The following is a 42,507-nucleotide window of genomic DNA, read 5'->3' as shown; positions in this document are numbered from 1 at the left end:
GCCCTGGGAGAGCAGGGTGGGGGCGGCCTGCGCCGGCGCGGTGGCACCGGTCGGGGTGAGCGCCGCGACCAGGGCCACGGTGAGTCCGACGAGCAGGTGCCGGACGGTCCGCCGGGGACGCGGGCGTACGGATGTAGCACGAGATGTCATGACATCGCCTGTCGATAGGGGGTTACGGGGGTGCCGCGCGGATGGGATCGGCTCGCCCCGTGGCGCCGTGGGTGGTGCCGCCGATGCGGCGTCGCGGGTCGGAGAGCGCTTTCGTAGGAGTGTTGCGGCGAGATTGCGACGGCGTCAAGACATCGATCTATAACTCTGTTATTTATCCCGAGGATCAGGTTTTGTGTAATTTGCTGGCCGACCGCGCGGTCGCTCCCGCTCAGCGGCGGACGCCGCCCTCGGTGAGAAAGCGGGCGATCGGCAGCGTCGCCGCGCCCAGCGCCACCGCGTCCACCCCGAGCCGGCACAGCTCGATCGACGCTTGCTCGTACGGCTGGCGCAGCGCCTGCCGACCGGCGGCCTCGCGGACGGCCGGCAGCAGGTCGCCCAGCGCCATCGCCGCCCAGCCGCCGAGCACCACCCGCTGCGGGTTGAACAGGTTGATCAGGTTGGCCACCCCGGCGCCCAGGTAGCCGGCGGTCTCGTCCAGCACCCGCCGGGCGGTGGCCGAGGTGTCGGCGGCGGCGACCAGGGCGGCGAGCTGCGACTCCTCGTCCTCGCCCGGCACCGCTCGGCCCCGACGCGCCTCCCGGTAGCGGTCGATGATCGCCTCCGCGCCGACGTACGCCTCCAGGCAGCCACGGGCGCCGCACCGGCAGGCCCGGCCGCCGTACACCAGGGTGGTGTGCCCCCACTCCCCCGCGCTGCTGGACGCGCCCCGGTAGGTGGCGCCGTTGGTCACCACCGACGCGCCCACCCCGGAGCCGACAAGCGCGAAGACGGCGTGTCGGGCTCCGCGCCCGGCGCCGAACCACATCTCCGCCTGGCCGAGGGTCTTCGCGCCGTTGTCGATGTGCAGCGGCAGGTCGGTGCCCGCGCTGATCAGGCGTTCCAGCGGCACCCGGTCCCAGCCGAGGGCCTGGGCGTGCACGACAGCCTCGACGCCCTGCTCGACGACCCCGGAGACACCGATGCCGACGCCGAGCACGTCGGCGGGGGCCACGTCGGCCTCCCCGGTCACCGCGTCGATGCCGGCCAGCACGTGCCCGGCCACGACGTCCGGCTCGGTCCGCGCCGGGTCGAGCGGGTACTCGATGCTGGCCAGCAGGGTCATCGCGAAGTCGAACAGCTCGACCCGGACCCGGGTCTCGCCGACGTCCACGCCGACCACGAACGCGAAGCGGGGCGCGATCCGCAGCAGCATGCTGGGCCGGCCACCGTCGGACTCGGCGGCCCCCGCCTCGGCGACCAGCCCCTCGTCGATCAGGTCGGCCACCACGTTGCTCACCGCCGGCTGGCTGAGCCCGGTGCTGCGCACCAGGTCCTGGCGGGTGAGCGGACCGTCGAGGAAGAGCCTGGTCAGCAGGGCGGACCTGTTGCGCAGCCGCACGCTGCGGTTGGTGGCACGCGCCAGCTCCACTCGTCACCTCGTTCCCGTCGGCCGTTCGAGGCGACTGTAACCGCCCCGTGCTTGACGACCCACCGACCAGCAACTTTAATGACGACATAAATTAAGCCGTGATGTAACTCCCGGGAAACGCCGGCGGACCCCGACGGCGCACCCCCGAACCCTGTCCGCAGCCGGCCGCCCGTCGCCCCGACCCCTATCGACGACGGACTCCGGCGGACCCCCACCACGCACCGGAAGGGCAGACCGTGTCGAGACGACACCTCGGGATATTCACCGCCGCCGTACTGGCAGCGGCATCGCTCACCGCCTGCGGCGGTTCCGGCGACGACTCCGCCGCATCGCCCAAGACGCTCACCTACTGGGCCAGCAACCAGGGCGCCAGCCTGGAGGCGGACAAGACCATCCTCCAGCCGGAGCTGGACAAGTTCGAGAAGCAGACCGGGATCAAGGTCACCGTCGAGGTGGTCCCCTGGTCGGACCTGCTCAACCGCCTGCTGGCCGCCGCCACCTCCGGCAAGGGCCCGGACGTGGTCAACATCGGCAACACCTGGTCGGCGTCGTTGCAGGCCACCGGCGCGCTCGTCGAGTTCGACGACGCCACCCTGCAGGCCGTCGGTGGCAAGGACCGGATCGTGCCCGCCGCGCTCGCCGCCGCCGGCGCCCCCGGCAAGCCGCCGGCCGCCGTGCCGCTCTACAGCATGGCCTACAGCCTGTACTACAACAAGAAGATGTTCGCCGACGCCGGCATCACCGCGCCGCCGACCACCTGGGAGCAGCTCGCCGAGTACGGCAAGAAACTCAGCACCGGCGGCAAGTGGGGCCTGGCGATCGAGGGGGCCAACCCGTCGGAGAACGCGCACCACGCCTTCACCTTCAGCCAGCAGTACGGCGGCGAGTGGTTCGACTCGGCCGGCAAGCCGACCTTCGACACCCCGCAGAACGTCTCGGCGATCAAGCGGTACATCGACTTCATGGCCGCCGACAAGATCACCAACCCGAGCAACGCCGAGTACGCGCAGAACCAGTCGGTCTCCGACTTCGCCAACGGCAAGGCCGCCATGCTGCTCTGGCAGTCCGCCGGCTCGAACCTCAAGACGCAGAACATGCCCGCCGACGCGTACGGGGTGGCCCCGGTGCCGTTCCTAGCCAGCCCGCCGGCCGGCGGCAAGAAGGTCAACAGCATGGTCGCCGGGATCAACATGGCGGTCTTCAAGCACACGAAGAACAAGGACGGCGCGCTGAGCTTCGTCAAGTTCATGACCAGCGACGAGGAGCAGACGATCCTCAACCGCACGTACGGCTCGCTGCCGGCGGTGAAGACCGCGGGCGCCGACCCGGCGTTCAGCGCCCCGGAGCAGAAGAGCATCCAGGAGACCCTGGTCACCACCGCGGCGCCGCTGCCGCAGGTGCCCGAGGAGAGCACCTTCGAGACCCTGGTCGGCACCGCGATGAAGGAGCTGTTCGCCGACGCGGCCAGCGGCAAGCCGGTCACCGAGGCGTCGGTGAAGGCGAAGCTGACCGACGCGCAGCAGAAGATGCGCTGACCCACGCGTCGCCGGTGGCCGTGGTCGGGCGTCGAGCCCGACCACGGCCACCGCCTCCGAGAGGACCCTGATGGCAACCAGCACCACCGCGCCGGACGCCGGCCGGCGCGAACCCCGGGCCGGGACGCCCGCCCGGGAGCCGGCCCGCCGGCCCCGCGGCCCACTCCTGCCGTACCTGCTGCTCGCACCGGCCATCGTGCTGGAACTCGCCGTCCACGTGATCCCGATGGTGGTCGGGGTCTGGATGAGCCTGCTGGAGCTGACCCAGTTCCACATCCGCGACTGGTCCACAGCACCCTTCGTCGGGTGGGAGAACTACCGGGCGACGCTCGACATCAACAGCGCCGCCGGCAAGGAACTGCTGCACTCGTTCTGGATCACCCTGGCGTACAGCCTGCTCTCGGTCGGGTTCGCCTGGCTGCTCGGCATCTCGGCGGCGGTGGTGCTGCAACGGCCGTTCCGGGGGCGGGCCCTGCTGCGGGCGCTGTTCCTCACCCCGTACGCGCTGCCGGTCTACGCCGCCGTCATCACCTGGAGCTTCCTGCTGCAACGCGACACCGGCCTGGTCAACCACGTCCTCGTCGACCAGCTCGGGCTGCTGAACGAGCGGCCGTTCTGGTTGATCGGCGACAACAGCTTCTGGTCGCTGCTTGTGGTGTCGGTGTGGCGCAACTGGCCGTTCGCGTTCCTGTGCCTGATGGCCGGCCTGCAGAACGTGCCGGGCGAGCTGTACGAGGCCGCCGCGATCGACGGCGCCGGGTTCTGGCGTCGACTGCGCTCGGTCACCCTGCCGATGCTGCGGCCGGTGAACCTGGTGCTGCTGCTGGTGCTGTTCCTGTGGACGTTCAACGACTTCAACACGCCGTTCGTGCTGTTCGGCGGCTCCGCCCCGGAGCAGGCCGACCTGATCTCCATCCACATCTACCGCAGCTCCTTCAAGACCTGGGACTTCGGCTCCGGCTCGGCGATGTCCGTGGCGCTGCTGCTGTTCCTGCTTGTCGTCTCGGCCGTGTACCTGCTGATCACCAACCGTCGGAGGGACGACCATGCGTGAGACCGCCGGCGAGCGCTGGGGCCGGCGCATCGTGCTGACCCTGCTCACCCTCTTCGTCGTCATCCCGCTCTACGTGATGGTCACCTCGGCGGCGAAGCCGTTGCAGGACGTGCAGAACGGCTTCACCTGGTGGCCCAGCCGGCCCACCCTGCAACCGTTCGTCGACATGTGGAGCACCGTGCCGCTGGCCCGGTACCTGGTGAACAGCCTCGTGGTGTCGAGCATCGCGGCGGTCTGCTCGGTGGCGGTGGCCATCTTCGCCGCGTTCGCGGTCAGCCGGTACCGGTTCCGGGGCCGGGGAGTCTTCTCGGTGACGGTGCTGTCCACCCAGATGTTCCCCGGCATCCTGTTCCTGCTGCCGCTGTTCCTCATCTACGTCAACCTGGGCAACGCCACAGGCATCGAGCTGTACGCCAGCCGCACCGGCCTGGTGATCACGTACCTGACCTTCTCGTTGCCGTTCTCGATCTGGATGCTTGTCGGCTACTTCGACTCGATCCCTCGTGGGCTGGACGAGGCGGCCCAGGTCGACGGGGCCGGTCCGCTGCGCACCCTGTTCCAGGTCATCCTGCCCGCCGCCGTCCCGGGCGTCGTCGCGGTCACCGTGTACGCGTTCATGACCGCCTGGGGTGAGGTGCTCTTCGCGTCGGTGATGACCGACGAGGGCAGCCGCACCCTGGCCGTGGGCCTGCAGGGCTACTCCACCCAGTTCAACGTCTACTGGAACCAGATCATGGCCGCCTCGCTGGTGGTCAGCATCCCGGTCGTCGTCGGCTTCCTGGCCCTTCAGCGGTACTTCGTCGCCGGCCTCACCGCCGGCGCGGTCAAGTGAGCCATCCAACCCCAGAGGAGAACCGTCCCGTGCCCGACCTGTCCAAGCTGCCACCCGACTTCCTCTGGGGCGTGGCCACCGCGGCGTACCAGATCGAGGGGGCCATCGACGTCGACGGTCGGTCGCCGTCCATCTGGGACACCTTCTCGGCGACCCCCGGCAAGGTCGACAACGGCGACACCGGCGCGGTGGCGTGCGACCACTACCACCGGTGGCCGGAGGACCTGGCGCTGCTGCGTCGGCTCGGCGTGGACGCGTACCGGTTCTCGGTGGCGTGGCCCCGGGTGATGCCAGACGGCGTCGGGCGGGTCAACCCCGCCGGGCTGGACTTCTACGACCGGCTCGTCGACACGCTGCTCGCCGACGGGATCCGGCCGTTCGTCACCCTCTACCACTGGGACCTGCCGCAGGTCCTGCAGGATCGGGGTGGCTGGCCGGAGCGGGCCACCGCCGAGGCGTTCGCCGACTACGCCGCAGTGGTCGCCGGCCGCCTCGGCGACCGGGTGGCCGACTGGTGCACGGTCAACGAGCCGCTCTGCGTGTCCTGGATCGGGCATCTGGAGGGGAACATGGCCCCCGGCGAGCGGGACCTGACCCGCGCGGTGCACACCTCGCACCACGTGCTGCTCGGGCACGGCCTGGCCACCCAGGCGATCCGCGCCAACGCCGCCCGCCCGGCCTCGGTGGGCCTGGTGCTCAACCTCAGCCCGATCGAGGCGGCCACCGACCGCCCCGAGGACGTCGCGGCGGCCCGCCGGGCCGACGGGCACGTCAACCGGTGGTGGCTGGACCCGATCCACGGGCGCGGCTACCCCGCCGACATGGTCGCCACGTACGGGGTCGAGCCGCCGGTACGCGGTGACGACCTGGCGGTGATCGCCACGCCCACCGACTTCCTCGGCGTGAACTACTACTTCCGTCAGCTCGTCGTGGACGACCCGACCGGCGCGGCGCCGTACGCCAGGCAGGTGCCGGTGCCCGGCTCGGTGGAGACCGCGATGGGCTGGGAGGTGTATCCGGCGGGTCTGGAGCGGCTGCTTGTCGACGTGCACGAGGAGTACCGGCCGGGCCGGATCATCGTCACCGAGAGCGGTTCGGCGTGGCCGGACGAGGTCACCGCGGACGGCACCGTGCAGGACAAGGAACGCACCGACCACCTGGAGCAGCACCTGGCGGCCTGCGCGGCGGCGGTGGCGAAGGGCGTGCCGCTGGACGGCTACTTCGTCTGGTCGCTGCTGGACAACTTCGAGTGGGCGTACGGCTACGACAAGCGCTTCGGGCTGGTGCACGTCGACTACGCCACGCAGCGCCGGACGGTGAAGGCCAGTGCTCTGCGCTACGCCGAGCTGATCCGCGCCCACCAGGCTCTCGCCCGGACGACCGGGACGGCCGCGCCGGTGGCGTGAGACGGGGCCGTTCGGCCGGCCGCCCGGGGTGACCCGGGCGGCCGTTCCCGTCCGGATCGGACAAAACACCGCCGACCACCGCGCGCGGTGGCTAGCCTGCGGCAATGTCCGCAGCACCCGACGAGGTCGAGCCACCCGCCGCCGGGACACGGGTGTCCGGCACCGACCGGATGACTGCCTTCAGCGACGGCGTCTTCGCCATCGTCATCACGTTGCTGGTCATCGATCTGCGGGTGCCCGAGTACCACGAGGGCGAGCTGCTGAGCGGCCTGCTCGGCGAGGGCGCCTCGTACCTGGCCTTCGTGGTGTCCTTCGTCTACGTCGGGGTGCTCTGGCTCAACCACCACGCCCTACTGCGGCTGATCCTCGCGGCACCACCCTCACGCTGAGCTGGATCAATTTCGGCGTCCTCTTCGGCGTGGTGATCATTCCGTTTCCGACGGCGGTGCTGGCGTCGGCGTTCACCCACGGCGACACCGACGACCAGCGCGCGGCCGTCGCCCTGTACGCGCTGAGCGCCGCGGTGATGTCGGCCCCCTGGCTGGTGTTCTTCAGCTATCTGCACCGTCACCCGGCGCTGCTGCACCGCCGGATCGCCCCCGACTACGTGCGCAGGCAGCGCCTGCGACCGGTCACCGGGCTGGTGCTGTACGGGCTCAGCGGCCTGCTCGGCTGGTTCGTCGACCCGCTGCTCGGCCTGATCGGTGTCATCGTCATGATCACGTATCACGCGGTGACCAGCGAGGGGCTGCCCCGCTGGCTCACCCGCCGCTGAGGGCCCGTAGCCGGAGCAGGTCGGCCGGTGTGTCCACGTCGACCGGGGAGCCGACGTCGTCGCAGGGCACCTCGACCACCAGGTCCGGACGGTCGCGTAGCAGGTCGCGGGCACCCCGGTCACCGACGGCGTACCGGTCCAGCAGCGGCCAGGTCTGCCGTCCGAGCAGGACCGGGTGCCCCGGCCGGCCGGCGTAGGTGGCGACCGCGACGACCGCCCCGTCGGCGTGGGCCGCCCGCACCCGGCGCACCGCGACCGGGCTGAGCAGCGGCTGGTCGACCAGGGCCACGACCGCGGCCGGCACGTCGGCGCCCAGCGAGGCCAGGCCCCGGCGCAGCGACGAGCCGAGCCCTTCGGGCCAGCCGTCGTGCCGTACCGACACCGCGCCGGGCAGGTCGGGCAGCTCGTCGGCGCCCGCGCCGAGCACCACGTGCACGGGCGCGCAGCCGCCGTCGTCCAGCAGCCGGACGGCCCGCCGTACCAGGGGCTCGCCGTCGAACTCCACGAGGGCCTTCGGGCGGCCGTACCGCCGTCCGGCGCCGGCGGCCAGCAGCAGTCCGGCGGTCACCGGCCTCACCTCCCGTACGGACTGCTCTGCGTTATTCGCCCCGAGATATACCGACAAAGCTAGTCTGGGCCGGTGCAGGCTGGACCGGAGAACGCTACGACCACCGACGAGCGGCACTCGTCCCGGGTGGCGTTCGACGTCAACGGCGTCCCCCGCGAGGTGACGCTTGACAACCGCACCACACTGCTCGACGCGCTGCGCGAGCACCTCGACCTGACCGGGGCGAAGAAGGGCTGCGACCACGGCCAGTGCGGCTCCTGCACCGTCCTGCTCGACGGACGCCGGGTGAAGAGCTGCCTGATCTTCACCGTCACCCTGGACGGTCGGTCGGTGGTCACCGTGGAGGGGCTGGCCGGGCCGGACGAGCTGTCCCCGTTGCAGGCCGCGTTCATCGCCCAGGACGCGTTCCAGTGCGGCTACTGCACCCCCGGGCAGCTCTGCTCCGCCCGGGGGATGCTCGACGAGGTCGACCGGGGCTGGCCCAGCGCCGTCACCGAGGACCTGGCCGCGCCGCCGGAGCTGACCGACGCGGAGATCCGCGAACGGATGGCCGGCAACCTGTGCCGCTGCGCCGCGTACCCGCACATCGTCGCGGCCGTCCGGGCGACGGCGGCCGCGCGGTGAGGCCCTTCCGCTACCACCGGCCTACCGAGGTGGCGGAGGCGGTCGCCGTGCTCGGGGCCGAGCCGCAGGCGGCGTACCTGGCCGGCGGGACGAACCTTGTCGATCTGATGAAGCTCGGGGTGCAGCGCCCCGACGTGCTGGTGGACGTGACCCGGCTGCCGCTGGACACCGTCGAGGAGCTGCCCGACGGCGGGCTGCGGATCGGCGCGACGGTACGCAACAGCGACCTCGCGGCCCACCCGGTGGTCCGCCGCGACTACCCGGTGCTGGCCCGCGCCCTGCTCGCCGCCGCCTCCGGGCAGCTGCGCAACCTGGCCACCACAGGCGGCAACCTGTTGCAGCGCACCCGGTGCGTGTACTTCCAGGACACCGGCAAGGCGTGCAACAAACGCGACCCGGGCAGCGGGTGCGCCGCCCTGCACGGCCAGAACCGCGACCTGGCGGTGCTGGACTGGTCCGAGCAGTGCGTCGCCACCCACCCGTCGGACCTGGCGGTGGCCCTCGCCGCGCTGGACGCGGTCGTGGAGGTGCACGACACCGACGGCGCCCGCGACGTCCCGCTGGCCGCCCTGCACCGCTCACCCGGCACGCATCCGGAGCGGGAGACCACCCTGGCGCACGGCGCGCTGATCACGGCCGTGCGGTTGCCGGCGTTGCCGGCCGCGCGCCGTTCGGCGTACCTCAAGGTGCGCGACCGGGCGTCGTTCGCCTTCGCCGCCGGCTCGGTGGCCGCCGTGCTGGACCTGCACGGTGGGGTGGTCCGCGACGTGCGGCTGGCGTACGGGGCGGTGGCCCACCGGCCCTGGCGGGCCTACCGGGCCGAGGAGGAGCTGCGCGGTCGACCGTTCAGCGCGGAGCTGGCCGCGGCGGCCGCCGACGCCGAGCTGACCGAGGCGCGTCCCCTGCGGCACAACGGCTTCAAGCTGCCGCTGACCCGGTCCATCACCGTACGGGTGCTCACCGAACTGGCCTCGTCGTGAGCACCGACGCGGTCGGCCGGGCGTACCCCCGCCTGGAGGGACGGGAGAAGGTCACCGGCACGGCCCGGTACGCGGTGGAGTACCCGGTCGACGGCGTCACCTACGGCTGGGCGGTGCCCTCGGCCGTGGTGCGGGGCCGGATCACGCGGGTCGACACGGCGGAGGCGCTCGCGTCGCCCGGCGTGCTGGCCGTGGTGCACCACGGCAACGCGCCCCGGCTCGCGCCCGGCCTGGAGGCGGACCTGTGGCTGCTCCAGGAACCGACTGTGCACTACCGGGGGGAGCTGGTCGCCGTCGTGGTGGCCACCAGCCTGGAGGCGGCCCGGGAGGGCGCCCGGCTGGTGCGGATCGACTACGACGCCGGACCGCACAGCACGGTGCTCACCGAGGACCACCCCAGCCTCTACAAACCGGACCACGTCAACCCCAGCTATCCGACCGACACCGAGGAGGGGGACTTCGACGCCGGGTACGCGGCCGCCCCGGTGCGGGTGGACGCCACCTACCGGACGCCGGCGTACCACAACAACCCGATGGAGCCGCACGCCACCACGGCGCGGTGGCACGACGGGCGGCTGCTGGTGCACGACTCCAACCAGGGCGCGTCGTCGGTGCGGGCGGCGCTGGCCGAGTTGTTCGAGCTGCCCCGGGAGTCGGTACGGGTGGTCACCGATCACGTCGGCGGCGGCTTCGGCAGCAAGGGGTACGCGAAGGCCGCGGTGGTGCTGGCCGCCCTCGCCGCCCGGCACGTGGACCGTCCGGTCAAACTGGCGCTGACCCGCCAGCAGCTGTTCGGGCCGGTCGGCTACCGCACCCCCACCATCCAGCGCGTCCGCCTCGCGGCCGACACCGACGGGCGGCTCACCGCGATCTGCCACGACGCGATGAGCCAGTCCTCGACCATTCTGGAGTTCGCCGAGCAGACCGCCGTCTACACCCGCAGCATGTACGCCGCGCCGCACCGCCGCACCACCCACCGGCTGGTCCGTCTCGACGTACCGACGCCGTTCTGGATGCGCGCGCCGGGCGGGTGCCCCGGGGCGTACGCCCTGGAGTCGGCGATGGACGAACTGGCCGTCGCCGTCGGCATGGACCCGGTGGAGCTGCGCATCCGCAACGACACGCCTGTCGACCCCGATCAGGGGCGCCCGTTCACCAGCCGCAACCTGGCGGCCTGCCTGCGGGAGGGCGCCCAGCGATTCGGGTGGGCCGACCGCGACCCCGCGCCCCGGGCGCGGCGCGACGGGCGCTGGCTCGTCGGGTCCGGCGTGGCCGGGTCGAGCCACCCGGCCCGCGCCAGGCCGTCCTCGGCGACGGCGACCGCGAGGCCCGACGGCGGTTTCCACGTCCGGATCAACGCCACCGACATCGGCACCGGCGCCCGGACGGCGCTGTGGCAGGTGGCCGCCGACGCGCTGGGGGTGCCGCCGGAACGGGTCGAGATCAGCATCGGCGACAGCGATCTGCCGAACGCCCCGGTGGCCGGCGGTTCGATGGGCACCGCGAGTTGGAGCTGGGCGGTGATCCGCGCCTGCCAGGCGCTGCGCGGGAAGCTGCGCGACGGCGTGCCGACGGAGGCCGAGGTGAGCGCCGGGGCGGACACCTCCGAGGAGGTCGGCGGACAGCCCGACCTGCCCCGGTACGCGTACGGGGCGCAGTTCGCCGAGGTCCGGGTGGACGCGACCACCGGCGAGGTACGGCTCAACCGGATGCTCGGGGTGTTCGCGGCGGGCCGGGTGGTCAATCCGACGACGGCCCGCAGCCAGCTCATCGGGGGCATGACGATGGGGTTGTCGATGGCCTTGCACGAGGAGGGTCTGCTCGACGAACGCTACGGCGACTGGGTCAACCACGACCTGGCGACGTACCACATCACCGGCTGCGCGGACGTGGAGTCCATCGAGGCGTACTGGCTGGACGAGCACGACGGCGAGCTGAACCCGGCCGGGGTGAAGGGTATCGGCGAGATCGGCATCGTCGGCTCCGCCGCGGCCGTCGCCAACGCGGTGTTCCACGCCACCGGCGTCCGGATCCGGGACCTGCCGATCCGGCTGGACAAGCTCATCGGAGTTTCAGACTTGGCTTAAATAAGCCGGCGGTGATACAACTGTCGTCGTGCACGCCTTCGACGTGCTGGGCGATCCCGTCCGGCGCCGCATCCTGGAACTGCTCGCCAGCGGCGAGCAGACCGCCGGCGCGGTCAGCGCGGTCATCCGCGACGAGTTCGGCATCTCCCAGCCCGCCGTGTCCCAGCACCTGAAGGTTCTGCGGGACAACGGATTCGCCACCGTACGGCCGGAAGGCACCCGGCGGCTGTACGCGGTCGACCCGCGCCCGCTGCGCGAGGTCGACGGCTGGCTGGAGCACTTCCGCCGGTTCTGGACCCCACCCCTGGCAGCACTCGCCACCGAGCTGGCCCGGGGCCGACGCGAGCGTCGGCTGCGCGGATCGGCCGATCCATCCGACGAGAGGAACACCTGATGTTCGACGCGACCGAGCAGATCAACGCCGTCCAGCGGAAGGTCGGCAGCCGCACCCTGGAGGCCGGCGAGGCCCGGGTGAGCACGATCAGCCAGACCTACCAGGCGACGCTCGACGACCTGTGGGACGCCTGCACCAACGCCGAGCGCATCCCGCGCTGGTTCCTGCCGATCAGCGGTGACCTGCGGCTGCACGGCACGTACCAGCTGGAGGGCAACGCCGGGGGCACCGTGCAGAGCTGCGATCCGCCGCACCGCTTCACCGCGACCTGGGAGTTCGGCGGCGAGGTGAGCTGGATCGAGGTGCGGCTCACCCCTGTCGACGACGAGCGGACCCGCTTCGAGTTGGACCACATCGCCCACGTCGACCAGGACCGGTGGGCCCAGTTCGGGCCCGGCGCCGTCGGCGTCGGCTGGGACCTGGGGCTGCTCGGCCTGGCCACCCACCTGTCCGGCGACGGCAGCGGCGTCCGACCGGAGGACAGCGCCGAGTGGGTCGCCTCCGACGAGGGCCGGCGGGCCATGGAGCTGAGCAGCCGGCTGTGGGGCGAGGCGAGCATCGCCGCCGGCACCGACCCCGACGAGGCGCGGGCCGCCGCCGAGCGCACGACCGCCTTCTACACCGGCGCGCCGGCCACCTGAGGCGCCGCCGACGGCCGGGTAACGTGCTGGGGCATGACCGGTACGCCGTACTCGCACTGCTCCTACTGCGGCACGGCCTACCCGGCGGCGGCCGGGTGGCCGCGGGTCTGCGCCGTCTGTGGCGGGACCGTCTGGCGCAATCCCCTGCCCGTCGCGGTGGCGGTGCTGCCGGTACGCACCGCCACCGGCCTGGGCGTGGTGGTGGTCCGCCGGGACATCGAACCCGCCCGTGGGCAGCTCGCGCTGCCCGGCGGATTCATCGAGTACGGCGAGGAGTGGTCCGACGCGCTCGTGCGGGAGCTGCGCGAGGAGACCGGGCTGGTCGCCGCGGCCGGGGACGCCCGCCTGTTCGCGGTGCACGGCGCCCCGGCGGGCGGCACCATGATGGTCTTCGGGGTGCTGCCCGAGCAGGCGGCGGAGGACCTGCCGCCCTCGGCGCCCACCGACGAGGCGACCGAGTGGCTGGTGCTCACCGACCCGGTCGAGCTGGCGTTCTCCACCCACACCCGGGTCCTGGCCGACTTCCTGCGCCCCAACCGACCGGCCTGATCCCCGCCCCGGGCTTGGCCACGGGTCAGCGGGGCAGGGCCTCGTCGGTCCCGGCCCGGTAGCCGCTGGCCTGGAGGTCGAACAGCTCCCGGTAGAGGCCTCCGGCGGCCATCAGCTCGTCGTGGCTGCCGTGCTGGATGAGCCGGCCCTGGTCCAGCACGAAGATCCGATCGGCGTGCCGGACGTTGGCCAGCCGGTGGGTGATCAGCACGACCGCCCGGTCGGGGTGGCGGCGCAGGTGCTGGAACAACGCGTGTTCCGCGCGGGCGTCCAGGGCGGCCGACGGCTCGTCGCAGATCAGCAGGGCGGCGTCACGGTAGAGGCCACGCGCGGCGACCAACCGTTGCCACTGGCCACCGGACAGCTCGTGGCCGTCCTTGAACTCCCGGTCGAGCAGCGTGTCGTAGCCGTGCGGCAGGCCGACGATCATGTCGTGGGCGGCGGCCGCCCCGGCCGCCTCCTGCACGCTCGGGCCGGGTCGGTCCGGCGGACGGTCGTGCCGGCCGACGCGGATGTTCTGCCCGGCGGTGAACGGGAACTTCCACCACTCCTGGGTCATCACGGCCACCTGGGCGCCGAGAGCGCGCGGGTCCAGTTCGGCGGCGTCCACGCCGTCCCACCGGATCACCCCGCCGGTCGGCTGGTACAACCCCGCGATCAGTTTGGCCAGGGTGGTCTTGCCCGAGCCGTTCTCGCCGACGAGCGCCACCACCTCGCCCCGCCGGATGGTGAGGCTGACCCGGTCCACCGCCGGGGTGTCGGTGTCCGGGTAGCGCAGGCTCACCTCGTCCAACTCGATCACGTCGACGCCGTCCGCCGAGCGGTCGCCGCCGACGGGCACCCGGGCGTGGGCGCGGGCCAGGAAGTCCCGGTAGTCCTGGTAGTAGAGGGCGTCCTCGTACAGCGAGTTGGTGGCGACGACCGCGACGCCCATGCTGTTCCGCGCGGACTGCAGGGCGAGCAGGGCAGTCGCGGCGGCGGCCAGGGCGACCATCCCGCCCAGCAGCAGCCCGCCGAGGACGGCGTACACCCCGAAGGTGGCCAGCCCCGCCATGGTCGCGCCGACGACCCGGGTGCCGGTCTGCGAACGGACCAGCCGCAGCTCGGCCCGGGTCTCGACGGCCATCACCCCGCGGTACTCGGCGAGCAGGAAGTCACGCATCTGGTACGCGCGCACCTCGGCTGCGGTACGCCGGTTGGCCATCAGGTGGGCCAGCATCCACATCCGACGGCGCCGGGTGATCCGGGCCAGCATCGCCAGGTACTCCCGCCGGGCCATCCGTACCGCCGTGGCGGCCTGGGGCACCGCCGCGAGCAGCAGGCAGGGCAGCAGCAGCGGCTGGATGACGGTCACCGCGACGGCGGTGGCGAGCATCCCGACCACCCCGGTGACCAGGTTGACGGTGTGGTCGACGATCCACGCGGCCTCGGCCATCCCCCGGTCGCGGGCGCGGTCCATCTCCTCGGCGAAACCGGCGTCGTCGAACGCGGCGAGGTCCACCGCCGTGGTGGCCTCGAACAGCCGCAGCTCCACCTGGTAGTTGATCTGCGGGGTCAGCCGGGCCTGCGCCCAGCCCGCCGCGATGGTGAGGCCGCCCCGCGCCGACACCGCCGACGCGGCCACGATCAGCGCCGGCAGGGCCGAGCGGACGCGGTCCGGGGTGGGACCGGCGGCGAACAACTCCCGCAGCACGCTGGTCGTGGCGAGCAGGCCGAACGTGGTCATCACCCCGGCCGCGATGTTCAGGCCGATCGAGGTGACCGTGTCCCGACGGTTGGTGGCCCAGGCCAGCCCGACCGCCTCCCGGACCAGCCGGGGCAGCCGGCGGGCCACCGCCCAGAAGCTGGTGTGCGCGAACTCCTGCGCGTGGTGCAGCCACTCGCGATCCTCCAGCTCCGGCAGCATCGTGGCCGGTGGATCGTCCGGGTTGCCGTCGTCCTCGACGGAGGTGCGCTGGCGGGCCATCGACTCCATGGACCCTCCCTCGGGGCGGGGATCACGAACGCGCCCGAGACTACTGCCAGCAACCAATCGCTGTCTTTAGGTAATCGGCGCGTCGCCGTGGTGCTTGTGCACCACGATCCGGTACGAGATGTCCAGCCCAAGCCCGGTGCCCGCCCCGACCGGCTTGGTGGTGAAGAACGGCTCGAAGATGCGCGGACGCACCTCCGGACCGACCGGGAGCGGCGCCCGGGGTGGACGGTGCGACCCGTGGGCTGCGCACGGTCGCCTGCGGTCTCACCATCCTGGTGGTCGTGCACGTCGTCGTCAGTCCGGCCCCGTGGCCGCGGGGTGGCGCGCTGCCCGGCTACGGCGCGATCCTGGCGTGGCTGTTCGTGAGCCAGACCGTGCTGGTCGCCGCCCTGGCCGCGGAGGTGATCTGGCGGCGCGGCGCCGGGCAGCGCAAGTCGGCGATACGCGCGCTGGGAGCGCCGGTCTTCGTCACCATCGCCGCCGGTCTCGCCGTGGCCTTCGCCGCCGAACTGGTCTACCGGGTCGCGGACCTGCTCGACCGCGAGGGGACGACCGCGGACCGGCAGGCCACCAGCCCTCCACTGGCGTACAAGTGGGCGATCTTCGGGTTCTTCCTCGCGGTGCTGACCGCCCTGCTGGTGGGCGTCGTGGTCACCGTGCTGACCGCGCCGGGGCGACGGCGGGCCGCCCGGGCGATCGTGGCCGCCGATTTCCCGCACGCGCCGCGACAGGCGGCGGACCGGCTTCGCCGGGTCGAACAGGCAGTGGCCCGCGCCCGGTTCACCGAACGACTGGAGCCGCTCTCGGTGGTGTGCGCCGTGCTGGCCGCGCTCGGTCTGGCCACGAGCGTGCTCGGTCTGCTCCAGCTCTACCCCGGTGACACGGCCCAGCGTTTCATCGGGGTGCCCGAGAACATGGTCAACTTCCTGATCGGCTCGGGCAGTTACGTGATCGCCGGGATCCTCCTCTGGCTGGTGATCAGCGGCCTCTTCGCGTACCGCACGGCGGGGTTCCGCCGGTACGTGGGCGTGCTGTGGGACCTGGGCACCTTTTGGCCCCGGGGCGCGCACCCCTTCGCGCCGCCCTGCTACGCCGAGCGGGCCGTGCCGGAGCTGACCAAACGGATCTCCTACCTGGTCGAGCAGGGCGAACGCGTGCTGCTCGCCGGGCACAGTCACGGCTCGGTGCTGCTCGCCGCGACGGTGCTGCAACTGCCGCCCCGGATCACCGACCGGGTCGCGTTGCTGACCTACGGGTCTCCCCTGGGCCGGCTGTACTCGCGGCTGTTCCCCGCGTACGCCGACGACGCGGCGTTGCGCGAGATCGGTGAGCGGGTCGGCTGGCGGTGGCTCAACCTGTGGCGTGACACCGACCCGATCGGCGGCTGGATCTTCGCGTCGCACCGGCCCGGCGATGTCGAGAAGCTGACCGGGCCCGCGGCGACGGTCGACCGCCGGTTGACCGACCCGCAGGACGTGGTGGCGCCACCCAGCGACAGCGTGCCGCCGCCGATCATGGGGCACTGGCCGTGCGAGTCGCAGGAGGCGTTCCCCGACGCGGTACGGGAGTTGATGGGGCGGCTGCGGACGACCACCCGGTGACCGGCTGACGCCGGGGCGGATATCGTCGCCGGGTGAGCCCGTCCAAGCAGCCCGACCGCCGGTTGATCGCCTCGAACAAGAAGGCCCGGCACGAGTACACGGTGCTGCGCACCTACGAGGCGGGCATCGTGCTGGTCGGCACCGAGGTGAAGTCGCTGCGCGAGGGGCGGGCCTCGCTGGTGGACGCGTTCGCGCACGAACGCGACGGCGAGATCGTGCTGTACGGCCTGCACATCGCCGAGTACGCGTACGGCACGTGGACGAACCACGCCCCCCGGCGCAACCGCAAGCTGCTGCTGCACCGCGCGGAGATCGACCGGATCCTGGACAAGGTCCGGGAGGGCGGTGTGACCCTGGTGCCGCTGTCGATGTACTTCGAGAACGGCTACGCCAAGGTCGAGCTGGCCCTGGCCAAGGGCAAGCGCTCCTACGACAAGCGGCAGACGCTCGCCGAGCGGGACGCCAACCGGGAGATCGCCCGAGAACTGGGCCGACACCTCAAGGGCCACCCCCGCCGCCCCTGATCTGCCTGTTCACCGCGCGGCCTGGGACCCGCCGCGCCGTTCATCGTTGACGTCTTCCCGATGACGTGGTGTGCTCACTCCGACACCGTTAATGAAAACGGTAACCATTAGCTGGAAGCGGAGGAGAACCATGTCACTCACCGTCCCGCCCGCCCTGCTCGACGCCGCCGAACGCGGCCCCGTCGACGACGAGGCGTTCATCGCCTGCGTCCGCGACTCCCTGCCGTACGCCTGGGCCACCGTCAGCCGGGTGGTGGCCGACCTGGAATCCGGTGACGCCGACGTCGCCGACAACGTCATCCCGCCGCCCACCGACGAGGACCGGGGACAACTGCTGCGGGCGCTCGCGAGCGACGCCATCCGCGCCGGCCTGGAACGGCACTTCGGCGTACGCCTGGCCTTCCAGAACTGCCACCGGGTCGCCGCGTTCCGCCCGTCGGCAGTCGACGGGGAGCGCTACCGGCGCTTCGTGTCGACCCGCGGCCAGTTGCTCAACCAGTCCCCCGAACTGCGCAACTGCTGAGGCCCCGCCCGGCGCCCCGGCCATGATCGTGCTCGAACCAGGAGACAGTGGCCTCAGCCAAGAACGACGTTACTCGATCCTGAATCGAGCGCGATCATGCGGAGACGCCGGGGCGCCGGGCGGGGAGCAGGCCCTTCGGGCAGGTGGCGCATGTGCAAGGCATCGTGCGCATCCGACCATGTGGATACGGCTCGATCGGGCCTTCCGTACTTGCGGATGCGAGGTCTACGGTGAGCCGGTGACGACTTTCCGGATCGGCGCGGCGGCCGAGTTGCTCGGCGTCAGCGCCGACACGATCCGCCGCTGGGTGGACGCGGGGCGGCTGCCCGCCGGGCGCGACGGCCACGGTCATCGGATCATCGAGGGCGTCGACCTGGCCGCCTTCGCCCGCGCTCAGGCCGCCGACCCGGACGCGGGCGCCGGGTTCTCCTCCGCGCGCAACCGGCTGCGCGGCATCGTCGTGGACGTCCGCAAGGACACGGTGATGGCCCAGGTCGACATCCAGGCCGGTCCGTTCCGGGTGGTGTCGTTGATGAGCCGGGAGGCCGTCGACGACCTGGACCTGCGGGTGGGCTCGGTGGCGGTCGCGGTCATCAAGTCGACCACCGTGGTGGTGGAGCGGGCCGCCCCCGCCGCCCCGGCCCGGACGGGGGCCGGCGAATGACCGGGCGGGGTGGGCGTACGACGCTGGCCGCCGTGGCGGCGTTCGCCGTACTGGTGATGGCCGGCTGCGGCGGTGGCGACGACCCGGGTTCCGCGGGCGCGGCCGCGGACGGCCGGGTCACCGGCACGGTGACGGTGTTCGCCGCCGCGTCGCTCACCGAGTCGTTCACCAGGATCGGCAGGGACTTCGAGGCCGCCAACCCGGGCACCACTGTCACCCTCAACCTGGCCGGTAGCTCCGCCCTGGCCAACCAGATCAACCAGGGCGCGCCGGCGGACGTCTTCGCCTCGGCCGCGCCGAGGAACATGACGACGGTGACCGAGGCCGGCAACGCCGACGGCACACCGAGCGTCTTCGCGCGCAACCAACTGGTGATCGCGGTGCCCCGGGGCAACCCGGCTGGGGTCACCGGGCTGGCCGGCCTGACCCGCCCGGGGGTGAAGGTGGCGCTCTGCGCCGACCAGGTGCCCTGCGGCGCGGCGGCCCGGTCGGCCCTCGACGCGGCCGGCGTCACGCTGACCCCGGTGACCCTGGAGCAGGACGTCAAGGGCGCGCTGGCCAAGGTGAGGCTCGGTGAGGTCGACGCCGCCCTGGTCTACCGCACGGACGCGCGGGCGGCGAGCGCCGACGTGACAGGGGTCGAGTTTCCCGAGTCGGCGCGGGCGGTCAACGACTATCTGATCGTCGCGGTGAAGGACGCACCGAACAGGGCCGGCGCCCGGGCCTTCGTCGCGTACGTCCGCTCGGCGCCGGCCCAGGCCGTCCTCGCCGAGGCCGGCTTCCAGGCGCCGTGAGTCGGGCCCTCGGCACCGCCGTACCCCGGCGGCGGGGACGCGTTCCGGCGGCGTTGCTGATCCCTGCCGGGTTCGGGTTGCTCTTCCTCGTCCTGCCGCTGACGGGGCTGGTGCTCCGGGCGCCGTGGACGACGTTGCCGCAGCGGCTCACCGAGCCGGGCGCGCTGACCGCGCTGCGGTTGTCGGTGCAGACCGCGACGCTGGCCACCGTGTTCTGCCTGCTGCTCGGGGTGCCACTGGCGTGGCTGCTGGCGCGGGTCGAGTTCCCCGGCCGACGGCTGGTCCGCGCCCTGGTCACCGTGCCGCTGGTGCTGCCGCCGGTGGTCGGTGGTGTGGCGCTGCTGCTGGTCTTCGGCAGGCGCGGGCTGCTCGGTGGCTGGCTGGACGCCACGTTCGGCGTCACGCTGCCGTTCACCACCGCCGGTGTGGTGCTGGCCGAGTCGTTCGTCGCCATGCCGTTCCTGGTCATCGCGGTGGAGGGTGCGCTCCGGGCGGCGGACCATCGCTACGAGGAGGCGGCCGCCACGCTGGGCGCCGGCCGGTGGACCACCTTCACCCATGTCACGTTGCCGCTGGTGGCGCCGGGGCTGGCCGCCGGGGCGGTGCTCTGCTGGGCGCGGGCGCTCGGCGAGTTCGGCGCCACCATCACCTTCGCCGGCAACTATCCCGGTCGGACGCAGACCATGCCGCTCGCCGTGTACCTGGCGTTGGAGACCGACCTGGAGTCCGCGATCGTGCTCAGCCTGGTGCTGCTCGTCGTGTCGGTGAGCATCCTGGTGGCACTGCGGGACCGCTGGATGACAAGCGCATGAGCCGTCCGCTGCTGGACGCCCGGATCATCGTCGACCGGGGCGCCTTCCGGCTCGACGTCCCGCTGCGGGTCGCACCCGGCGAGGTGGTCGCGCTGCTCGGCCCGAACGGCGCCGGCAAGACCACCGCGCTGCGCGCGCTTGCCGGGCTGCACCCCCTCTCGGCCGGGCACGTCACGCTCGACGGCACCGACCTGGACCGGCCGGCGACAGGCTTCTGGGTGCCCACCGAACGGCGGTCGGTAGGGGTGGTCTTCCAGGACTACCTGCTGTTTCCGCACCTGAGCGCGCTCGACAACGTGGCCTTCGGGCCGCGCCGGCACGGCATCGACAGACGCGCCGCGCGGGCCACGGCCCGGGACTGGCTGGATCGGGTGGGGCTGGCCGATCAGGCGCCGCGTCGGCCCCGGCAGCTGTCCGGCGGGCAGGCGCAGCGGGTGGCGTTGGCGCGCGCGCTGGCCGTGGCGCCGGCGCTGCTGCTGCTGGACGAACCGCTCGCCGCCCTGGACGCCCGCACCCGGTTGGACACCCGCGCGGAACTGCACCGCCACCTGGCCGCGCACCCGGGTGCGACGGTGCTGGTCACCCACGACCCGCTCGACGCGCTCGCGCTGGCCGACCGGCTGGTCATCGTGGAGGGGGGACGGGTGGTGCAGGAGGGCGACGGGCCGAGCGTCACGGCCCGTCCGCGTACCGACTACGTCGCTCGGCTTGTCGGGCTGAACCTCTACCGGGGGCGGGCCGACGGGCACGAGGTACGCGTCGCGCCGGACCTGACACTCGCCGTGGCGGACCGGCTGGCGGGCGAGGCGTTCGTGGCGTTCCGTCCGGCGTCGGTGGCCCTGCATCCGGCCCGACCCGAGGGCAGCCCCCGCAACACCTGGGCGGGCACGGTCGTCGGAGTCCAGCGGCACGGCGACAACGTGCGGGTGCAGCTCGACGGACCGATCGGGGTGGCCGCGGACGTGACGCCCGCGGCCGCCGCCCAGCTACGGCTGACCCCCGGCCAGCGAGTCTGGGTGGCGCTCAAGGCGACGGAGACGCACGCCTACCCGGCCACCGGCTGACGGCGGGAAGGTCGTCGGCGGGGAGGCCGTCGGGTCAGTCCGCGAGCAGGTCGTTGTGCGCGGCGCGCAGCCGGGCCAGCGCCGGATCGCTGCCGGGGACGACCCGACGGTCCAGCTCGGCCCACGCCTCGGCGAGCGCGGCACGGACCGCGCCCAGCTCGGCGGCGTGCCGCTGGCTGCTGAGGCGGTGCTGCTCGTCGAGGCGGCGGGCCCACCCGGCAGTGACCGCGGCGAGGCGGTCGGCGTCGGCGCGGGCCTGTGCGCTACTGCGGGCTGCTGCGGCGGGGACGATCGCGGCGACCGGGCGGGGATCGCCGTCGCGGGTGACGACGGTGACCGCGTCGGTCAGCTCGGCCAGCGCGACGAGCTGACTGAACCGGGTGCGCGCCTCACGCAGCGGCACGGAACGCGGCGGGTCGGGGTGCGGGGTGAGCGCGGGGACGGCCATGGATGCATGGTGCCGCGCGGGTACGACAGAAATTCGCTGTCGTCAGTGGACGGTGGGTGACGAGCCGGTGGGCGCGGCCAGCCATTCGTCCGCCAGCACCGACCAGACCTCCAGGTCGATGCGTCCCCGCGGGCCCGGGTACAGCTGGCGCAGCGTGCCGTCCAGGCGCAGGCCGAGCCGGCCGGCGAGGGCCTTGCTGCGGGTGTTGTCGGCGCTGGTACGCCACTCCACCCGCTGGATGCCGCGCTCGCGGACCGCCCAGTCGATGATCCGGCGGACCGCCGGCGCGACGATGCCCCTGCCCTGCGCCGCCGGCTCCACCCAGCAGCCGACCTCGCAGACGCCAAGCGTCGCGTCGAACGACACGAACATGACGCCGCCGACCAGCGTGCCGCGCCACCACAGCCCCCAGATGCCGCCGCTGTCGCTGGCCCAGCGGTCCGCGTACCGCTGCAACACAGCACGGGCCGACGGCAGGTCGGTGGCGACGAAGGAGGACGCGACCCAGGGCTGGATGTGCTCGCGCGCCCGGTCCAGGTTGGCGAGGAACTCCTCGGCGCGCCACGGGTCCAGCGGGCGCAGTTCGACGTCCTCGGTCAGCGGCAGGGCGAACACCGGGCCTCCACGAAGGTGCGTGTGTGCGACGACGGGTAGCAGGCTCGCACAGGGGCGGAGGTCGGGTGCCAGCCGGGGCGGGCTCAGGCCGGCAGGTGGGTACGCAGGGCGGCGAACTGGGCAACGGTCAGGTACGAGGGGTTGGCGGCCTGCGGCTGACGGAACACCTCCAGGGCGGCGAGCCGGTCGTCGGCGCGCAACAGCGGCCGGGGCACCCGGTCCTGTTCGGCGAGGATGGGCAGGTCCAGTGGCACCGACCAGGGCTGCCTAGGCGCGCCCGGCTCGGCGTCCCCGGTGACCCGGCCGACGCCCCACACCCCGTACGGCAGTCGACCGCGGCTCCCGCTGGCCCAGAAGACCACCGGCTGCCCGGCGCGCATCAGGCGTGCCCGGTAGCCGGGGCGTACGCACCAGCTCGTCACCAGGGGGTCGCGGGCGAAGCGGCCGGTCAGGTCGACCAGGTCGGCGTTGCCCTTGATCAGCCAGGCGCCGAGGTCGTCGAGGCGCACCCGTGGCTCGGTCATCCGCTCATCCTGCCCGCCCGGCGGCAGCCCCAATCAGATGATCATGTGGGTCCAGTAGGTGAGCCAGAGAACGAACAGCGCGCCCTGCACCACGGCGAGCGCAGCGGTCAGCCACACGTCGACGCTGGCGCGGCGGGACCAGCGGGCCAGCACCAGGGCCACCGGAAAGGCGGCGAGCAGGTACCGCAGCAGGCTCTTGTACACCGCCGGACCCATCGACAGCGGCACCAGCACCATGAGGACGCCGTAGACCAGGTAGGCCAGCTCCCGGCGGCGGAACCCGGCGACCAGCACGGCCAGCACGGCCACGGCGAACCACACCCGCGCGGCGTCGCGCGGCTCCCCGGCCAGGCCGCCGAACAGCACAGGCACCGGGTTCTGCACCTCGATCCCCCACCCGGTCCGCTGGGCGTGCTGGTAGGCGAACCAGTCCCCACCCCGCCACCGGCAGTACGCCATGAAGGTGAACCACCCGGCGGGCAGCAGCAGCAACGGCCAGCCAATCCGCAGGTAGCCGAGCAGGGCGCGCGGGCCGAGGCGCCAGTCGTGCTGGCGCAGCAGCACCAGGGCCAGCGGCAGCGCGACGAGCAGGCCGACCGACCGGCTCATCGCCAGGAAGTAGCCGAGCACACCGACCAGCAGCCACTGTCGCCGTTCGGCGTGGTAGAACGCGGCCAGCGCCAGGCAGACGAAGAGCGACTCGGTCAACGCGGCCTGGAACAGGAACGCGGTCGGCAGCAGCACCAGGTACCTGGTGAACCGGCGGGCCGCGCCCGCGTCGCCGAGCAGCAGCTCGGCCAGCCGGTAACCGTAGGCGAGGGCCAGCAGGAACGCGACGTTGCTGATCAGCAGCAGGGCCAGGGCGTTGTCGCCGCCGAGCAGCGCGCCGACCGGTCGGGCCAGGAACGGATACAGCAGGGGGAAGCCGAAATCCCGCCACGGCCCGGTCAGGGGCAGCTCGCTCAGCCGCAGGTAGAGCAGCCCGTCCCAGGCGAACCAGAAGGAGATCCACCGGTGCCCCGAGGTCTCCCGCTGCTGTGCCCACATCAGCGTCTCGTCGGCGGGCGGTGCGCCGGGAATGCCGTCCCAGGCGTGCAGCACCAGCAGCCCGAGGAGGGTCAGCAGCACCTTCGCGCCGACGAACAGGCCGATCACGTACGGCCAGGGCGGCGGAACGCGGCGGACCAGCCGCGCGACGGCCCGGACGCCACCCGCCAACCGGGGGGCCAGCGTCCTCGCGCCGCTTCGCCACCGGTGCATCCGCCCCGCTCCCCCGGTCCGCCGGCCCACCCGCCGCGGGAGGGTGTCGCCCCTGTTGTTGTACGCCGTCGCGCACCCCTCCGGAGCGGAAACACCACGACCGCGAGGTGACATTCCGGGCAGAACGGGTACGCGCCGCGCCTCAACCATCGCGGGCGATCAGGGAGTACGGCGGCATGAGCGAGCAGCACGGCACGGTGGTCATCGGCGCGGGGCCGGCGGGGCTCACGGCGGCGTACGAGCTGCTGCGGCACGGCCGGTCGGTCCAGATCTTCGAGGCCGACGAGGTGGTCGGCGGGATCAGTCGGACCGTGGAGCGCGACGGGTGGCGGTTCGACATCGGCGGGCACCGGTTCTTCACGAAGGTGCCCCGGGTGGAGGCGTTCTGGCACGAGATCCTGCCCGACGAGGACTTCCTGACCCGGCCCCGGATGAGCCGGATCTTCTACCGGGGCGCGCTGTTCAACTACCCGCTCAGCGCGATGAACGCGCTGCGCAACCTGGGACTGCCGGAGGCGGCCCGCTGCCTCGGCTCGTACGCGCGGGCCCGGTTGCGCCCGCCCCGGGACCAGTCGCACTTCGAGGGCTGGGTGTCGGCCCGGTTCGGGTGGCGGCTGTACTCGATCTTCTTCAAGACGTACACCGAGAAGGTATGGGGGATGCCGGCGGACCGGCTGCGGGCCGACTGGGCCGCGCAGCGGATCAAGAACCTGTCGCTGGCCACGGCGATCCGCAACGCGCTGCTGCCCCGTGGCCGCCGCACGGACGTGACCAGCCTGATCGAGGAGTTCCAGTACCCGAAGTACGGGCCCGGGATGATGTGGGAGCGCTGCGCTGAACAGGTCCGCAAGCGGGGCGGACAGCTGTCCACCGGCACCTGGGTGACCGCCGTGCACCGCGACCCGAAGCGGCGGCGGGCGATAAGCGTGACGGTCGACGGGGCGGGTGGGCAGCGCACCGAACCGGCCGACCACGTGATCTCGTCCATGCCGATCTCGGAGCTGGTGACCGCGCTGCGCCCGCCGGCGCCGCCGGAGGTGCTGGCCTGCGCCGCCGACCTGCGCTACCGCGACTTCCTGACCGTCGCGCTCGTGGTGCCGGCGGAATTCTCCTTCCCCGACAACTGGATCTACGTGCACGACCCGGGGGTACGGGTGGGACGGATCCAGAACTTCGGCTCCTGGTCGCCGTACCTCGTCAAGGACGGCCGCACCTGCCTGGGCCTGGAGTACTTCGTGTTCGAGGACGACGACATGTGGCGTACCCCGGATGCCGACCTCGTGGCGCTGGCCACCGCGGAGCTGGAGCGGTTGGGTCTGGTCCGGCCCGGAGTGGTGGAGGCCGGCTACGTCGTGCGCATGCCGAAGGCCTACCCGGTGTACGACGAGAGCTACCAGCACAACGTGGACGTGATCCGCGCGTGGCTAGCCGAGGCGGTGCCGAACGTGCACCCGGTGGGTCGCAACGGCATGCACCGCTACAACAACCAGGACCATTCGATGCTCACCGCGATGCTCACGGTGGAGAACATCGCCACCGGCGGTACGCACGACGTCTGGTCGGTCAACGTGGAGCAGGACTACCACGAGCAGTCGTCCGGCGGCGACGGCCGGCACGGCACGGGCCGGGACGCGCCGGTGCTGCCCAGCCGGATCGTCGCCGCCCCGATCACCACCCCCGAGGGTGTGCGTCCCGCCGGCGACGGCGGCCGGTCGGCGCAGGTGCCGCTGGCCTGACGGGGTCCTCGGCCGACCGACTCGCGGTCAGCCTCGGCGACGCCGTGCCGTCAGGTCCACCGCCGCGGCCGGCCACCGCGGATGGTCGAAGGTGAATCCGGCGTCGGAGAGCCGAGCCGGGGCGACCCGCCGGCTCTTGAACAGCAGTTCGGTGTCCGACCGGAGCGCGAACGCGCCCACCTCGGCCATCCACCTGGTGGCCGGCAGGCCGACCGGCATGCGCCACGCCGAGCGCAGCGCCCGCATGAACTCGCCCTGCGGCAACGCGCCGGGGGCGGCCAGGTTCACCGCGCCGGTCAGGTCGTCGCGTTCGATCAGGAACTGGATGGCGCGGACGAAGTCCTGGTCGTGGATCCACGAGACATACTGCCGACCGCCCGCGACCGGTCCGCCGAGTCCGAGTCGCGCGAGCCAGCTCAGCACGTCGAACACCCCACCCCGGTCGGGGCTCATCACCATGGCCGAGCGCAGTGCGACCTTGCGCGTGTCGGGAGTTGCCGCCCGCTGCTGAGCCTCCTCCCAGTTCTGGGCGATCGTGACGCTGTACGCCCAGTACCCCGGCACGTCGGGCTCGCCACCGCCGATCAGACCGTCGTACTCGTCGTTGGCCGCGTCGAAGCGGTGCGCGTAGATCGTCGCGGTGCTCATCTGCAACCACAGCCCGGGTGGCCGCGCAGCCGCGGCGATGGCCTCACCGATCACCCGCGTCGACCGGATCCGTGAACTCATCATCGCGTCGAGGTGCGCCGGCGTGTACCGGCAGCTCACACTGCGCCCGGCCAGGTTGACCACCACATCGCTGCCGTCGATCTGCTCGACCCAGGGACCAGGGGTGGCGCCGTCCCAGCGGACCTGACCTGGGCCCCGGGGTGAGCGCGTCAACAGCACGACATCGTGGCCCGCCGCGGTCAACGCCCGATCGAGGATCGTGCCGACCTGTCCGGTCCCACCGGGAATGACGACCTTCACGGTCCCTCCACATCGGAGACTCTATTTGAACATGTTCAACAATACCTCCGATGGTACGCCCCGGCCGCCCGGACCACCGGCCCGAGGGAGCGGCTGCGTCACGGCGAGAGATTTCCCGAGCGTCGTGTCGATCCGCGGCCCGCTCGTTCGACGTACGGTGCGAGGGCTGAGAGGCAGCCCCGCCGGACGAGGAGATCGCGATGCCGAGGTACATGCTGATCATGCGGGGCACCGACGAGACGAACGCGGCCATGATGGCGTCGATCGACGAGGCGATGGCCGCGACCGGCCGGTTCATCGAGGAGATGATGAAGGCCGACGTCCTCCTCGCGGCCGAGGGGCTGGACGATCCGGGCCGAGGCGTCGTGGTCGACTTCAGCGGCGAGACCCCGGTGGTGACCGACGGGCCGTACGGAGAGACCAGGGAACTGTTCGGCGGCTACTTCCTCCTCGACGTCGCGTCCACGCAGGAGGCGGTCGAGTGGGCCAAGCGGTTCCCGGCGGTCCCCGGTTCCAAGATCGAGGTCCGCCGGGTGGCCGAGGCCGACGAGGTCCCGCAGATCAGCGAGAGCACCGGCCAGGTCTGATGGGCACGGCCGACGTCGAGGCTGTCTGGCGGATCGAGTCGGCGCGGATCGTCGCCGCGCTGACCCGATTCACAGGCGATTTCGGGCTGGCCGAGGACGCGGCCCAGGAGGCGGTGGCGGAGGCGCTGGTGTCGTGGCCGGTGGCCGCTCCGGCCAATCCGGCCGGCTGGCTGATGGCCGCGGCCCGGCGGCGGGCGATCGACGCGATCCGTCGCCGGACGGCCCTGCGGGACAGGTACGCCCTGCTGGCGGCCGACCCGGCGGTCCACGACGACATCGACCCCGACCGGATCGACGACGACATCCTGGCCCTGATGTTCGTCAGCTGCCACCCGGTGCTCTCCCGCGACGCCCGGGTGGCGCTGACCCTGCGCGTGGTCGGCGGCCTGTCCAGCGAGGAGATCGCCCGGGCGTTCCTCGTGCCGGTGCCCACCGTGCAGGCCCGCATCACCCGAGGCAAGAAGACGATCGCGGCGGCCGGCGTGCCGTTCGAACTGCCGGCCGCCGGCGAGCGCCGGGAACGGTTGGGCGGCGTGCTCAGCGTCCTCTACGTGATCTTCACCGAGGGGTCGACGGCCACATCGGGCGACCACCTGCTGCGCCCCGACCTCGCGTACGAGGCGATCCGGCTGACCCGCACGCTTGCCGTACTCCAGCCGGACGAGGCGGAGGTGCACGGCCTGCTCGCGTTGTGCGAGCTGACGGCCGCCCGCTTCCCGGCCCGGACCGCCCCGGACGGCTCACCGATCCTGCTGGAGGACCAGGACCGCCGGCGGTGGGACGTTCCGGCGATCCGCCGTGGGCTGGCCGCGCTGGCCAGGGCGGCGACCCGCGGCCTCGGCCCCTACGGCCTGCAGGCCGCGATCGCGGCCACCCACGCGTCGGCGCCCTCGGCCGAGGCGACCGACTGGGACCGGATCGTGGTGCTCTACGAGGCGCTCGGCCGGGTCGCGCCCTCGCCGGTGGTCGCGCTCAACCGGGCCGTGGCCGTGGCGATGGCCTCGGGTCCGGCGCCCGCCCTGGCCATCGTGGACGAGTTGATCGCCGCGGACCAGCTCCCCGGTTCGCATCTGGTTCCGACCGTGCGCGGGGAGCTGCTGGTCCGGCTCGGGCGGCGACCGGAGGCGCGCGCCGAACTGGAGCTGGCGGCCCGGCTCTGCGCCAACCAGCGCGAACGCTCGGTGCTGCTGCGCAAGGTGGCCGCGCTGAAGTGACTCCGCCAGCACGGCCCCGGGGGCCGTCCATCGTCCAGTCCTAGTGACGCAGGTGCGTGCAGTGGGCGACGGTGGCGTCGTCCGGGACCTGAGCGTCGGGTGCCTGGGCTTCGGCCTGCCGGACGCGGGTGATGACGCCGGCCGGCCCGCTGGCGCGCAGCAGTTCCAGGACGCCGGGCCAGTCGGTGAGGCCGTACGGGTTGACGATGCGGCTGGCGCCGTTGCTGACCAGCGCCACGCCGTTCAGGTCGGTGAGGGAGCTGCTGCCGGTCACCGCCTCCCGCGCGGCACGCCTGTCGTCCTTCGCGATCCAGTAACCGCCGGGCTTGTTGCGGCGCGCCCGCAGCGCGGTGACGCAGGAGGCGCGGACGCGGTCGTAATCGGGCGTTCCCGGCGCGACGCCGTCCAGGGGTGCCGCGCAGTCGCGCCTGGCGACCACCTCGCGCTCGTCGGTGATCACCAGCGGGCCGGAGCGGGCCTGGTCGAGGATGAGGAAGGAGTCCGCGAGCAGGAGATGGTCCAGGCGTCCCCGGTGGGCGCGGACCAGCGCGACGGTGGCCTGCGGGCTCGCGGGGTCCGCGATGGCACAGGTGTCGGCGTGCTCGGCGGCGACCTCGCCGATGGCGGTGGCGAGGATGGCCGCGAGGTCCTGCCCGTCGTCGCGTGACAGGTGGCCGAGCAGCGTGCCGCCGAGGCGACGCGTGTACCAGGCGACGCCGTGGGAGCAGAGCGCCTCGGCGCCCGGGATGCCGGCGCCGTCCAGCAGCACGACAGCGCCCGGAACAGCACCGACGAAGTCCTCGTTCGGCCGGCCGGCCCTACCGGCGCTCGTCGCCAGGCTGACGCGCACTCGTGGGCTCCTCGGTAGGCGGGGGCGGGGACGCCGGTGCCGTGAGCAGCGACGCGTGCCGGCTCCACAGCCAGCGCAGGTGCTGCTGGAGTTCGTCGGTGGTGGCGACCCATCCGGCGCCCTGGTAGGTGAGGATGCGCCGCACCTCTCCTCCCATGAGGTCGTACGCGGTGGCGCCGGTCTCGGGAACGGGCGTGTGGGGGTCGACGGCCACCGGGACGGGGATGACGGGCAGCCGGACGCCTGCCCTGCTGGCCGCCTTGAGCACGGTGAGATAGGCGCGCGGCAGGTGGTAGGGCGAGACGACCAGCGCGAGGCTGGCGATGTTGAGGTCGCGGACCTGCCGGACGATCCAGTCGGCCTGGAGGCCGGTGTTCGGGGCCGGCTCGGTCTGGAGCACCACCCCGTCGATCCGACGGAGACCGAGACCACGCAGGTGATCGAGGGTGATGTCGGTGTACGTCGCCTCGGCCGGATTCCCGTTCGCCACCAGCAGGTGGCGTACGCGGGGGTTGGCCTCCCAGGAGCGGATGCCCTGGGTGAGTCGCCACTCTTCGCCCTGACCGGTGGCCACGGCGATCGCGTCGACGTGCGCGGCGGCCGACTGGGGCAGAGCGAGGATCACCGTGACGGCCGTCAGCACGTCCAGGAGCTGTCCGCTGGTGAACCCGGCGAGGTCCGCCCCTGCCACGACCCGAGGGGTTGTCACGTCCGACATCTCCCCAGTCTGCGGCACCCGGGGCATCGCCGTGGGTCAGGCGACCCGGACGTCCTGGGCGGGCGAGGCCGGCTCGGGGGTGGACCACTGTGTCCGTCCGGGCAGCAGGAGCGGGGTGGCGAGCAGGAGGACGCCGGACATGGTGATGGCGGCGAGCGGGCTGGTGAGGGTGGCCAGAACACCCCAGGCCACCATGAGGACGGCCTGCAGGAGCTTGCCGGTGGCACTCCACGTGCTGAGGATCCGGGCGGTGTGGTCGACGGGAATCCGTTGCAGGCGTTCGGTGGCGGAGATCGGGTTGAAGATGCCCATGCAGGTGATCAGCAGGCCCTCGACCAGGATCACCGTGACGAGGCCGGGGATGCCGGGGCCGACGAACGCCAGACCGAGTGGGAAGAGCGACCGCAGCCAACCGGAAACGATCATGACCTGGTGCCGACCGTGGCGGGCCACCAGACCCGCGGACAGCCGGGCGCCCACGAAGCCGCCGAGCGCCGGAACGCCGAAGGCGAGACCGTACTGCCAGGCCGGGAAGTGGTACTCGCCCAGCAGGAGGACGGCCAGCAGTGGCGCGGTGGCCATGATGAGGCCACCGACCAGGATCGAGTTGAGAAACAGACCCCGCAGGACGCGGCCGCCGAGGATGAACCGCCAGCCCCGCAGAAGGTCGACGGGGCGCAGTCGGGTGACCCGGTCGCGGGGCGCCGCGACGTCGCCTCCGCCGACGCGCCCGACAGCCAGCGCGGACAGCAGGTAGCTGAGGGCGTCGGCCAGGACGGTGACGACCGGGCCGAGCAGCCCGATGAGCGCACCACCGAGGGGCGGACCGGCAGCGGTCGCCACCCAGCCCGTGCCCTCGAACCGACCGTTCGCCACCAGGAGGTGGTCGCGGCGGACGAGGTGTTTCAGGTACGCGCCGGAGGCCGCGGCGAAGGCGATGCCCGCGGTCCCGGAGATGACCGAGACGACCAGCAGGTGGCCGTAGGAGAGCACACCCAGGGCGTACGCGACAGGCACGCTGGCCATCGCGGCGAACCGGATCAGGTCCATCGCGATCATCACCGGCCGTTTGGCCCGGTGCTCGACCCACGGCCCGAGCGCGAAGGCGACAGTCGCCGAGACGGCGAGCCCGGCCGCGTCCAGGAGCGACACGGCGAACGCCGGCGAGCCCAGCACGTGCACCGCGATCAGCGGGAACGCCCCGAAGGCGATCCAGGTGCCGTAGGTGCTGACCGCGTACGCCGACCACAGCCACCCGACATCGGGCCCCAACCGCACGCGCATGCGACTCCCTCGCGACAACCGATCATCGGGTCACCGGAGCACACCTGGCGCACCCGCCGCAGGTCAAACAACCGCCCGTCGGGCGAGCCACAACGATCGGTTGTGCGTCCGCATAATGGGTCGGTGGATACCGAGGGGGTGCGGTCGTTCGTCCGCGCGGCGGAGCTCGGGCAACTGCAACACGCCGCCGACGAGCTGGGCGTGACGCAGCAGGCCGTGTCGAAGCGGATCGCCGCTCTCGAACGCGAACTCGGCGTGCGGCTGTTCACGCGTACCGCCCGAGGGGTCGAGCTGACACTCGACGGCCAGGCCTTCCTCGCGCACGCCCGGGCCATCGTGGCCGGGGCCGACCGCGCCGTGGCCGCGATCCGGCCGGGCTCGCGGGCCCTGCGGATCGACGTTCTCGGCCTGCGGTCCGCGCAGGCCGTGGTCCTGCACGACTTCTGGCGCGCGCACCCGGAAACCGCCCTCGACGTGGTGACCCTGCGCGTCGACGACCCGCGCGCGGCGGTCGCCGCGGTCCAGGCCGGCGACGTCGACGCGTCGTTCCGCTCGGTGACCGACCCGGCCGTGCTGCCGCGCGACGTACGGATGGTCCACGCTTTCGACTCCCCGCTGGAACTCCTCGTCGGCCCACGACACCCGCTCGCCTCCGCACGGACGCTGACACCCGTCCAGCTGCGCGGGCACCGGATCTGGGTGCCGGGTATCGCGCCGCGAAGCGAATGGGCGGACTTCTACGATCAGCTGGTCACCCACTTCGACCTTCGCGTCGACGCCGCCGGGCCGCACTTCGGCGACGAGGTGCTCCTGGACGTCCTCGCGGACTCCGCCGACGTGGCGACACTCGTCGGCTCGCGCGACAGGTACCTCTGGCCGACGAACCACGACCTGCGCCGCATCCCCATCCAGGACCCGACGCTCGCCTACCCGCTCTCACTCGTCCTCCCCCGGGCGAACCCGCACCCGGGCCTGCGGGCGGTCATCGACCACCTGCGGAGTCTGGCGCCGCTGCCCGTGGATACCTGGCGTCCCTCCTGGGCGACGACGCCCGCCTGAACACAGTCGCACCGCGTCCGGCGGGCCGTGGATCACGCGCCGGTGATGCCGTCCAGGACGGTGGTCAGATTGTGGCTGAAGGTCTCCTCGGCATCGAGGTGGGCGCCGTCGATGACGAGCCGGGCGATCGTGGGGTACCTGCCGGTGTTCAGCATGCGGGTGAGGTACGGGCCGAGGCTGGCCTGCCAGGCGGCCTCGTCGGTGCCTGTGGAACGGGCGGTGCGACGCTCGGTGACCTCCCTGCGGACCGCTCCGATGAGGAAGCCGTTGAGGGCGCCCAGAGCCCGCTGGAGATCGTCGATGCCGCGCACGGCGGGAGACCGGCTCAGCGCCGCCGCGGTCGCCTCGCCCACGGCGAGCGCGTGGGGACCCAGGTGCGGCCTTGCGCCGAGCAGGTCGGAGAACCACTCGTGGTCGAGGGCGGCGCGGCGGGTCGCGTGCGCGATGGCCAGCACCGTGGCCCGCCACTCCGGCTGCTTGTCGACCTCGGCGATCCGGGCGTAGACGGCGTCGACCATCAGATCGAGCAGTTCAGCTTTGTTGAGCACGTAGTCGTACAGCCGCATCGGCCCGACCCCGAGCTCTTTGGCGATCTTGCGGATCGACAGCCCATCGAGGCCGTCCGCGTCGGCGAGCCGGATCGCCGCCGCGGCGATCTTCTCGCGGCTCAACGGCACCGGCACCGCCCGCGGCTGGGGCTCGGGCCGTTCCCAAACGGGCAACGCTTCGCTACCGTACGCTGTATCCACCAATACAGTGTACGGCAAAGGGGTAGGCATGCGAATCGCGATCGCCGGTGGCGGGCTCGGCGGACTGACACTGGCGCGGGTCCTGCACCGGCACGGCATCGACGCGGTGGTGTACGAGCGCGACGCGAGCCGGTCCGCCCGGTCGCAGGGCGGCACGCTCGACCTGCACCCGGAGTCCGGGCAGCGGGCCCTGGCCGAGGCGGGCCTCGCCGACGGGTTCCGGTCGCAGGCGCGGCCTGAGGGCGAGGAGCACCGCATCGTCGACCCGAGCGGTCGGATCCTGGTGCACCACGAGCCGCAACCGGGCTCGTTCTCCGGGCGCCCCGAGATCGACCGCAGCGCGCTGCGTGACCTTCTGCTCGACTCCCTCCCGGGCGACACGGTCGTCTGGCGGCGCCGGCTCGTCGCGGCGACCCCGCGACCTGGCGGCGGTTGGGAACTGGCCTTCGAGGGCGGCCACCGAAGCCACTGCGACATCCTCGTCGGCGCGGACGGCGCGCGCTCGATCGTCCGACCACTGCTCGTCGACGTCGAGCTGTCCCCCGTGTCCGCCGTGGTAGAGCTGATGGTCAGCGACGTGGACCGGCGCCACCCGGGTCTCGCCGAGCTGGTCGGCCCCGGAAACCTGTGGTGCGTCGGCGTGAACCAGATCCTCTCCGCGCAGCGCCTCGGCGACGGCAGCCTCCGCGTCGGGATCTCGCTGCGCGCGGACGACCGCCCCGTCGACACCCTCCGTGACAAGCCCGCTCTGCTGGACATCTTCGCCGGCTGGGACCCCCGCCTCACCGCGCTCATCGAGGCCGCCGACAGCGCGCCGACGCCGCGCCTGATCGAAGCGACGCCCATCGACACGCGCTGGTCCAGCCGGCCGGGCGTCACCCTCCTTGGCGACGCCGCGCACCTCATGGCGCCGGTCGGCGAGGGCGCCAACCAGGCCATGCTCGACGCCGCCGAACTCGCCGGCCGACTCGCCGCCAACCCCGCCGACCCTGACGCGGCGATCCGGTCGTACGAGGACGCGATGTTCGCCAGGATCCACCCGATCGCCGAGATGTCCGCACGGGTGCAGGCGATGATGCTGTCCCCCACCGCGGCGGACGACATCGTCCGCTTCTTCACTCCCCGAGCCGCCGAACCGGCGTCCACGACCTGAGGCGCCATGCCACCAGACGCGGACCGCTTTCCCGTACGCGAGGTAACGGCTTCCCCCTCCCAGCGGATCGATCTTCGTCCCGTATCGCCGACCGTCGAGGTATCGCAGGGCCGCGACACCGCGGCCGGATCGGGAGGACGAACATGCGCAGAACACTCGGGTGGGGAATGGTCGCGGCGACCGTCATCGCGGTGGCGGGGGCACCGGTCGGGGCGGCCGACCGCAGCCCGGCCCGGCTGACCGGGTCGGCGGAGTTCGCCCTCCCGTACGGGCAGGACGACGACGTGCGGTCGTTCGCCTTCGACGTCCGGTCGGTGCCGTACAGCCGACCGATCCCGCTTCCCGGCGGGGAGAACGGCTCGCCGGCCGACGCCACCGGTACTGTCCGGGTCGCACACCGGCTGGCCACGCAGGGCATCACCGTACGGTTCGAAGCGGCGGTCGACTGCATGATCACGAGCCCTGGTCATGCGACCCTCACCGCCATCGTCACCCGCGCCGACGAGCAGGCCAGCGACTTCCTCGGCAAGCGGGTCGGATTCAGCGTGCAGGACGGCGGTCGCAACCGGGACCGGGTCGGCTTCACCTGGGCGGCGAGCGCCGACCAGAACGAGGCGGGCCAGTGGGGTCCGTCCCGGATCGGCACCTGCCTCGCGCCTGCCGCGTTCGCCACCGTGACGCACGGGGACTACCGGGTGCGGCACGCCGAGCTGACGGCCCCACCGGCCGACAACTGACCGGCCGCGGCGGCGGGACCACGGCGGGGCGGGTGGATCGCCCCGCCGTGGCGTCACCCGGACCGGCCCGACGACCCCGTGTTGCCGCCGTCGGGTGCGCGGCGGGCGTACGAGACGGTGGCCGCGCGACGACACCTCCCGCCCACGGTGGGTTCGACTCCCCGCCGGAGGGAGTGCCGCCGCGCATAGGGTCGGGTGGACACGACTCCTTTCGCCAGACCAGGACGGTGCAGGACATGGAGCACGGCACCCGCGACGAGATGCTGCGCCGCCTGGCTGACGCGGTCGGCAGCGTCGCGGCCGCCCACCCGACGCGGGTCGCCGTCGACGGACCGCCCGCGACAGGCAAGACCACCCTCGCCGACGAACTGGCCGTCGTCCTGCGCGAACAGGGCCGCGACGTCATCCGGGCGACGATCGATGATTTCCTCTTGCCCCGGGCACAGCGCTATCCGCGCGGGGAGTACTCGGCCGAAGGCTGCTACCACGACACCCACGACCGTGACGCGCTGAACCGCGTTCTGCTCGATCCGCTCGGCCCGGGCGGAGATCGGCGCTTCCAACCCGCGGTCTACGACCACACGACGGACGCCGTCCTGTCCCCGCCGGTCACGAGCGCCCCCGCCGACGCCGTGCTGCTCTTCGACGGCGTCTTCCTCATGCGCCCGGAACTGATCGACCGGTGGGACCTGCGCATCTTCGTGTCGACCACGCTCGAGAGGACCGTTGAGCGTGCCCTGATCCGAGAGAGCCGGGTGTCATCTCGGGCCGACGTCGAACGGCGCTGGCGCGAGCGCTACATCCCCTCCCAACGGCTCTACCTCGCTGCCGTCCGCCCGACCGATCGCGTCGACATCATCGTGCACAACGACGAGCCCCAGCGGCCGGTCTGGGAGACCCGTACACGCTGACCGTCGTGCGCTAGCGTGCCGCCTCATGGAGTACAGCACCGTACGCACTGAACGCCTCGTGCTTCGCCCGGTGCGGGACGAGGACGTCGACCGGATCCTGGAGTACCGCAATCTGCCGCAGGTCACGCGCTGGCTTCTCCGCACGCAGGTCGACCCGGCATCCTTCCGGGCGGCGTGGCAACGCGCGGCCGCGGACCCCGACGACCACAGCATGGCGGCCACGCTCGACGGCGTGGTGATCGGAACCGTCTCGCTCGAGGTCGTCGACGGCATGGGTCAACCCGGCATGCCACCACGGACCGAGGCGCACCTCGGCTACACCTTCGATCCCGCCTACGGCGGCCACGGGTACGCGACCGAGGCGGTCACCGCGATGGTGGCGCACGCCTTCGACCGGCTCGGCATTCGGAGGATCACCGCCGGCTGTTTCGCGGACAACCTCGCCTCGGTGCGCATCCTTGAGAAGGTCGGCATGCGTCGTGAGCAGCACGGCGCCGGCGATTCCTGGCACGCCGAGCTGGGCTGGGTGGACGGCTACACCTACGGCCTCCTCGCCGACACATGGCGTCGAGAGGCAGCCCGGTAGGGCACTGGAGCGAGCTTGTCCCACCTCTGTGCTCCACTCCCGTCATGCATGTCGTCGTCACCGGCGCACTCGTGGAAAACGGCGCGGTCCTACTGGTACACCGCAGCCCGACCCGCCGGGCATTCCCAGATCTCTGGGATCTACCAGGGGGCCATGTCGAAGCCGGTGAGTCGGAACTACAGGCCCTCGCGCGTGAGATGCGCGAGGAACTCGGCGTTCAGATTGTGGCGGAGTCCGCCTCACGGTTGGGTGACCTGCATTCCGGCAGTGGTGAGGACGCCGTTCGCGTGGGCGTCTGGCAGGTTGGAGACTGGGTTGGCTCTCCGACCAACCGTGCGCCCGACGAGCATGACGACATCGCGTGGGTCGGATTCAGCGAGCTGGGCGGCCTTCCCCTCGTACATGGCGGCCTGGTGGCACTGGTTCGTGCTCTGCCTGGGCGTGAGCGCGCCCGCAGGTGATGTTGTCGGCGCGCTCGGGATGCCGGAGACGATGTCGAGGACCGGGCAGGAAAACGCTTACCAGAGGACCATTGACGGTCGTCACTGGCTGTCAGTACCGTGGTGCGGGCAGCGAGAAAGCGCTTTCCGACCCTCACCGTCCGACAGGGAGCGCCCCCATGCCCCGACACCTCCGTGCGTTCGGCCTCATCCTGCTCGCCATCGCCGCCGTGGTGAGCACCACCACCGCCCTGCCCGCCGAGGCCGCCCCGCGCTTCCGGGTACTGGTCTTCTCCAAGATCACGAACTTCTACCACGACTCGATCCCGGCCGGCGTGACCGCGATCCAACAACTCGGCGCCGCGAACAACTTCGAGGTGGTCGCCACCACCGACGCGGGCGCGTTCACGGACGCCAACCTCGCCACCTTCGACGCCCTGGTGTTCAACAACACCAACTCCACACCCGCCTCCGGCGACCTGCTCAACGCCAGCCAGCGTGCGGCACTGCAGACGTTCATCCGCAACGGCGGCGGCTGGGCCGGCCTGCACGCCGCCTCGGCCAGCGAACGCGACTGGCAGTGGTACGAGGGCCTGGTCGGCACGATCTTCGACTACCACCCCGACTTCTCCGCCACCGGCGGCACCTTCCCCGGTCGGGTCAAGGTGCTCGACCGGGCCCACCCCTCCACCCGTAACCTGCCGGAGCTGTGGGAGCAGAGCGAGGAGTGGTACAACTGGCGGACCAACCCGACAGGCAACGTGCACACCCTCGCGCAGATCAAGGTGCGCGACGGGATCAACGGCCTGGACGAGGGCGTCGACCACGCGTACTCCTGGTGTCAGCGCTACGACGGCGGCCGCTCCTGGTTCACGGCCGGCGGTCACGCCAGCGCCCAGTTCACCTCCGCGCCCTTCCTGGAGCACCTGCGCTACGGCATCGAGTGGGCCGCCGGCGCCGTCGCCGGCGACTGCTCGGCCACCGAGACCGGCAACTTCGAGCGGGTGGGGCTGGTCACCGAGAACCTCGCCGACCCGTTCGAGCTGGCCGTCGCGCCGGACCGGAAGGTCTACTACATCCAGCGCACCGGCGCGTTGAAGGTCGTCAACTCCGACACCCTCCAGGTCACCACGCTGCTGGACTTCGCGTACACCTCGGCGATGACCGACCAGTCCGACGGGCTGCTCGGCATGACCCTGGACCGCAACTTCGCCAGCAACGGCTGGGTCTACCTGCTCTGGTCGGACAAGACCCTCAAACAGCTCAACCTGTCCCGGTTCACCATCGCCAACAACAGCGTCGCGCTCTCCTCGGAGAAGCGCCTGCTGGCCATCCCCACCTACCGCGGCGAGGGCCGGGCCAACTCGCACATGGGCGGGTCGCTGGCCATGGACGCTACCGGGCGGCTCTACGCCGCGATCGGCGACAACACCGACCCGTTCGCCTCCAGCGGCTACACCCCGATCGACGAGCGCGCCGGCCGGGCCGCCTGGGACGCCCAGGGCACCGCCGGCAACACCAACGACCTGCGCGGCAAGATCCTGCGGATCACCCCGCAGGCCGACGGTACGTACACCATCCCGAGCGGCAACCTCTTCCCCGCCGGCACCGCGAAGACCCGGCCGGAGATCTACGCGATGGGCATGCGCAACCCGTTCCGGATCACCATCGAGCCGCAGACCAACGCCGTGCTGGTCGCCGACTACGGGCCGGACGCCCGCGCCGCCGACCCCAACCGTGGTCCGGAGGGGACCGTCGAGTTCAACCGGATCACCGCCGCCGGCAACTTCGGCTGGCCGTACTGCGTGGGCAACAACATTCCGTTCAACGACTACAACTTCGCCACCAGCACCTCCGGGGCGAAGTTCACCTGCGCGGCGCCGGTCAACAACTCCCCCAACAACACCGGTCTGACCAACCTGCCGGCGTCGAAGTCGGCACTGGTCTGGTACGCGTACTCCGCCTCCACCCAGTTCCCCGAGGTGGGAACCGGCGGCGGCGGGCCGATGAGCGGCCCGGTCTACGACTACGACCCGGCGAACACCCGCACCACCAAGTTCCCCGAGTACTTCGAGGGCAAGTGGATCACGTTCGAGCTGACCCGCAGGTGGTTCAAGACGCTCTCGATCCACAAGACGGCGCAGACCTTCAGTAACGCGCGCTTCGGTCCCACCGCCGTCGGTGATCTCCAGTCGATCAACGGGATCTTCGACAACATGAGCTGGATCCAGCCCTTCGAGGCCGAGTTCGGCCCGGACGGGTCGCTCTACGTCATCGACTTCGGCGAGGGCACCGGCAGCGGTCGCGGCGGCAGCAACGCCGGCGCGGGCATCTACCGCATCGACTACGTGGCCAACGGCAGGCCGCCGAGCGTGAAGATCGCCGCCACCCCGGACAGCGGACGCACGCCGCTCGCGGTCAGCTTCTCCTCGGCCGGCACGGCCGCCGGTGACGGCTCGGCACTCAGCTACGCCTGGGACTTCACAAACGACGGCACCACCGACTCCACCGCCGCCAACCCGAACTTCACCTACTCGACGGCCGGAAAGTTCACCGCCCGGCTGACCGTGCGCAACAGCGGCAACGGGCTGGCCGCCACCACGGTCACCGACGTGGTGGTCGGCAACACCCGGCCCACGGTGACCATCACCGTGCCCGACGGCGGGTTCTTCGACTTCGGCGACAAGATCCCGTACACGGTGACGGTCACCGACCCGGAGGAGACCACCATCGACTGCGCCAAGGTGACGGTGCAGACGCAGCTCGGCCACGACTCACACGCCCACCCGCTGGACGTCTACACCGGCTGCTCGGGCCTGCTCGCCACCGAGGCGGACGCCGGCGACGGTCACGGGCCGGGACAGAACCTCTACACCCTGATCACCGCGCAGTACACCGACGGTGGCGCGGCCGGCGGCGTACCGGCGCTCACCGGCTCGACCCGGGTGCAGTTGCAGCCCAAGAGCAAGGAGGCCGAGCACTTCAGCGGCCAGTCCGGCCTGGTCGTGAACGACCGGGCCACCGCCCGCGCCGGCAAGCGGCTCGGCGACGTCGACCACAACGACTGGGCGGCGTACGGGCCGGTGGACCTGCGCAACATCGGCTCGGTGACGCTCGGGGTGACCAACGGCGGCCTCGGCGGCACCATCGAGCTGCGGGCTGGCTCACCCACCGGCACGCTGATCGGCGCCACCGCCGTCGCCTCGACCGGCGGCTGGGACAACCTGGTCTCGCCGACGGTGACGCTGACCAACAAACCCGCCGGCACGACCACCCTGTACGTGAGGTTCGTCAACACCGCCCAGGTCGGCGGCACACCGGACCTGCTCTCGCTGGACTGGCTGCGGTTCAACGGGGCCGGCGTCAAGCAGGAACCGGGCGGGACGCTGTCGCTCGCGGCCAATCCAGCCAGCGGCGCCGCGCCGCTGACCACCACGCTGACGGCCACCGCGACGGTGCCCTCCGGGCAGAGCATCACCGACTACGCGTGGGACTTCGGCGACAACAGCGCCGTCACGCACGGGGCGACGCTGCGGTCGACGAGTCACAGCTACCCCCGAAAGGGCACCTACACCGCCCGGGTCACGACCACCTACACCAGCGGAGAGACCCGCTCGATCAACCTGACCGTCACGGTCACCTGATTGCGGATCGGTGGCGGGCGGGCCAACCCGCCCGCCACCGCCCACATCCCAGGTCAGAGACACGTACGTCTAGAGGTCCTGCCTGACCTCCGCGATGTCCAGATCCAGCAACAGGCCGAAGAGGTAGCCGACAACCTCCTCGTCCCTGATGAGAACGAAGACCTGCGGCGCTTCCGCCACGACAGCCGTCGGGAGCTCGGGCATCGACGGATCGGGCATCGACCACAGCTTTCTCGGCCCGCAGCGCTTTTCCGGCTTCGGAGGCAGGTACCTGAGCGAACCTCCGGACGAAGCCAAGTGCTGTGACGTAGTGCCCACACCCAGGGCCAACGAATCCGACAGCCAATCCCTACAGTCGGGCCATGAGCACCGACGAAGGCGTGCGGGTCTGGCTCCGCCGGCAGGGAGCGGAGCAGATCGCGCATCCCGGCGGCAACCTGTACGCCCACCTGTGTCGTGTCAGCGAACGACTGGCCCTGCTCGGCTGCGGCAGTGACGTGCAAGCGGCGGGCCTCACCCACGCCGTCTACGGCACCGACGGCTTCGATCTCGCTCTGCTTGATCCGGCCGATCGTGCGGTGCTGCGGGATCTCGTGGGTGCCGACGCCGAGGAACTTGTCTATCTGTACGGCGCCTGCGACCGTGGGCGTAGCTGGCGGGAGCTGGCCAAGACCGGCCAGGTGTCCGACCGCTTCACAGGCCAGGTGCGAACGCCGAATGCGGCTCAACTGCGGTCGCTCGTGGACCTGAGCATCGTCAACGAACTGGACGTCATCGAGCAGGATCCGGCCGTGGCGGCCCGGCACGGCGCCTACTTCCGGGAACTGTTCGCCTCCTGGGCCGCACTCGCCCGCGAGCAGGTCATCCGCGATGCGCAGCGGGTATTGCACCGTGACTAACGGTCGCGCACGCATACGAGCCGTCTACCCCGGCAGCTTCGATCCCTTCACTCCCGGGCATGCGGATGTGGTGAACCGAGCACGCAAGATCTTCGACGAAGTGGTCGTGCTCGTCGCTGTCAACAGCTCCAAACATCCGGGTCTCGGCGAAGAGGAACGAGCGGCCGCGGTCCGGGCAATTCTGCCGGCCGGCTGGACCTCCGTCACTGTTGCGGCATGGAGTGGGCTTACCTCCACCTACTGCCTTCGCCACGACATCGGAGTAATCGTCCGCGGTGTGCGGAACACGACCGACCTTCGGACCGAGTATCAGCTCGCCGCAATGAACTGGTCGCTGGGGTTCCCCACCGTGTTTCTGCCCGCGCAGCCCGAACTGGCCGCGGTGTCGTCGACAGTGGTCCGCACATTGAAGAGATGACCTGATCCAGCGAGCGTGCGGCGCGTGACCGTCGGGGCCCACTCGCTCAACCTGATCATCACACTCACCGGTGGCGTGCGGGCCAACGCCGCCCGCCACCAACGGCAGTTCCAGCCCGGCGACCGAGTCCTCGGTAATCGTCATCGACGTGACCCGGCGCTGACGAAAGCGACCCGACAACGATTCGCCTACTGCCGTTGCAGTACTAGGCTTCCGCCATGCTGATCATCGAAGGCGCGGGGCGGTGGACCACACCCACCGGGGCCGCCAACGACTGGGTCGAACACCTGAGAGTGCCGGGCCTGTCGGTGGGAACGTACTGCATCCCGGCGGGCGGTCCCGACGATCAGAGCCCGCACACCGAGGATGAGATCTACGTGGTCACCGCAGGGCGGGCCCGGATCGTGACCCCGGACGGCGCGGCCGAGGTGGGCCCGGGTTCGGTGATCTTCGTGCCGGCCGGTGAGGAGCACCGGTTCGTCGAGGTGACCGAGGACCTGGCGCTGCTGGTGGTGTTCGGCCCGGCGTACGGCTCGCGTGCTCCGGGTCGGCGCGCCGAGTAGGGCGCCCGAAGTCGCGAACCCTGAGACCGGCGCTAGCTTGATATTTAACCTGCTGGGCGGTGGTATCGACCCCGGCTGATCATGACGACAGCCCTTGATCGATCATTCCTCTTGTCTAGGGAAGAAGATCGCAAACCAAGGGCTGTCTGGTGATCAGTGTGC

Annotated in this window: 45 protein-coding genes and 1 pseudogene; 32 read left to right on the top strand and 14 right to left on the bottom strand. The window is 71.9% G+C overall.

Annotated elements, in window-relative coordinates:
• Positions 1-379: 379 nt before the first annotated feature.
• Positions 380-1,579 (bottom strand): ROK family transcriptional regulator, encoded by a 1,200-nt coding sequence (locus FHG89_RS20595; RefSeq protein WP_139586045.1) that lies wholly within the window; start codon positions 1,577-1,579, stop codon positions 380-382.
• A 236-nt stretch (positions 1,580-1,815) separates the two neighbouring features.
• Between FHG89_RS20595 and FHG89_RS20590 the strand changes: the two genes are divergently transcribed.
• From FHG89_RS20590 to FHG89_RS20565, 6 genes are all read left to right on the top strand, one after another.
• Positions 1,816-3,114 carry an ABC transporter substrate-binding protein gene (locus tag FHG89_RS20590; protein WP_139586044.1) on the top strand — a complete coding sequence of 433 codons (1,299 nt, stop codon included), beginning with the start codon at positions 1,816-1,818 and terminating at the stop codon, positions 3,112-3,114.
• 70 nt (positions 3,115-3,184) lie between these two features.
• Positions 3,185-4,168 carry a carbohydrate ABC transporter permease gene (locus tag FHG89_RS20585; protein ID WP_139586043.1) on the top strand — a complete coding sequence of 328 codons (984 nt, stop codon included), beginning with the start codon at positions 3,185-3,187 and terminating at the stop codon, positions 4,166-4,168.
• Positions 4,161-5,000, top strand: coding sequence for a carbohydrate ABC transporter permease (locus FHG89_RS20580; RefSeq protein WP_088989328.1), 840 nt, complete (start codon positions 4,161-4,163; stop codon positions 4,998-5,000). The genes FHG89_RS20585 and FHG89_RS20580 overlap by 8 nt, the downstream gene beginning before the upstream one ends.
• A 29-nt stretch (positions 5,001-5,029) precedes the next feature.
• Positions 5,030-6,406, top strand: a complete 1,377-nt coding sequence (locus FHG89_RS20575) for a GH1 family beta-glucosidase (RefSeq protein ID WP_139586042.1) — start codon at positions 5,030-5,032, stop codon at positions 6,404-6,406.
• A gap of 104 nt (positions 6,407-6,510) precedes the next feature.
• On the top strand, positions 6,511-6,795 hold the full coding sequence (locus FHG89_RS20570) for a TMEM175 family protein (RefSeq protein ID WP_139586041.1): 285 nt from the start codon (positions 6,511-6,513) through the stop codon (positions 6,793-6,795).
• A gap of 29 nt (positions 6,796-6,824) precedes the next feature.
• Positions 6,825-7,181 carry a hypothetical protein gene (locus FHG89_RS20565; protein WP_139586040.1) on the top strand — a complete coding sequence of 119 codons (357 nt, stop codon included), beginning with the start codon at positions 6,825-6,827 and terminating at the stop codon, positions 7,179-7,181.
• Here the strand turns inward: FHG89_RS20565 and FHG89_RS20560 are convergent.
• The gene (locus tag FHG89_RS20560) at positions 7,168-7,749 is read right to left on the bottom strand and encodes a nucleotidyltransferase family protein (RefSeq protein WP_244295664.1); all 582 of its coding nucleotides are present in this window, start codon (positions 7,747-7,749) and stop codon (positions 7,168-7,170) included. The two genes, FHG89_RS20565 and FHG89_RS20560, sit on opposite strands and share 14 nt — an antisense overlap.
• 126 nt (positions 7,750-7,875) lie before the next feature.
• Between FHG89_RS20560 and FHG89_RS20555 the strand changes: the two genes are divergently transcribed.
• From FHG89_RS20555 to FHG89_RS20530, 6 genes are read left to right on the top strand one after another with little or no spacing between them, the layout of a single operon-like run.
• Positions 7,876-8,373 (top strand): 2Fe-2S iron-sulfur cluster-binding protein, encoded by a 498-nt coding sequence (locus FHG89_RS20555; RefSeq protein WP_208761035.1) that lies wholly within the window; start codon positions 7,876-7,878, stop codon positions 8,371-8,373.
• Positions 8,370-9,353: an FAD binding domain-containing protein gene (locus FHG89_RS20550; RefSeq protein WP_139586037.1), complete on the top strand. Its 984-nt coding sequence runs from the start codon at positions 8,370-8,372 to the stop codon at positions 9,351-9,353. Before FHG89_RS20555 ends, FHG89_RS20550 begins: the two co-directional genes overlap by 4 nt.
• A complete protein-coding gene (locus FHG89_RS20545) occupies positions 9,350-11,440 on the top strand; it encodes a xanthine dehydrogenase family protein molybdopterin-binding subunit (protein ID WP_139586036.1) in 2,091 nt (696 codons plus the stop codon). The genes FHG89_RS20550 and FHG89_RS20545 overlap by 4 nt, the downstream gene beginning before the upstream one ends.
• A 28-nt stretch (positions 11,441-11,468) precedes the next feature.
• A complete protein-coding gene (locus tag FHG89_RS20540; protein WP_139586035.1) occupies positions 11,469-11,834 on the top strand; it encodes an ArsR/SmtB family transcription factor in 366 nt (121 codons plus the stop codon).
• Positions 11,834-12,475: an SRPBCC family protein gene (locus FHG89_RS20535; protein WP_139586034.1), complete on the top strand. Its 642-nt coding sequence runs from the start codon at positions 11,834-11,836 to the stop codon at positions 12,473-12,475. Before FHG89_RS20540 ends, FHG89_RS20535 begins: the two co-directional genes overlap by 1 nt.
• 33 nt (positions 12,476-12,508) lie before the next feature.
• Positions 12,509-13,024, top strand: coding sequence for an NUDIX domain-containing protein (locus FHG89_RS20530; protein ID WP_139586033.1), 516 nt, complete (start codon positions 12,509-12,511; stop codon positions 13,022-13,024).
• Positions 13,025-13,049: 25 nt separating this feature from the next.
• Here FHG89_RS20530 and FHG89_RS20525 read toward each other — a convergent pair whose 3' ends face one another.
• Together FHG89_RS20525 and FHG89_RS34165 are read right to left on the bottom strand one after the other, a co-directional pair.
• Positions 13,050-14,990: an ABC transporter ATP-binding protein gene (locus tag FHG89_RS20525; RefSeq protein ID WP_425280194.1), complete on the bottom strand. Its 1,941-nt coding sequence runs from the start codon at positions 14,988-14,990 to the stop codon at positions 13,050-13,052.
• Between the two features lie 75 nt (positions 14,991-15,065).
• Positions 15,066-15,197: pseudogene (locus FHG89_RS34165) on the bottom strand (ATP-binding protein); the annotation flags it as partial.
• Between the two features lie 23 nt (positions 15,198-15,220).
• Between FHG89_RS34165 and FHG89_RS20520 the strand changes: the two are divergent.
• The 7 genes from FHG89_RS20520 to FHG89_RS20490 all read left to right on the top strand — a co-directional run bounded on the left by FHG89_RS20520 (position 15,221) and on the right by FHG89_RS20490 (position 20,981).
• On the top strand, positions 15,221-16,600 hold the full coding sequence (locus FHG89_RS20520) for a hypothetical protein (RefSeq protein WP_208761033.1): 1,380 nt from the start codon (positions 15,221-15,223) through the stop codon (positions 16,598-16,600).
• A 32-nt stretch (positions 16,601-16,632) separates the two neighbouring features.
• Positions 16,633-17,124, top strand: a complete 492-nt coding sequence (gene smpB, locus FHG89_RS20515; protein ID WP_139586031.1) for an SsrA-binding protein SmpB — start codon at positions 16,633-16,635, stop codon at positions 17,122-17,124.
• Positions 17,125-17,254: 130 nt separating this feature from the next.
• Complete coding sequence (locus FHG89_RS20510; RefSeq protein ID WP_139586030.1) at positions 17,255-17,647, top strand: SCO5389 family protein; 393 nt, start codon at positions 17,255-17,257, stop codon at positions 17,645-17,647.
• Positions 17,648-17,885: 238 nt separating this feature from the next.
• Positions 17,886-18,311 carry a TOBE domain-containing protein gene (locus FHG89_RS20505; RefSeq protein WP_139586029.1) on the top strand — a complete coding sequence of 142 codons (426 nt, stop codon included), beginning with the start codon at positions 17,886-17,888 and terminating at the stop codon, positions 18,309-18,311.
• Complete coding sequence (gene modA, locus FHG89_RS20500) at positions 18,308-19,105, top strand: molybdate ABC transporter substrate-binding protein (RefSeq protein ID WP_139586028.1); 798 nt, start codon at positions 18,308-18,310, stop codon at positions 19,103-19,105. Before FHG89_RS20505 ends, modA begins: the two co-directional genes overlap by 4 nt.
• Positions 19,102-19,917 (top strand): ABC transporter permease, encoded by an 816-nt coding sequence (locus tag FHG89_RS20495; RefSeq protein WP_139586027.1) that lies wholly within the window; start codon positions 19,102-19,104, stop codon positions 19,915-19,917. Before modA ends, FHG89_RS20495 begins: the two co-directional genes overlap by 4 nt.
• Positions 19,914-20,981: an ABC transporter ATP-binding protein gene (locus FHG89_RS20490; protein ID WP_139586026.1), complete on the top strand. Its 1,068-nt coding sequence runs from the start codon at positions 19,914-19,916 to the stop codon at positions 20,979-20,981. Before FHG89_RS20495 ends, FHG89_RS20490 begins: the two co-directional genes overlap by 4 nt.
• Positions 20,982-21,015: 34 nt before the next feature.
• On the opposite strand, the gene FHG89_RS20485 is transcribed toward FHG89_RS20490, so the two are convergent.
• From FHG89_RS20485 to FHG89_RS20470, 4 genes are all read right to left on the bottom strand, one after another.
• The gene (locus tag FHG89_RS20485; RefSeq protein WP_139586025.1) at positions 21,016-21,429 is read right to left on the bottom strand and encodes a type II toxin-antitoxin system Phd/YefM family antitoxin; all 414 of its coding nucleotides are present in this window, start codon (positions 21,427-21,429) and stop codon (positions 21,016-21,018) included.
• A 42-nt stretch (positions 21,430-21,471) separates the two neighbouring features.
• A complete protein-coding gene (locus tag FHG89_RS20480; protein ID WP_139586024.1) occupies positions 21,472-22,044 on the bottom strand; it encodes a GNAT family N-acetyltransferase in 573 nt (190 codons plus the stop codon).
• A gap of 83 nt (positions 22,045-22,127) precedes the next feature.
• Positions 22,128-22,568: an EVE domain-containing protein gene (locus FHG89_RS20475; RefSeq protein ID WP_139586023.1), complete on the bottom strand. Its 441-nt coding sequence runs from the start codon at positions 22,566-22,568 to the stop codon at positions 22,128-22,130.
• A 33-nt stretch (positions 22,569-22,601) separates the two neighbouring features.
• Positions 22,602-23,828 (bottom strand): hypothetical protein, encoded by a 1,227-nt coding sequence (locus tag FHG89_RS20470; RefSeq protein ID WP_244295663.1) that lies wholly within the window; start codon positions 23,826-23,828, stop codon positions 22,602-22,604.
• 176 nt (positions 23,829-24,004) lie between these two features.
• Here FHG89_RS20470 and FHG89_RS20465 point away from each other — a divergent pair, with 176 nt between their 5' ends.
• Positions 24,005-25,564, top strand: a complete 1,560-nt coding sequence (locus FHG89_RS20465; RefSeq protein WP_139586022.1) for an NAD(P)/FAD-dependent oxidoreductase — start codon at positions 24,005-24,007, stop codon at positions 25,562-25,564.
• Positions 25,565-25,591: 27 nt separating this feature from the next.
• On the opposite strand, the gene FHG89_RS20460 is transcribed toward FHG89_RS20465, so the two are convergent.
• On the bottom strand, positions 25,592-26,533 hold the full coding sequence (locus FHG89_RS20460; protein WP_139586021.1) for a DUF1731 domain-containing protein: 942 nt from the start codon (positions 26,531-26,533) through the stop codon (positions 25,592-25,594).
• 200 nt (positions 26,534-26,733) lie between these two features.
• Between FHG89_RS20460 and FHG89_RS20455 the strand changes: the two genes are divergently transcribed.
• The gene (locus FHG89_RS20455; protein WP_139586020.1) at positions 26,734-27,120 is read left to right on the top strand and encodes a YciI family protein; all 387 of its coding nucleotides are present in this window, start codon (positions 26,734-26,736) and stop codon (positions 27,118-27,120) included.
• Positions 27,120-28,334: an RNA polymerase sigma factor gene (locus FHG89_RS20450; RefSeq protein WP_139586019.1), complete on the top strand. Its 1,215-nt coding sequence runs from the start codon at positions 27,120-27,122 to the stop codon at positions 28,332-28,334. The genes FHG89_RS20455 and FHG89_RS20450 overlap by 1 nt, the downstream gene beginning before the upstream one ends.
• 40 nt (positions 28,335-28,374) lie before the next feature.
• Here FHG89_RS20450 and FHG89_RS20445 read toward each other — a convergent pair whose 3' ends face one another.
• Genes FHG89_RS20445 through FHG89_RS20435 form a run of 3 tightly spaced genes read right to left on the bottom strand, consistent with a single transcriptional unit; the run spans position 28,375 to position 31,186 of the window.
• Positions 28,375-29,184, bottom strand: a complete 810-nt coding sequence (locus FHG89_RS20445) for a hypothetical protein (RefSeq protein WP_208761032.1) — start codon at positions 29,182-29,184, stop codon at positions 28,375-28,377.
• Entirely contained in the window at positions 29,153-29,902 is a 750-nt protein-coding gene (locus FHG89_RS20440; protein WP_139586018.1) for a YdcF family protein, read from the bottom strand. The genes FHG89_RS20445 and FHG89_RS20440 overlap by 32 nt, the downstream gene beginning before the upstream one ends.
• 36 nt (positions 29,903-29,938) lie before the next feature.
• Positions 29,939-31,186 carry an MFS transporter gene (locus FHG89_RS20435; protein ID WP_139586017.1) on the bottom strand — a complete coding sequence of 416 codons (1,248 nt, stop codon included), beginning with the start codon at positions 31,184-31,186 and terminating at the stop codon, positions 29,939-29,941.
• A gap of 123 nt (positions 31,187-31,309) precedes the next feature.
• Here FHG89_RS20435 and FHG89_RS20430 point away from each other — a divergent pair, with 123 nt between their 5' ends.
• Complete coding sequence (locus tag FHG89_RS20430; protein WP_139586016.1) at positions 31,310-32,245, top strand: LysR family transcriptional regulator; 936 nt, start codon at positions 31,310-31,312, stop codon at positions 32,243-32,245.
• 32 nt (positions 32,246-32,277) lie between these two features.
• Here FHG89_RS20430 and FHG89_RS20425 read toward each other — a convergent pair whose 3' ends face one another.
• A complete protein-coding gene (locus tag FHG89_RS20425; protein ID WP_244295661.1) occupies positions 32,278-32,994 on the bottom strand; it encodes a TetR/AcrR family transcriptional regulator C-terminal domain-containing protein in 717 nt (238 codons plus the stop codon).
• A gap of 28 nt (positions 32,995-33,022) precedes the next feature.
• Between FHG89_RS20425 and FHG89_RS20420 the strand changes: the two genes are divergently transcribed.
• The 6 genes from FHG89_RS20420 (at position 33,023) to FHG89_RS20395 (ending at position 40,465) form a co-directional block, all read left to right on the top strand.
• A complete protein-coding gene (locus tag FHG89_RS20420; RefSeq protein WP_139586014.1) occupies positions 33,023-34,147 on the top strand; it encodes an FAD-dependent oxidoreductase in 1,125 nt (374 codons plus the stop codon).
• Between the two features lie 143 nt (positions 34,148-34,290).
• The gene (locus tag FHG89_RS20415; RefSeq protein ID WP_139586013.1) at positions 34,291-34,884 is read left to right on the top strand and encodes a hypothetical protein; all 594 of its coding nucleotides are present in this window, start codon (positions 34,291-34,293) and stop codon (positions 34,882-34,884) included.
• 236 nt (positions 34,885-35,120) lie between these two features.
• A complete protein-coding gene (locus tag FHG89_RS20410; protein WP_139586012.1) occupies positions 35,121-35,795 on the top strand; it encodes a cytidylate kinase family protein in 675 nt (224 codons plus the stop codon).
• A 25-nt stretch (positions 35,796-35,820) separates the two neighbouring features.
• On the top strand, positions 35,821-36,381 hold the full coding sequence (locus tag FHG89_RS20405; protein WP_139586011.1) for a GNAT family N-acetyltransferase: 561 nt from the start codon (positions 35,821-35,823) through the stop codon (positions 36,379-36,381).
• A gap of 44 nt (positions 36,382-36,425) precedes the next feature.
• Positions 36,426-36,842 carry an NUDIX domain-containing protein gene (locus FHG89_RS20400; protein WP_139586010.1) on the top strand — a complete coding sequence of 139 codons (417 nt, stop codon included), beginning with the start codon at positions 36,426-36,428 and terminating at the stop codon, positions 36,840-36,842.
• Positions 36,843-37,000: 158 nt separating this feature from the next.
• On the top strand, positions 37,001-40,465 hold the full coding sequence (locus tag FHG89_RS20395; RefSeq protein WP_139586009.1) for a ThuA domain-containing protein: 3,465 nt from the start codon (positions 37,001-37,003) through the stop codon (positions 40,463-40,465).
• Positions 40,466-40,534: 69 nt separating this feature from the next.
• Here the strand turns inward: FHG89_RS20395 and FHG89_RS34160 are convergent, their stop codons facing one another.
• Entirely contained in the window at positions 40,535-40,669 is a 135-nt protein-coding gene (locus tag FHG89_RS34160) for a hypothetical protein (protein WP_280116077.1), read from the bottom strand.
• A gap of 158 nt (positions 40,670-40,827) precedes the next feature.
• On the opposite strand from FHG89_RS34160, the gene FHG89_RS20390 reads away from it, so the two are divergent.
• The 3 genes from FHG89_RS20390 to FHG89_RS20380 all read left to right on the top strand — a co-directional run bounded on the left by FHG89_RS20390 (position 40,828) and on the right by FHG89_RS20380 (position 42,345).
• Positions 40,828-41,364 (top strand): DUF6817 domain-containing protein, encoded by a 537-nt coding sequence (locus FHG89_RS20390; protein WP_139586008.1) that lies wholly within the window; start codon positions 40,828-40,830, stop codon positions 41,362-41,364.
• Complete coding sequence (coaD, locus tag FHG89_RS20385) at positions 41,357-41,782, top strand: pantetheine-phosphate adenylyltransferase (RefSeq protein ID WP_244295659.1); 426 nt, start codon at positions 41,357-41,359, stop codon at positions 41,780-41,782. The genes FHG89_RS20390 and coaD overlap by 8 nt, the downstream gene beginning before the upstream one ends.
• Before the next feature lie 218 nt (positions 41,783-42,000).
• On the top strand, positions 42,001-42,345 hold the full coding sequence (locus FHG89_RS20380; protein WP_139586006.1) for a cupin domain-containing protein: 345 nt from the start codon (positions 42,001-42,003) through the stop codon (positions 42,343-42,345).
• The last annotated feature ends 162 nt before the right edge of the window (positions 42,346-42,507 follow it).

This window comes from Micromonospora orduensis, assembly GCF_006228125.1.
In the GTDB taxonomy this organism is placed as follows: Bacteria; Actinomycetota; Actinomycetes; order Mycobacteriales; family Micromonosporaceae; genus Micromonospora; species Micromonospora orduensis.
This window is presented reverse-complemented; position numbering and strand designations above follow the sequence as displayed.

Coding starts and splice junctions, on each gene's coding strand:
- FHG89_RS20585 (WP_139586043.1), top strand. CDS start 3,185: ATGGCAACCAGCACCACCGCGCCGGACGCCGGCCGGCGCGAACCCCGG.
- FHG89_RS20580 (WP_088989328.1), top strand. CDS start 4,161: ATGCGTGAGACCGCCGGCGAGCGCTGGGGCCGGCGCATCGTGCTGACC.
- FHG89_RS20570 (WP_139586041.1), top strand. CDS start 6,511: ATGTCCGCAGCACCCGACGAGGTCGAGCCACCCGCCGCCGGGACACGG.
- FHG89_RS20535 (WP_139586034.1), top strand. CDS start 11,834: ATGTTCGACGCGACCGAGCAGATCAACGCCGTCCAGCGGAAGGTCGGC.
- FHG89_RS20530 (WP_139586033.1), top strand. CDS start 12,509: ATGACCGGTACGCCGTACTCGCACTGCTCCTACTGCGGCACGGCCTAC.
- FHG89_RS20525 (WP_425280194.1), bottom strand. CDS start 14,990: ATGGCCCGCCAGCGCACCTCCGTCGAGGACGACGGCAACCCGGACGAT.
- FHG89_RS20510 (WP_139586030.1), top strand. CDS start 17,255: ATGTCACTCACCGTCCCGCCCGCCCTGCTCGACGCCGCCGAACGCGGC.
- modA (WP_139586028.1), top strand. CDS start 18,308: ATGACCGGGCGGGGTGGGCGTACGACGCTGGCCGCCGTGGCGGCGTTC.
- FHG89_RS20490 (WP_139586026.1), top strand. CDS start 19,914: ATGAGCCGTCCGCTGCTGGACGCCCGGATCATCGTCGACCGGGGCGCC.
- FHG89_RS20485 (WP_139586025.1), bottom strand. CDS start 21,429: ATGGCCGTCCCCGCGCTCACCCCGCACCCCGACCCGCCGCGTTCCGTG.
- FHG89_RS20475 (WP_139586023.1), bottom strand. CDS start 22,568: ATGACCGAGCCACGGGTGCGCCTCGACGACCTCGGCGCCTGGCTGATC.
- FHG89_RS20470 (WP_244295663.1), bottom strand. CDS start 23,828: ATGCACCGGTGGCGAAGCGGCGCGAGGACGCTGGCCCCCCGGTTGGCG.
- FHG89_RS20465 (WP_139586022.1), top strand. CDS start 24,005: ATGAGCGAGCAGCACGGCACGGTGGTCATCGGCGCGGGGCCGGCGGGG.
- FHG89_RS20455 (WP_139586020.1), top strand. CDS start 26,734: ATGCCGAGGTACATGCTGATCATGCGGGGCACCGACGAGACGAACGCG.
- FHG89_RS20450 (WP_139586019.1), top strand. CDS start 27,120: ATGGGCACGGCCGACGTCGAGGCTGTCTGGCGGATCGAGTCGGCGCGG.
- FHG89_RS20440 (WP_139586018.1), bottom strand. CDS start 29,902: ATGTCGGACGTGACAACCCCTCGGGTCGTGGCAGGGGCGGACCTCGCC.
- FHG89_RS20435 (WP_139586017.1), bottom strand. CDS start 31,186: ATGCGCGTGCGGTTGGGGCCCGATGTCGGGTGGCTGTGGTCGGCGTAC.
- FHG89_RS20420 (WP_139586014.1), top strand. CDS start 33,023: ATGCGAATCGCGATCGCCGGTGGCGGGCTCGGCGGACTGACACTGGCG.
- FHG89_RS20415 (WP_139586013.1), top strand. CDS start 34,291: ATGCGCAGAACACTCGGGTGGGGAATGGTCGCGGCGACCGTCATCGCG.
- FHG89_RS20410 (WP_139586012.1), top strand. CDS start 35,121: ATGGAGCACGGCACCCGCGACGAGATGCTGCGCCGCCTGGCTGACGCG.
- FHG89_RS20405 (WP_139586011.1), top strand. CDS start 35,821: ATGGAGTACAGCACCGTACGCACTGAACGCCTCGTGCTTCGCCCGGTG.
- FHG89_RS20400 (WP_139586010.1), top strand. CDS start 36,426: ATGCATGTCGTCGTCACCGGCGCACTCGTGGAAAACGGCGCGGTCCTA.
- FHG89_RS20395 (WP_139586009.1), top strand. CDS start 37,001: ATGCCCCGACACCTCCGTGCGTTCGGCCTCATCCTGCTCGCCATCGCC.
- FHG89_RS34160 (WP_280116077.1), bottom strand. CDS start 40,669: ATGCCCGAGCTCCCGACGGCTGTCGTGGCGGAAGCGCCGCAGGTCTTC.
- FHG89_RS20390 (WP_139586008.1), top strand. CDS start 40,828: ATGAGCACCGACGAAGGCGTGCGGGTCTGGCTCCGCCGGCAGGGAGCG.
- FHG89_RS20380 (WP_139586006.1), top strand. CDS start 42,001: ATGCTGATCATCGAAGGCGCGGGGCGGTGGACCACACCCACCGGGGCC.